Consider the following 57515-nt stretch of genomic DNA (forward strand, 5'->3'; position numbering starts at 1 on the left):
ATTAGAACAAAACTCAAGAGCTTGTCAACGGGTCTCATTAGGGATGTTAACTTTGCAAGTGGTGAAAAGGTTGAAGAAGCAGAGCTTTCATTCAGAAAGGCGGAATACTTGTACAACGATGGAGAGAATTACTACTTCATGGATCTGCAAACATACGAACAATATGCAATTCCTGAGTCGGAAGTGGATGAAGCAAAATACTATCTTGTTGAAAACACACAAGTGGACCTCGTGATGCACGATGAGAAACCAATCGGCATCCAGCTCCCAACGACTGTCGTTTTGGAAGTTGTTGAAACGGAACCGAACTTTAAAGGTGACACTGTCTCCGGTGGAGGAAAACCTGCGGTTTTGCAGACAGGTTTAAAGATAAGTGTTCCTTTCTTCATAAACGTTGGTGATAAGATTAAGGTAGACACAAGAACCGGAGAGTATATAGAACGTGCATAATCTCTTAGGGTTTTTAAAGTTTGTTTAAAACTTACAACCCTTGAAAGGGGGAAGGTTTATGGGAAATATAACAGTATCAGATAACGTTATTTCTGAGATTGCCTATAGGTCTATTTGTTCGGTCTACGGTGTAGAGCCTGACGACAAAGAATTTAAAAAGTTGAGAAGAAACATATCTGTTGAAAGAACTCCTGAGGATAATGTTATAATCAACGTTAAGCTTGAGGCTCCCTATGGAGAAAACATATTGGAATTTTCCAAAAACATCATGAAAACCATAACCGAGAATGTTTCCCAAATGACAGAAAAAGTTGTTGAGGCAGTAAACGTTGTAGTCATTGGTGTCTCAGAGAGAGAATTTAACAAAAATTCCTAAAGTTTTTAAAGAAGTTATTTCAAGGGGTTGAATGATTTGGTATCGAAGAGACGGAAGCTTAGAGAAGCTGTAGTGAAAGCGCTTTTCCAACTGGACTTCAGGCCCGATGAGTTCGAAGATATATTACGCGACACTTTGAACGATGAGAAAATACAGGAAGTAAAAAAAGATGTCGAAAGGTACTTGAAAAGAATTCGTGAGAACAGAGAGATAATAGATGAGATTATTTCAAAATATCTTTTGAACTGGGATTTTGGAAGAGTGTCTTATATTGACCGCAGTATTTTAAGATTAGGAGCTTACGAGTTACTTTATGAATTGGACGTGCCGATAGAAGTTACTTTAGATGAAATGGTGGAAATTGCGAAGAAATACGGGTCCGAGGAAAGTGGGAAGTTTGTCAATGGTGTGTTAGACAAGATAGCAAAGACAGAAGCGCCAAAGGAAAAGTTTGAGTTGTAAAAGCTTTGGGTCGTTGGGCTTAATTTCTTTTTCTTTCTTACCATTCTTATCGTTTCTGCTTTTTGTTGCTTAAACGTATCTCAAGGGGGAAACTGGGGGTTCTCATTTTGTGAGTTACGTAGAATTTATTATATTTTTGGTCGTTGCAAGTTTGATTCTGACATGTGCGTTCGATGGATACAGCCATGTGTTGCAACACATGGCTTATATTTTAAATACGAACAGAAAAACTTTAAGAACTTTTCATATGATAAACTATCTGAGGTTCGATTTCCACAGGCACAGTGTTGCAAATCCGAATGTTAAAGTCAGTCAAACTGAAAACTATACGACTTTCGCATTCGATGAAGAGATAGATGGGCAAGTTAAAAGAGTGCTTTACAAGGTAATGAAACCCTTCGAAAGCAGGACTATTATATACAGAGACGTTTATGAACCCTTTGGCAATAGCTATAGGTTGATAAATAGGCGAACATACACGTTGGAAGGATTATACAAGATTTATTTATCGGAAGATAAGAAGTATCTTATCATACAGACTGATTACTATGAGAAAAGTCTAATTCCTCTCAGCCTTCCTAATGTCCAAATCCTAAGTATAATTGTCACAAAAGAACAATAGCTAAGGAGTGAGTAACGTGGATAGAAACGTCCGTGCTCGTTTGATTGATGAACTTATGAATACCAAAAGAACCAAAGTCATGGGTATAATAAACGTAACTCCAGATTCATTCTATTCTGGTAGCCGTGTTAGTGAAACTGAACTATTAGAGAAAGTAGAAGAAATGATAAAAAACGGTGTCGATGTTATAGACATTGGCGGGGAAAGCACCAGACCAGGTGCAGACCCAGTTCCTCTTGAAGAGGAAATAAGAAGAACCGTAACAGCGGTGAAACTTGTAAGAAAGCATTTCGATATTCCTATTTCTGTTGATACCTACAAATCGGAAGTTGCAAGGCTTTCTTTAGAAGAAGGAGCGGATATAATTAACGACATAAGTGCTTTAAGATTTGACGAAAAAATGGTTGATGTGGCTTCACATTACAAATGTCCAGTAATCATCATGCATATGAAAGGCACGCCCAAAACAATGCAAGAAAATCCGGAATATAAAGACGTTGTTGGGGAAATTACTGACTTTTTCAAAGAAAGAATCGAGTTTGCCAAAAGTCATGGGATAGAGCAATTGATACTCGACCCCGGCATTGGTTTTGGAAAAAAGCTTGAGCATAATTTAGCGATATTTAAGCACATAGAAAAATTCAAAGAGCTTGGATACCCAATCCTTATTGGTGCAAGCAGAAAATCGATGATAGGAATGATACTAAATCTACCACCGGAAGAAAGACTAAACGGAACTCTCGCTTTAACTGCTTATTGTGTTATGCACGGTATTGATTTTGTAAGAGTTCATGACGTGAAAGAGAATGTAGAAGTTGTTAAGGTCTTGGAAGCGATTAAGAATCTTCATAGTTAATGAAGGAAGAGGGTAAGACAAGAATGGAAGGAAACAAAAAAGGTAAGGGAAGAAAAAAGATTCGGTTGGACAGATTTTTAGCGAACGCACATATTGGCTCACGAACAGAAGTTAAAATGTATATTAAAGATGGACGCGTCAAAGTTAACGGAGAGATAGTTTATGACCCTGCCTTTTATGTATCAGAAGAAGATGTTGTTACAATCGATGATATGCCTGTGGAGGCTCATCGTTTTGTTTATATAATGCTAAATAAACCTACTGGTTTTGTATCTACAACGTCCGAAAACGAACCAAGTGTGCTAAACCTCATTGAACACCCATACGTTAGTGAACTTCACATAGCAGGTAGACTTGACAAGGACGTAGAAGGCCTTCTGATTCTAACTAACGATGGTGAGTTTACACATAGATTAATATCACCAAAAAAGAAAGTGGAAAAAGAATATTACATATACTCAAAAAAGCCTGTGACCATAACTCGAGAAATGGAAGTAGAGGTTGAAAGAGGATTAGAGGTTGATGGGGAAAAGTTTCTTCCAGGCAGGATTAGGCAAATCGATGAAAGAACGGTTTCAATAACTATCGTTGAAGGAAAGTACCACCAGATAAAGAAGATGTGTAAAAGGCTGGGAATAGAGTGGGAAAAGATAAAAAGAATTCGAATTGGTCGGCTAACACTTGATCAATCTCTAAAACCTGGTGCTTGGAGGGAGCTTACAAAAGACGAGGTAAAAAAGGTCTTTGAATAATAGTGATAAGTTACCATAAACAAAGCGATGCCCTCGTGGGCATCGCTTTGTTGTTTAACCGCCTGAGAGTTAATATGTGACGTTCTGAAGTTTGAGGTATCTTTTATCTGTACCTTTTGTATAGAAAATTTCTATCGTGTGTGTTGCTGCTGGTGAATTACTCTCGAATGTAACAATCCAAGATGAGGTGACGTATTCAACTATTCCCAGATTTGTGAGATCAACATTTCCATATGAGTCAGTATATTTGATTACACCGCCTGTTTTCTGGCAGAGCTCTCTTACATCTCCAGGGTCAGAAAAGTCAGTTGTGTATTCGCTGTAGTAACCAGGGACAAAAGCACCGTGTATTACAAAATATCCAACGAGTGTTGGTAGCATTTCATTCTTTGTAAAGTGGGCAAATGATGTTCCGTCACCCTTATAATGCGCTGGTGCATCGGTAATAACAATCATTGTTCTTTGTGCACCTGGTCTCCAATCAAGTGCAGTTGCGGCAAACATTATTGCATCGTATGGGTTCTCTGGCCGATCCCCACCAAAGCCGGCATAAAGTGATGCAACGTATTCTTGAGCGGAAGCTGGGGATGTTAAGTTTAAAAATCCCGGATCAACGTCTATATCGCTGGGTGGATTCACATAATCGTCGAATGGTATAACAGCAATTCTTGCATCTAATTTACTATCTGCAAGTGAGTCAGCAAAAGAAATTATGCTATTTTTAGCACCATTAATAGCAGGACCCATACTTCCAGTTACATCGAGAATAATTGCTATATCTAACTTATTTCTCACCGATGATTCTTTGTAAAGCACGAATCCTTGCTCTCTGTTGTCTTCGAAAACTCTTAGTTCACTTGGGAGTAAGTCTTCAACTCCTGGGAGACTTATTTTTACACGCACTGGGTCTGGAACAGCGATAGGTACCAGCGTCGGTTGTTTATCTACACTTCCATAAATGTCCGATGCTAAATATTCTGATACTGATGGCTTTGTTGTTCCAGTGGGATCAGGTGGTATAACTTTTGGCGCTTGTGGTATCTCAGAACAGCTGAACAAAAACACTAGAACAAACACAAAACTTAAGACACTTATAAGCATTCTTCTCATAATCATCACTCCCTCAGAACCCAATACCTACGCCGACGGAGACTGCGTAGGTATCAAAAATTTGGAAGGACGTGTTCATCGTTGCAATCCCTTCAGCAAAGAATATTATTCCGGTTCCAAACCTTACACCTGCTTTAACATGGAATATATCCTGGTACATTGAAAATTTTGTATTTTTGATATCCAAAATGATGATTGGTGCAGCTCCCGCGTAAATCAATGTTCCCATCAACGGGATTCCAAAGTAGATGTAGGGGTCAATTTCTATAAACTGAATCTCCTCGACGTTTATTTCCTCCAACTCTTCGAAAGACGAGACAGGGTAGTAACCTTCTAACATTAGAGAAATTCCGCCAGAAAGCGTTCCTATACGAGCACCGAAATACGGTCTGTTTTTCCCACCAAGTTCCATACCACCGAACGCAGATATTTCAAAGCCAAATGCGGAGATTAATGCTGCGATGACAAAAACAATAATCAAAACTCTTCTCATAAAATCACCTTCTTTTCTTTTGTTTTTTACTTTAATAGATTGAACAGGGCGTTACTTCACGGAAAATCTTAAATCGTCCAAACTTTTTCAACCTCCTTTCTTTGACACACCACATACTAATAACCTTTTTACCCTTCATTTTTTAGTAAGATTGACAGTTTCAAATTGTTAGAAGTCAGGGTCTGTAATCTAAACAACCCATGGTTGGGTAATTAAATTACCGTTCTTAGTACGCTTATATAACTTTAGACTCTTGCTTTAACGAAACGTTCAAAATTTGACTTTACCTACAAACACGAAAGAACAAAACCCTAGGAAAAAGCCATGTTATTTCATTTTGCAATTTTTTGCAAACTTTCAGGAAATGTAAGAGATTGCTGAAAAAAATCAAAGGGCTCTCGATTTCGCGAGAGCCCTTTTTGTTGATGGGGTAGTTATCGTGTTTATTATTCAACTTTTATCTCAAGAGCAGGTTTTTCTTCTTTTTTCTTTGGTAATTCTATTGTTAAGACTCCATCGTTGTATTTTGCCTTGATGTTCTGGATATCTACATAATCAGGTAGCGAGAACGCTCTTTCGAATTTACCAAAGCTTCTTTCAACTATTCTGTAGTTCCTTCCTTTTTCATCTCTTTCAGCTTTCTTTTCACCTGATATTCTTAGGATTCCATCTTCTACAGTGATTTTTAGTTCGTCTTTCTTGACTCCTGGAACTTCAAGTTCGAGAACTACTTTGTCTTCTGTTTCATATGCATCAACCTTTGGAAGGAATTCTACATCTGTTCTGAATGGTTTCATAAATTCCGAGAAGAGTCTGTCAACCTCTCTTTGCAATTCCATGAATGGTTCGAATAAGTCGTTTCTTCTCGCCAACATACTCTCACCCCCTGCTCAGTATCTTTTGTTTTTCCTTCCGAGTTCCAACAATATTATACATAATTATCACTCTTTTGTCAAGAGTGATAATACCAGATATGATAATTTTCAAAATTCTTTATAGAAAACTAATTATGTTATATAAATTTAGATGTAACTAAGTTGTTAATCAATTGTAGTATATGAATGATAGCACCGTTGTTTGTTTTGTAAAACAAAATGGGGAGCCTGAAAGCTCCCCTATGAAGGTTTCGGTATAACTCGCTGATAATTAACAATACGATGTGGATATTTTTAGGCAATTTCTTTTATAAGCCTTTCAACAAGTAACATTCCAACTCTTTCTTGAGCTTCGAAGGTTGATGCGCCTATGTGAGGTGTTGCAACGACATTTGGCAGGGCGAGTAATTTTTGTCTTAGCTCATCGGTAGGTGGTTCTAATTCAAAGACATCAAGTCCAGCAGCGTAGACTTTGCCACTTAACAAGGCTTCATACAATGCCGCTTCGTCAATGATGCCGCCTCTTGCTGCATTTATTATTATGACTCCATCTTTCATCTTTGAGATGGATTCTTTGTTTATAAGATTCTTTGTTTCTGGTGTGAGTGGTACGTGTATTGTTATGTAGTCACTTTCTTTGTAGAGTGTATCCAAATCAACCATCTTAACGTTCATGTCAGTTTCTTTGACAAACGGGTCATAAGCTAAGATTTTCATATCAAATGCGAGTAACCTTTTCGCAACTTCACGTCCTATATTACCAAATCCGATTATACCAACAGTCCTTCCAAAAAGTTCGTGACCTTCAAGTTCTTTTTTTGTCCATTTTCCGTTCTTAAGGTCGATAGTTCCACGTGCGATGTGTCTCGAACAAGCTATCATGAGTCCAATTGTTAATTCCGCTACCGATATACTGTTTGCACCTGGTGTGTTAATAACTTTTATTCCTTTTGCTTCAGCTGTTTTTACATCAATGTTGTCCAAACCGGTGCCAGCTCGCCCAATAATTTTGAGCTTTGTGCCTGCCTCGATAATGTCCGCTGTTACTTTGGTAGCACTTCTAACAATTAGCACTTCTATTTCTGGCATTATTTTGAGAAGGTCTTCTTTTTCCAAGTGTTCAGATGTTAATTCTACTCCAGGAACACTTTTTAGTTTCTCTGTAGCTTGTTTGTCAAGCGGATCATTAATGTGAATCCTCATATTATTTCACCAGCCCTTTGAAAAGTACTTCTTCAGCAGCTACGACACCTTTTCCAATCTCAACTTTGTATCCCATTTCGTTGAGTGCGAATTCAAGAGCTGTGATACCAGTGATGATATCAAATGGTGTAAGGTAACCAAGATGGGAAATTCTGAATATCTCATCTTTCATAGGTTCCTGCCCGGCTGCTATTGTAACGCCGTATTTGTCTCTCATGAGTTTTGTCAGTTTGCTTGATGGAATACCTTTTGGTGAGTTAACAGCAGTTAGAACGTTACCCGGTCTTTCAGAGAAGAATGTTAAGCCCAAAGCCTTAACAGCAGCTCTTGTTGCTTCTCCATAGAGTGCGTGTCTTGCCCAAACGTTTTCAATACCTTCCTCTTTGAGCATCTTAACAGCTTTGTTGAGCATGTAAATGAGGTTAACAGCTGTTGTCCATGGGTTATCTGGAGAGCTCTTTTTGTACTTTCTAAGGTCGAAGTAATACCTACTGTTCGTACATTTTTCAACCTTTGCATATGCCTTGTCGTTAATGGCTATAAATGCAAGTCCTGGAGGCAACATCCAACCTTTTTGTGAACCGCTAACCACAACGTCGACTCCCCATTCATCCATCTTCAAAGGTTCTGCCAAAAGACCACTAACTGCGTCAGTTACAAGTATAACGTCTGTGTCTTTTGTCAGTTTTGCGATGTTTTCTAAGTCAATAACTGTTCCTGTTGAAGTTTCACTGTAGGTTGTGAATACAACTTTTGCATCTGGATTTTCTTTCATCGCCTTTTCAATCATTTCTGGTGTGACGGCCTTACCCCATGGGAGTTTGATTTCAACAACGTTCACGCCGTAGGCTTTTGCGATTTCGACCCATCTTTCACCGAATTTACCAGCGTTTACAATTATAGCCTTTTCGCCGGGGTTAACCAGGTTAACAACGGCTGTTTCCAAAGCACCGGTTCCCGATGATGTTAATACGTAAACTGGGTGTTTTGTCTGAAAAACGTATTTCGTGAGCTCAAGGGTTTCTTCTAACAGTTTAACGAATTCTGGTGTCCTGTGGTGAATAGTTTCTTTAGCACCCTCAAGTAGTATTTCCTGAGGAACTGGTGTTGGACCTGGTGATAGTAACAAGTACTTTCTTATCACAAAAACCCCTCCTTCTGTCGTATTGGTGTGGAATTTTTCATCCCTTAACACAATTCGAAACAATTTACGGTATCACTGAAATGAGAATAAATTCACCAATATTTTACATCTTGGAAAGTATTTTTGACAACAGGCTTAATAGTGCAATTTTTTTCATGCAATGTTTTGCAAGGCAAAAATCCATTAGAAATCTCACTTAATCTATTTATACCGTGAACATGCATTGGAATTTTCTTTTTGCTTTTTGGCATAATGTTGCTAATATATAATCGGAAGCGATAAATACTATTCGCACCTTTAAAGAACAATATTTATATGAGATGTTGTGCCAAAAATACAACAAGGAGTGTGGGATTCATGGATCTAGAGAGCAAACTGTCAGAAGTTGGTATGAACCTGAGGTCTTCTTTGATTAGAGAATTGCTCAAATACGCTTCCGTGCCGGGTTCAATATCATTTGGAGGTGGAGTACCGGATCCCAACACATTCCCACGTCACGAGCTTGCAGAAATTGCAAAAGAAGTCATAGAACAGGAATATGCATACACTCTCCAATACAACACTACTGAAGGTGATGATGAACTTGCAAAACAAATGATAAAGCTCCTAGAAAGAGTTTATGGAATAACAGGTCTTGATAGATCCAACCTACTTTTCACCACAGGTTCGCAGCAAGCTCTCGACCTTCTTGCCAGAGTCCTACTTGACAAAGATAGCATATGCTTTGTTGAGTTCCCTGTCTATCTTGGCGCAGCGAGTGCGTTTAGAATGACCTTTACAAAGTTTGAGACCATCCCTCTACTAGACGATGGTATGGATGTTGATTATTTGGAGAAGAAACTAAGGGAACTTGACCAAGCTGGAAAAATAAAGCATGTGAAATTCATATACACCGTTCCAAACTTCCACAACCCTGCCGGTGTCACGATGAGTCTGGAAAAAAGGAAAAGATTGATAGAAATAGCCGAAAGATACGATATTCCTATCCTTGAAGACGACCCATATGGGCTTCTCAGATTTGAAGGTGAGCATTTACCTTCTTTGTATAAACTAGCCGGACCAGATAGAGTAATTCTCCTGAACACATTTAGCAAGATTCTCACACCTGGTTTGAGAATAGGTGTAATAATCGGGCGTGCGGATATTGTTAGAAAAGCAACTCTTGCAAAGCAAGCAGCTGATTTGTGTAGCCCGAGCTTGAATCAAAGGATAGCCGCAAGGTTCTTGGAAAGGTACGATTTGCTTGAATACCTAAAGCCGGGAATTGAACTGTATAAGAAGAAAAAAGACACAATGATAAAAGCTCTCGAAGAGAAATTCTCAGATATAAAAGGAGCGAAATGGGTCAATCCACAAGGTGGTCTTTTTGTTTGGTTCACACTTCCTCAAGGCTACGATACGATGGAAATGTTTGAAACAGCAAAAGAAAAAAAGATTTATTATATCCCAGGTGAAGCTTTCACAATAGACGATAGTAAGAGTTCTTCAATAAGGCTTTCGTTCTGCTTACCACCGGAAGAGAAAATAATTGAGGGAATCAAAAGACTTAAGGAAGTTGTCGTAGAATACGGTAAAAAGAAAGGGTTGATGTAATATGAGAATTTTGGTTATTAATCCTGGAGCAACGAGTACGAAAGTTGCCGTTTTTGAAGGCAAGCAAAAGATTCTTCAGGAGACACTTCAACACAGTGTAGAAGAGCTGGATAAATATCCTACAATAATGGACCAAAAAGAAATGAGAGCGAGCGCAGTTGAAGAATTTTTAAGAAAGCACAACTTAACAATTGACCAATTTGATGCTATAGCTGCTCGTGGTGGAATACTACCACCAGTTGAAAGTGGGACTTACATCGTTGATGAAAACATGGTGGATTATTTAATAAATAAAACAAAAGTTCAACATGCCTCAAATTTAGCAGCGGTTATTGGTTATGAACTATCCAAGAGAGCATCAAGAACCATTCCAGTTTACATTACCGACCCGGTTAGTGTGGACGAAATGATTCCGGAGGCAAGGCTATCCGGGATAAAGGATATCGAGAGAAAGAGTCTTTCACACATATCGAACATGCGTGCTGTTGGCATACGAATAGCTGAAGAGTTAGGCAAGAGTTTCTACGAATTGAATATGGTCATTGCTCACCTCGGAAGTGGTATTTCAGTTGCACCGTTTGAAAAAGGAAGGATGATAGATGTAAACAACGCCAACGATGAAGGTCCATTCAGTGTTGAAAGGACCGGAGAACTGCCTGTTGGAGATGTTGTTAAATTGTGCTATTCCGGTCAGTACACGAAAGAACAACTGAAAAAGATGTTTGTCGGTAAGGGAGGTCTTGTTGCTTATCTTGGCACAAATGATTTGAGAGAAGCATTCAAAATAGCAGAAAGCGACCCGAAAGCGTTAGAAGTGATAGAAGCTATGGCTTACCAAATTGCACAAGAAATAGGTGCCATGTGTGTTGCTTTAAAAGGTAAGGTGGATGCAATTGTTCTTACGGGTGGTATGGCTTACAGTGAAAGGTTTGTTGATATGATAAAATCCTATGTTTTCAAGTTTGCCCCTATCTTTGTAGTGCCTGGTGAGATGGAGATGGAGGCTCTTGCCTACGGAACTCTGCGCGTTCTTACCGGTGTTGAAGAACCCAAAGTGTGGAGACCTCAGGAGGTGTAAGAAATGAAGAAACTTCAAGAACTTTTAGATAAAGCTAAAGGTTTAGGCAAGAAGGTGGTTGCCGTTGCAGCAGCAGATGATGATGTTGTTTTGAGAGCGATAGATATGGCAAAGAAAGAAGGAATTGTCGACGCCTTATTATTTGGAGATGCTAAGAAGATAGCAGTTGCTGCTGAAAAAGCAGGTTTAAATATCAAAGATTTTGAAATATTCGACTCAAAAAACCCTTCAGATGACGCTGTCAAAGCAGTTGTGGATGGCAGAGCGCATTTTGTTATGAAAGGGAACATAAAAACAGGGGATTTAATGAAGGCTGTTTTGAAAGATGAGTATAATCTGAAAACAGGAAGAACAATGTCTCTTGTTAGTATTTTTGAAACACCTCTCTATCATAAATTGCTTATTGTTACAGACGCAGGAATGACCATAGCTCCTGATTTGGAACAAAAGGTTCATCTTATCGAAAATGCAGTTCTTGTTGCTAGGAAAGCTGTTGGTGTGGAAAAACCGAAGGTAGCGATTTTAGGTGCAATTGAGGTTGTCAATCCAAAGATGGAAGCAACGATGCATGCAGCACTACTTGCGAAGATGAACGAAAGAGGGCAAATCAAAAACTGTTTGGTAGATGGTCCTTTTGCATTAGATAACGCTGTATCAAAAGAGGCAGCCGAGCACAAAGGTATTGTTAGCCCTGTTGCCGGTGATGCTGATATACTGATTATGCCAGATATTGAGGCTGGAAATATCTTCTACAAAGCTATGGTTTTTCTTGCAGGTGCAAAGGTTGCTTCAGCGATAATTGGTGCAAAATGTCCCGTTGCACTCACCTCAAGGGCTGATAGTGATGAAACGAAGCTACTGTCATTAGCACTAACGTGTTTGATGAGTGAATAATCGTAAACCGTTGGATGGGTGGTGTGTCAGATGAAGATATTGGTTATAAACCCAGGTTCTACAAGTACGAAAGTTGCAGTTTTTGAAGACGAGCAAATGATAGCTTCGAAGACTTTGAGGCATTCGCCAGAAGAATTGGCACCATTTCATAAACTGACTGACCAATTTGAATTTCGTGCAAGGATTGTCGAAAATTTTTTGAGTGAAATAGGGATTAAACCTGAAGAACTATCGGCTGTTGTTGGTCGTGGAGGGCTTTTGGACCCAATCCCTGGCGGTACGTATAAGGTAACGGAAGATATGCTTGAGGTGCTTAGGGAAGCGAAAAATGGAGAACACGCTTCGAATTTGGGTGCACTCATAGCCTACGAATTCACTAAGCAGTATGGAATACCTTCTTTTATCGTAGACCCAGTTGTAGTCGATGAAATGGAACCACTGGCAAGATATACTGGGCATCCCATGTTTAGAAGAAAGTCTATCTTCCATGCACTTAATCAAAAAGCGACTGCCAGAAATGCCGCAGCACAACTTGGAAAAAAATACGAGGAAGTCAACCTTATCGTTGTACACATGGGTGGAGGTATTTCTATAGGCGCACATAGAAAAGGTAAAGTTGTGAATGTGAACAACGCGTTGGACGGAGATGGACCATTCACGCCAGAAAGAAGCGGTACCTTGCCTTTGACACAGTTAATTGACCTGTGCTACAGCGGGAAATATACATACGATCAGATGAAAAAGAAAATTAAAGGTGCGGGTGGAATGGTCGATTACCTTGGGACAAACGATGCGATGGTTGTCCAACAAAGAATCAGACAAGGTGACAAAGAAGCAGAGCTTGTCTATAAAGCAATGGCTTATCAGATAGCGAAGTGGATTGGAAGAATGGCAGCTGTTCTCAAAGGTGAAGTGGATGCAATAGTTCTGACAGGTGGCTTGGCATACGACAAAGAATTCATGGTGAAATGGCTTACAGAATACACAAGTTTTCTAGCACCAATCCTTGTTTTCCCGGGCGGGGATGAAGAGAGGGCACTTGCAATGGGCGCGCTCAGGGTTTTGAGAGGTGTTGAGGAAGCGAAGATATACTGGGAAAATATTTTGCAGCATTAAGAATGGGAAAGGGAGTAAAACAAATGGCAAAGAATTACGCATTTATTGGTTTGTTTGGAAGTGGTAAGACAGAAGTAGCAATTAATTGGGCTTTAAAACTGAAAGAAGAGCACGAAAAAGTTGCAATTATAGATGGTGACATTATCTCTCCATACTTCAGAACAAGAGATATTGCTGAAGACCTCGAAAAAGCAGGACTTGTGACAGTTTATCCAAAGGGAGCGTTGAGGAACGCAGATTTACCAATTATCACAGGTGCTGCGATTGGTTACCTTTTGAATCCCGAGTTCAAGGCAGTTGTAGATGTTGGAGGAGAAGAAAACGGTGTTGTTGTGCTAGGTTATTTGAAACCTTACCTTGGTGATGCAGAAATAAGCATGGTTGTAAACATTGCAAGACCATTTTCTTCAACAGTTGATGGGATAATCAGAGCGTACGAACAGTTGAGAAGGATTGCAAGAGTTAAGGTGGATTATCTAATTAACAACGCAAATTTGTCGTACGAAACCACACCGGATATTATAAGAAAAGGAGAAGAAATACTTACTAAAGTCTCTGAAATCATCGAGGTTCCTGTGAAATGGACAGTTGTTCCAGATTTTATCGAAGAAAATGATTTCAAGTATCCTGTATTTAGGATTCATCGTTTCATGAAGATGGAAATAATTTGAATGTTAGCATTCAAACTCTTAGCAAAGGAGGATACTTATGCCGAAGGTCAGAGGAAAGATAGAGATTAATCAGGAAAGATGCAAAGGTTGTGGATTGTGTATAAGCGTTTGTCCGATGAAAGTTATTGAGTTTAGCGATTCGTTCAATTCAAAAGGTTATCACCCCGCGGAACCTAAGCACGTTGAAAAATGTATTGCCTGTGGTTTTTGTTACAATATGTGTCCTGATGTTTGTATAACAGTTTACCGAGAAGTAGAAAGTGCTTAAGGAGGGAAAAACAAATGAGCGAAAGAGTTTTGGTAAAAGGGACGGAAGCAATAGGTGAAGCAGCGATACGTGCTGGTTGTCGTTTGTTTTTTGGTTACCCAATAACACCTCAGAATGAACTACCTGAATACATGTCGAAAAGAATGCCAGAAATTGGTGGAACTTTCTTGCAAACAGAAAGTGAAGTTGCAACAATTAACATGGTGTACGGTGCAGCGTGCACGGGTACAAGAGTTATGACATCTACATCTTCACCAGGTTTTAGCTTGATGCAGGAAGGCATTTCTTACATGGCATGTGCACAGTTACCAGCAGTTCTTGTCAATGTTGTGCGTGGTGGACCTGGTCTCGGAGATATTCAACCCTCCCAAGGAGACTATTGGCAAGCAACGAAAGGTGGGGGACATGGAGATTACAAGCTTATCGTTCTTGCACCGTCAACAGTGCAGGAAGCAGTTGACTTAACGTATCTTGCATTTGACCTTGCTGATGAGTACAGAAACCCAGTATTAATAATCGCCGATGGTGTTATTGGTCAAATGATGGAACCTGTCACATTCCCCGAGTTTAGGGATTTAAATACGTTACCCAAGCATGATAGCTGGGCTCTGACAGGTGCCAATGGTAGAGAAAAACACATCGTTGTATCGTTCGATATTGACCCCTATGTATTGGAAAAAATGAACCTTGAGCTTGTTGAAAAATACAAAAAAATTGAGGCAAAAGAGAAACGTTGGGAAGAATATAAACTAGATGATGCAGAAGTGGTCATTACTGCGTTTGGAACGGTGGCAAGGATTGCTAAAAGCGTTGTTGAACAAGCAAGGAAGGAAGGTATAAAGGTTGGACTATTCAGACCTATTACACTATGGCCATTCCCATACGAGCGACTTGAAGAAATTTCGAAAGGCAAAAAATTGATTTTCGATGTTGAGATGAACATGGGCCAGATGTTGGAAGATGTTAAAATCGCGGTAAAGGACCATGCGCCAATTGAATATTACGGAAGACTCGGAGGAGTTGTACCAACACCTGACGAAATACTCCAAGCATTAAAATCTAAGCTCGGGAGGTAATGTATATGGCATTTGAAGTTATATTGAAAAAGCCGGAAGCATTAACTGAAAGAGAGTTCACATACTGTCCAGGTTGTACACATGGAATAATCCATAGGTTAGTTGCAGAAGTTATTGATGAGCTTGGCATAAGAGAAAAGACAATCGCTGTGGCTCCAATCGGATGTTCGGTATTTGCGTATCAATTTTTTAACACAGATGCAACTGTTGCAGCGCACGGTAGGGCACCTGCTGTTGCTACTGGTATGAAAAGAGCAAGACCAGACCTTTACGTGTTCACATACCAGGGGGACGGAGACCTCGCAGCTATAGGAACTGCGGAAATTGTCCATGCGGCAAACAGAGGTGAAAAGATTACAACTATCTTTGTAAACAACGCAATCTACGGAATGACAGGCGGACAGATGGCACCTACCACGTTATTAGGCATGAAAACAACAACGACACCTTACGGCAGAAGTGCAGAAAACGATGGCTATCCGCTTCACGTTGCTGAAATCATAAAAGAAGCACGAGGTGTTGCATTCTTGGCTAGAACGAAAGTTAATACGCCACAGGATGTTGTGAAGACAAAGAAAGCAATAAAGAAAGCGTTCTTAGCTCAAATAAAAGGGTTGGGTTTTGGAATGGTTGAGGTGCTATCCACATGTCCGACAAACTGGGGTATTGACCCTGTTTCGGCGCTCAAATGGTTGGAACAACATATGGTTCCGGAATACCCACTTGGAGTATTTGTTGATAAGGTAGGGGATGAGCAATGACAACAAGAATGATATTTGCCGGCTTTGGTGGACAAGGCGTCATGTTGATGGGGCAAATCATATCCTTAGCGGGAATGCTCCAGGGTAAGAACGTTACTTGGATGCCATCGTATGGACCTGAGATGAGGGGAGGAACTGCGAATTGTACCGTTGTTATAAGTGACGAACCTGTTGCATCTCCTGTGACTAGCAGCGCAGAAGTTATTGTTGCAATGAATATACCATCCCTTCTGAAATTTGAGCCTGCTGTTACGGAAAATGGATATCTTTTCGTTAATCAGTCGGTTGTGGACAGGGAACCCACCAGGAAGGACATACACGTTGTAAAAGTACCTTGTAACGAAATTGCAGATGAGTTAGGAAATTTGAAAGTTGCAAACATGGTTATGCTTGGTGCCGTTGTTGGAGCAACAAATGTTGTCGATGTCGATAGTGTATTCAAAGCTCTTGAGAAGAAACTTGCCGGAGGAAAAGCTGCGCTTATTGAGATTAACAAACAAGCGATTTTAAAAGGTATTGAGATGGCAAAAAGCCAGCTGTAAGCTCAAACCCAAATACTCTCTTAAAGGCGGATTAGATAGACACACGCATTACGCCGGGTTGAGAAACCCGGCAATTTTTTTATATCTAAAAATAAATCGTGGTATAATATAAAAGCCTAACAAGAAAATAGGTTTCTAAAGGAATGAACGATATAGCAATCACTGTGGTCAAAACTAGTAGGAGGTGAAAGGTGATGGTAAAACATACGTTCAAAACAGTCTTTTTCTTCGTTGTCCTTTTTGCAACATTGAGCTTTGCGGAGTTTTATCTTAACGTCGGTACAGTTCAGATTGGCAACGAAAATTACATGATTTACGAATTTGGTCCAGAGTTTACAGTAGGTCCTCTCACACTTGGACTCACACTTACAACCTATGCAACGGATTTGACAACTGGTAGTTTTTACTTTGGATATCCTGGTTCTTCGGCACCGAGTACGAATATCCTTGATGGTATCAACATAACAGCACTTGGGTTAGACTTGGGGAATATCTGGTTCAGATATGGAAGGATGAGCCCCATAACCTACGGGATGGGCTTTGTTTTCAGTGGATACTCGAATCCTAATGCAAGAACCCTAGATGCAGGTATTAGAATGGGGATGTTGAGTGCTTCTGCCCACGTTCCATATCAGCTTGCGCAACTTTCAACATTTACCTTTACACAATCTGACTCAGTATATACAGCGGTTGTAAGTTCTAAGATTTCTTTATTTGAACTTTCAGTGTATGGTGGAGTTGATATGGACGGTCTAAAGGAGGATGCGGTTGCTACGCCTCTTACCTATGCGGCAGGGGTTTCTCTCACTACGAACGTGCTTGGATTCTCAGTCGGAGCAGAGGCTGGAGCTCAGATGTGGAAAGACGGAACTACAGGATACGGTGCTTTCGGTGGTATCTTTGGCGATTTTGGTGTGCTTCAATTTGTTGCAGGTCCGTTCTACGCATCGGATGGTTTCAAACCATGGTTGATTTCGAGGAACTATGGTTTTGAAAAATCACAACCTGATTTTGGACCGGATAAATACAAATCAGACCTCGGTTACATTGCCAACTTGGCTTTGACATTTATCCCATATGGAAAAGTAGCAGTCCTTCTGAAGGGCAACTTCGAAGGAAACATGACATTATCTGGTGAAGGGCTTATAAACATACCAGCTATCGGTGGTACAAATGGCCTAGTTCTCTATGGTTATCTTTACGATGAGACACCTTTTGAAAATGAACAATTCTTTGATGATAACACACAAGCGAGGTTGACGATAGCTTATCCGGTGTTTTCAGGATTCTACGCTGGTGTAAAGTACATTTGGGAAGACAGTCAATGGAAACAAACAGCATTTGTTGGAGGAACCGCCAACTTCTAATATCGGGTCAAATCTTGGAACCTGAGGGTCTTGAAAATATCTCCGCCTGATGATATAATATAATTAGAGATTGAGCGGGTGTAGCTCAGTTGGTAGAGCATCAGCTTCCCAAGCTGAGGGCCGCGGGTTCGAATCCCGTCGCCCGCTCCAAACAAAAGAATGAATAGAAAAGAAGGCAGACCCAAAATGGGGTCTGCTTTATTATAAAGAATACCAGCAAAAAGCCGTGGGGTGGATGGAGGTTGAAAAAATGGAGAAGAAAAAGAGTAGTGCTAAGCGAAGTTCTAAGGTTAATGAGTTGGAAAGTAAGTTTTTTTTCAAAGAAGCGCTCACATTCGACGATGTTTTGTTAGTTCCTCAATACAGTGAAGTTCTACCATCTGATACAGATGTTTCAACTCGCTTGACACGTTTGATAAGGCTCAACATCCCTCTTGTTAGTGCTGCGATGGATACTGTTACTGAAAGTGAATTGGCAAAAGCTTTAGCACGAGAAGGTGGAATTGGCATTATTCACAAAAACCTTTCTATCAAAGAGCAAGCACATCAAGTTGAGATAGTTAAAAGAACAGAGAATGGAGTAATCGAAAACCCTGTTGTTATTCATCCAGAAGACACGGTTTTCAACGCACTGAAGTTGATGGCAGAGTATAAGATTGGTGGCTTCCCCGTTGTAGACGATGAAGGACATTTGGTCGGTTTGTTGACCAATAGAGATGTGAGATTTGAGAAGGATGTCAAGAAAAAAGTCAAAGAACTCATGACACCAAGGCAAAAACTGATAGTGGCAAAACCTGGAATATCTCTGGAAAAAGCCAAAGAAATACTTCATGAAAACAGGATAGAAAAGCTACCACTTGTCGATGAGAACAATAAGCTCGTAGGACTTATAACGATAAAAGATGTTCTCAGCGTTATAGAGCACCCGAATGCAGCAAGAGACCAGAAAGGTAGGTTACTTGTGGGAGCAGCGGTTGGCACAGGAAGGGATACTTTTGAACGTGTTGAAGCTCTCGTAAAAGCAGGTGTTGACGTTATCGTTGTTGATACAGCTCATGGTCATTCGAAAAAGGTTATCGAGACAGTTAAAGCTATTAAGAAAGCTTATCCCGAACTGCAAGTGATTGCTGGAAATGTTGCAACAGCCGAAGCAACAGAAGAACTTATCAAAGCAGGAGCGGATGCTGTAAAGGTTGGGATAGGTCCCGGTTCAATATGCACCACACGAATTGTCGCCGGAATTGGTGTCCCACAACTGACCGCCATATTGGATTGTGCTCAGGTTGCTAAAAAATACGATATCCCAATAATTGCCGATGGAGGTATAAGATATTCCGGAGATATTGTTAAAGCGCTTGCAGCGGGAGCTGAGAGCGTAATGCTTGGAAGTATATTCGCTGGCACGGAAGAATCGCCTGGTGAGACTGTACTTTATCAAGGAAGAAAATACAAAGTTTACAGAGGTATGGGGTCTATCGGAGCTATGAAATCTGGAAGTGCTGACAGATACTTTCAGAGTGAAAATCAAAAGTTTGTGCCAGAGGGCGTTGAAGGTATGGTGCCTTACAAAGGAGCAGTTAAGGATGTTGTCTACCAGTTGGTAGGTGGATTAAGAGCCGGAATGGGTTACGTTGGGGCAAGAACCATCAAAGAACTACAGCAAAAAGCCAAATTCATTAAGGTTACACAAGCATCGGTTAAGGAAAGCCATCCACACGATATCGTTATTACAAAAGAACCACCAAACTACTGGAGTGGTCAGTGAGTTGGGGTTGCCAAATTTTTCTATATCGAAAAACCAAATTAATCAACAAAGCGGGGAAACATACTTTATCCCCGCTTGCTTTTTGGCATTTAATTATAAACTCTACCGGCTTTCCTTTCTATAACTTGCAACTATGAGTTTCAAACCAATCTCTATCAATCCAGCAGCAATGATTGCCACAACGAATTCCCAGAATCCCATTTTGATGTAACCTAAGGACTGAACAATGATTAGAGCACCTAAGATTGATAGTCCAAGACCATTGGGGAAACTTTTTATCAAACTAACGATACCACCAACCAATGCTATCGCACCAAAAATTAACCAAACTAGTGATGTTATGGACAAAATCACACTCAAGAGAGTAAAAATACCGGCCGTAAAAAGTATGACACCCCAAAACACGCTATCACGCTCCTTTTTGTGTAGAATTTTAATCCAATTTAATAATGGGATTGCCTTTTAGTTCTTCATAAACAAATCTCTCTGCAATTATTTTTCCTTTGTTTTCTACATAATCACTTTCGAGAACTTTCGCGTTTATTTGGCCGGTGTTGTAAAGTTCTTCCAAGTCTAACTCATTTGCTTGTAAATCCCCCGAGTTGCTTAGCTTTTCTACAGATAACTTCTCAACTTTTAAGTTACCCTTGTTGGAGAGATCTTCAAAACGCAATTCTTGACATTCGACTGTGCCTTTGTTGTCCATTTCTTCCCCGATAAAAGTTCTTGCTCTTAACCTGCCCGAATTATCTGCACTCTCGCATTTGATTTCGTCTGCCTTGACGAAACCAGAATTTGCAAGTACTTCCGTTTCCAAAATATTTATGTGGCATTCCCCACTGTTGACAATTCTTTCAGCTTCTGCTCGTTCAGAAGTTAGTATACCATTTTTAGAAATAACCACATCACCTGCTTTTAGCTCAACTGCTCCTAAAGTTCCTGTTAAGACAAGTTTATCACATTCAATTGAAATGGCTGAGAGTTTTCCGTTTACTATCACTTTTTCTTTCTTTAGCAACTCTATTTTTTGTTCGCCTTCAATGAAAATTTCTTTGTCGGATTTAAAAGTCATCTTTTTAGACAATTTTTCAACAAAATGAACCTCAAATGCTATAACATTGTGTTTTCCAGAAACATTCGGAGTTCCTTCCTCTTTTGAGAGTATTGAATTTACATCTCCTTCTACCTTTCCTCCAGCCCAGATTATCTTGGACCTCACAGCGTTCAAATCTCCGTTGATAATACCATGGATTTCGACGATACTATTTACTACAGATACGTCTCCGTTGACTTTACCTTTGATTATAAGTTTTCCGTTGGTCATGGAGATATTCCGGTGTATCTCTTTGTTCTCTTCAATTTCCTCCGTTACTTCCACAAACTCTTCTTCTTTGCTTTTTTCCTCATTTTCTTTTTCTTTATTGTAAATCGCTTCTATCAACTTTTCAGCATCTTCTGGGGTTAGTTCTCCCCTCTCGACAGCTTCTAACACTTGTCTTAATTCTGCTCTATCCATCTTTCCTCACCCACCTGTCTGTATTTGGTTTGAAAATTATTCTTCAATTTTTATACCCGACAAAAAAGGCTTCACTACGAGATTTCTAACAATTCCAAGTACACCATTTATGAAGAAGTTATTCACCTCGTTAACTTTTCCATCCACTATGGGTTTGGTACCTTTGTAAGAACAACCTACCATTTCAAGATTACCTGTGATATGTCCACCATTCCAGACAATGTTTGTCCCTACAAGTTCAACATTTCCTGCTACCTCTCCCGAAAAAATCAGTTCCCCGAAGACAACTTCAAGGTCACCAAGAAGTCTTCCGTTGATAATGGCTTTGCCATTCACTACTTCAACTTTTCCAAAATATTCCTCGCCTGGGTTTATTATGAAATCCTTACCAATGTAACTTTTTGACCCTTTTCTCCGCTCTTGGGTTCGCTTATCCATAATTGCTTCGATAAGTTGTTCTGCTTCGTCAACGGTAATTTCGTTTCTGGCAAGAGCTTGCAAAATCGCCAGTAAGTCATTCGGAAGCTCTCCCATCGTTTTCACCTCTTTTCTTTTTCAGAATAGCTATAGCTTCTTCAACAGTAATTTTCTTCTCTTTCAGTAGCTTAAAAACATCTTCAGAGTTTCCCTGTTCTTCCTCGTCTTCGATTGGTGTGAGTCCCATTTTTTCTAAGACTTTGTCAAGCCTTCCTCTTAATGCGAAATATCCGATACCTGTTAATCGTTCCATCTCTTTCAAGTTACCTTTCGTCCTTAGAAACATCATAATGAACTTTGTGTCTTCTTCATCTAAGTATGCGAACGCGGGTGCTTCAAACGCGCCACTAACGGTTACACCATCATCATCACACCTAAGCTGGACGACTTTCATTGGCTTCCCGCATACGGGACATCTTGGTAACATTTTTGCCACGATTCCCACCTCCCAAAAATATTGTATCATAATCCAAATAATTTGTCAAATTAAACAAAAATATATAGAGGACAGGCTGAAAAGGATTATAAACATGTTAAAAACATCTCTTTGAAATCTACACAAGTTGTGGTATAATCACATTGCATTGTGTTGTTTTTTCATCCTTTATAAACATTGGGGGGATTTTGAGTGGCTAAAGAGAAGTTTAACCTTCAGGATCGTTTTTTGAACATTGTTAGAACGCGGAAGATAGAGGTGAAGGTTTACTTAGTTAACGGTTTCCAAGCCAAAGGTATTGTTAGGTCGTTTGACAACTTTACTGTCCTTTTAGAAAACGGTAGGCAACAGATGCTCATTTACAAACATGCCATTAGCACTATCCAACCCGCTCAATACATTATGCTAATGAAAACAGAGGAACAAGAGGGAGAACAACAAGAGCAAGAACAAGAACAACAAGGTTTTGAAGAAACGCAAGAATAGGTTTTCAGAAATTTATTTGTGGAAGGGGGATGACAGAGTTTAGGAAAAACGGAGTTATAGTAGCGATAGCACAAGCTCTTGACTATAGAACAAGGGAATCTGTTGAAGAATTGGAGTTACTTTGTAAGACACTGGATATAGAGGTTTTGGATACAATAATTCAACGCAGAGAAAAACCAGACCCGGCAACTTACGTCGGTAGTGGGAAATTAGAGAAGATAAAGAACTTCTGTGAAGAAAACCAAATTGATGTAGTTATCTTTGACGATGAAATAACACCCATTCAACAAAGAAACATAGAAAACGTTTTAAATGTTCCTATCCTTGATAGAACGCAGGTAATCCTTGAAATTTTTTCCAGACATGCAACAACTCACGAAGGAAAGCTACAAGTAGAAATGGCAAAACTTATTTATGAGTTGCCTCGACTGAGAGGAAAAGGTTTGTATTTGTCAAATCCTGGTGCAGGTATAGGTACAAGAGGTCCAGGTGAAACCGCACTTGAGCTTGATAAAAGAAAGGTAAAACAAAGAATTTCGACTTTGAGAAAGGAACTCGCAAAATTAAAACTCAACAGAGAAAATGCAAGGAAGTCCAGATTGGAGAGTGGATACTACCTTGTTTCAATTGTTGGTTATACGAACGCTGGGAAAAGCACTTTGTTGAGTTCGATTTCAGGTGAAAAAGATATACTTGTTTCAGATAAACTCTTTTCCACATTAAATCCTACTATCCGAAAGGTTAAATTACCAAGTGGTCGAAGTTGCCTTGTTGGTGATACAGTAGGGTTCATAAGTAAGTTGCCTCATACACTTGTTGAGGCCTTCCACTCAACACTGGAAGAGATACTTTATTCGGATCTTTTGTTGCTTGTTGTTGATATTTCGGACCCATTTTACAAAGACAAAATCCGCGCCTCATACAGCGTGTTAGAAGAAATCGGAGCTCATGAAAAGCCAACAATTCTTGTTTTTAATAAAATAGATGCTCTACCGGATGACAAACTTGAGCTTATAAGATACGAATACCCTCATGGGGTTTTCATATCTGCAAAACAAAGAGAGGGTTTAAATGGTTTGTTGTCAAAGATGGAGGAATATTTTAAATCTTTTGATATTCACGTTAATCTTAGAATAAACCATTCAGATTACGGACTAATTTCTAAGTATTGTGAATACGTGACTATAGAAAAGTTAACTTCTTCAAGTGAGTTTGATTTCGTCCAAATAAGTGGACCTGAGAGTATAGTGCTCAAGATAGAACGTGTTTTGAATTCAAAGGTTGAGAATTCTTATCTGTAAGGAGAGGAGAAGATGGAGGTAATAGAGGTATTAGAAGTTAGACATTTTTTAAACCGCTTTAAATTAGTTTTGTTTGTCAGCTTCTTTTTTATAGCTTTTGTGCCATCTTTGCTTGTAGCTTTGTATCAACTACCTGTAGATAGTTCTTATATTACCGCTACATTCATGGAGTTCCGAGCCACTGGAAAGGTTCCACATTTCCATTCTGGAATAGATTTTAGTACTTTTCTTAAAGAAGGAATCCCAATCAAGGCGGTTGCTAACGGTTTTGTAAGAAGGTTGGAGATAGATTTGGATAACATATATGGTAACACTGTAGTTTTAGAGCACCCAGATGGCTACAGAACGTTGTATGCTCATCTTTCACAGTTCGCAGAGAAATATGAAAAATTGGCAAATATGTTAAGGGAAGAATTTGGAGCCAAAAGGATTGTTGTTGAGTTTTTAGCGGATGATTGGAAAGTTTCTGCAGGTGAGGTAATAGGTTATTCTGGTAAGACCGGTGAAGCTGCGCAACCACATTGTCATTTCGAGGTTCGAGACAAAGAGGAAAAGAACATCTACAACCCCTTGGATTTTATTGACAAAAGTTTGTTGAAACCTGTCCAAATGGGGATTATTTTGAAAAGTTTGATAATAGATGGTAAAGAATACTCGTATTCGGAAAATGCTACATATGAGTTTTACGGAACGTACCCAAAAATAGCTGTTGAAACGTACACAGAATTAGCGAAAAATTTACTTGGAATTAAAGAAATAAAAGTGTACTTTTCAGGTGATTTGGTGTATCATATAATACTTGACAGGTTACCTATGGAATACTGGGAGAAACCTTACTCTCTGTATGATGAACGCTCTGTAATGACCGCACTTATTTATAGAGGATATTACAAGTTGTATAGCGATGAGACACTTCCTTATGTCAAAGTGAACAGAGTGAAAGATTATAACATGAGCTCGTACAAAGTAGTGCTTGAAATAAGTGATGCTTTTGGAAACGTCGGGAAGTTTTCTTTCAACGTTCAGAGAAGGTGATTGATATGTTTTTCTTCAAAAAGAGAGAAAAAACAGAAGCAGATTTGGAAAAGAACCCGTTTTATAAGGAATCCAACGCTTTAGTTGTATACATCAAGTGTAATAAATGTGGCGAGGTATTCAGAAGCCATCTGCGTATAGGCTATGACTTTATAATAGATTACGATAACAGGTCAGCACCTTTCAAAATTGAGAAAATTTACGTAGGTTCAAAGTGTCCCAATAAGATTGAACTAAGAGCAAAGTTCACAGGCTCTTACAAGCCAGTGAGCATCGAAATAGAAGGTGGGAAGTTCATATCAAAAGAAACTTATGAAAGGGAGGCAGAGAGATGAGAAGGTTGTTCACGAGCGAAAGTGTTACGGAAGGACACCCAGATAAGATGGCGGACCAGATTAGCGATGCCATCTTAGACGCGATTATTGCAGAGGACCCAAAGGCGCGTGTTGCTGTTGAAACGTTGCTCACCACAGGTGTTGCTGTTGTTGCAGGTGAAGTAACAACAAGAGCATACGTTGACGTCCAAGATATTGTAAGAAAGACGGTTCTTGAAATTGGTTACACAAGAGCGAAGTATGGTTTTGATGGTGAAACTTGTGCAGTTCTTTCTTCAATTCACAGCCAATCACCAGATATCGCACTTGGTGTTGACGAAGCAGCAGAGTACAAAGAAGGTCAAAAAGCAGAAGATGAATTTGAGAAAATCGGAGCTGGTGACCAAGGAATGATGTTTGGGTACGCAACAAACGAAACAGAAGAATTTATGCCACTTCCAATAATGCTTGCACATAAACTCGCCATGAAACTTGCGGAAGTTAGGAAGAATGGAACAGTGCCTTTCTTGAGACCAGATGGTAAAACGCAAGTTACCATCGAATACGATGAAAACGACAAACCAGTAAGAGTCGATACCGTGTTGATTTCTACACAGCACGAACCAGATGTTACTATTCCAGAAATTAAGGAAGCACTTATAAAATATGTAATTGATCCAGTCATTCCCGAAAACTTAAGAGATGATAAGATGAGAATTCTGGTAAACCCAACGGGTCGTTTTGTTCTTGGTGGTCCTTCTGCGGACACTGGACTTACAGGAAGAAAAATTATAGTTGATACATACGGTGGAGCTATACCTCATGGTGGTGGCGCATTCAGTGGAAAAGACCCCACAAAAGTCGATAGGTCTGCACACTACTTTGCAAGGTACGTTGCTAAGAACGTTGTTGCAGCAGGTTTGGCAGATAAGCTTATGATTCAGGTTGCTTATGCTATCGGTGTTGCAAGACCAGTATCGATAATGATAAATACATTTGGTACAGCAAAAGTGGACGAAGAAAAATTGTTGAAAGTAATAACAGAGCTCTTTGACTTCAGACCTGGGGCCATTATCAAAAAGCTTGATTTACTTAGACCAATTTACAAAAAGACAGCGGCATACGGTCACTTCGGTAGGAACGACCCTGATTTCACATGGGAAAAGACCGACATGGTTAAAGAATTAAGAGCAGCGTTCAATTTGTAATTTTTTACTAGAACGACGGAAAGAAGAAGTCCCATCTACGGATGGGGAATTGATTAGGAAGAAAAAAGAAAAACGAAAGAGTAGGAGGGATTTGTTCGTATGCCTAACACAAAGTCAGCGGCAAAGCGTGTAAGAGTGTCGGAGAAAAGAAGGATACTCAACAAAGCTTACAAAACAAGTATGAAAAACAAGATTAAAGCGGTTCTCAAAGCTTTAGCCGAAGGCAAACCTGTTGAAGAAGTGCAACAACTCTTCAGAGTAGCTCAAAGTGCTATCGATAAGGCAGCAAGAAGAGGCGCGATCCACAAGAACCAAGCAAGCAGGAGGAAATCAAGATTAGCAGCAAAGGTTAAGGCTTATGTTGCTGCTAAAGAGCAAGGGGTGTAAGGATGTCGTTCTACTACGTGATGGAACTGACTGTAAGTGAACAGCGAGCAGACTACGCACTGAAAAATGAAGAACTTAGAAGGTTAGTTGAAGAAAAGAGATGCGAAGTAAAATTCGAAAATGGCTCTCTTATCATCAAGTTTCCAGAAAACGAGGACCTGGATGAGGAAGTTATGCAAATCGTTCTTGAAGTGTTAAAGACCCCAGTGAATGCGAAAGAGTATATCTACGAGAACGGAGAAAAGATAGAGATATTCTCGGGAAGGTTGGACCCTGCTCACCCGCTTGGACAAGCAAAAGAAGAGATAAAAGAAAGAACCATAGAGAGCCTTGAAGAAGAGGAACAAGAAGAACTGAAACCGCATTACGAAGAACTCCTTGATGAAATCGAAGAGGAAGAAGAAGAGTAAATGTTAAATTGAATAAACACAAAAATCCCCCGCACTTTACGGCGGGGGATTTTTAACTCTGATTTTCCAAATTTCAAATCTTAAATCTTTTCACATATTCGTTCAAATCACTTACAGCTTTTGATAGTTCGTCTGAATAGTTCTTAACTTCGTTAACTTGTTCTGCTTGATTTGTAATTTGGGCTGCCATTTCTTCAATATCGTGTTCCACTTCTTGGATGTTCTTTGTTATTTTATCCATCGCAGCACTGACTTCTTCTGTTGCACCACTCTGTTCTTCAGCCGTTGCTGCTAAGTCGGTTGTCATCTTCGAAACTTCTTCTATCTTTTCTATCAATATCTTCAGACTTTCTCCAGCTTCTTTAACTGTTGCAACATAACCATCCACTTTTTGACTTACTCCCGTCGTCACTTTTTCAACCTTTTTCGCTTGCTCACCTATTTTCCCAAGTATCTCTGCTATCTTTTTAGTTGCTTGCCTACTCTCTTCGGCAAGTTTCCTTATTTCATCAGCAACAACCGCAAAACCTCTACCTGCTTCACCTGCACGGGCTGCCTCTATTGCAGCGTTCAGTGCCAGCAAGTTTGTTTGCTCTGCTATGCTTGAAATAGTATCAACTATCTCTCCGATTTGATTCGAGAATTTCGTTAGCTCAACTATAGCATTTAATGATTCTCCCATACCAGTTCTGATTTCACCTACTGATGTCTCAACTTCTGACATTCTGTGCGAAACAGTTGTGACATTTTCTTTCATCAATTCAGCACTTTGAGATAGTTTCTCTGAATATCTTGCTATGTTTTGAGCGCCTGCGGCAATCTCTTCCATTCCACTGTTTGCCTCTTGTGTTGCTGCGGCGATATCTTGGACCTCAAGCGTTGTTTTCTGGACTGTTTCTTTAGATGCCATTGCCGCTTCGGCTGAATTCTTTGCAAGGTCATCAAGCATGAAAGAAACAGACGAAACTTGTGCTCCAAGTTTCATAACCTCACCAACCGTTTGTTTAAAGCTATCTATAAGTATCTTAAATGCACGTCCAAGTTCAGCAATTTCATCTTTACCAAGTTGGTCTTCGGAAATTTCGGCTGTTAAATCGTTGTTCGCAACTTTCTGAGCAACCTCAACGACATGATTGATACGTTTGGTTATAGTGTCAGTTAGGAAGAGAGCAATCAAAGCTGCACCAAGGGCGATGATTATTCCCGCAAAAACACCGGACATTATAATCCTTCGAGCAGCACTTGTAATTTCGGAGTATGGAATAATACCGATAGCTGTCAAATTGTAACTTCCTATCCTTTCAAATGCTCCGAATTTTTTCCCGTTGAAATTGTAAACAACTGTTCCTTTGGTTTTTGAAATAATAGCCTGTGCAAGTTCTTTAGTTCCTTCCTCTTTAGCTAAGTCAAGTTTTCCAATGAATTCAGCTTTTGGATGAGCAACTGTTAAGGTTCCGTAAGTGAGTGCCAAATAACCTGATTGCCCTATCTTTGTTTTAGAAACCATTTTTTGTAAATCATCTAGAGGATACATTCCAGCCAAGACTCCAATAACGTTTTCTCCAAAATCTTTTACAGTGGCAACCACCAGAATAAGTTGTTTTCCATCATATTCATATGGTATGTAAATATCATAGTCTTTCTTACCTGTCAGAATGTTTTCAATTATATCATTTGGAAATTTAATATCGACAAGCCCGTCTTTAGAAACAACTCGTTTATCCGGCAGAATTACAAAGACGTCTACATAACCTTTCTGATTTAATGCGCTGTAGGCATTTCTAACTCCCCAGCCGAGTTGTGAAATTCCCAATTCGTCTGTTGTATTCATCATATACGGTGATATGGCACCACTGGCTGAATATTCATACAACGGTTTAACAATATCGTTTATGTAAATTTCTACGTCCTTTTTTACAGAGTTCAAAACAAGAGTTTGAATTTGAGCTGCAGCATCCCTAACTATTGAAATAGATACGAGCACCGAGACGAAGACACTTACAACGGACGCAACAACACCAACCAAAACTAAAGACAAGATAAGTTTTGCTCGCAAACTCATGAGAACACCTCCTCAAGAATCACTTGTTTAACTTTCTCAAAATTTTCGCCAAAATATCTATCTTCTGATAGTTTTACATCAATTTTACCATAAAACTCTTCAATTTTACAAGAACTCTTCAAAGGTCTTCGAGAATCTAAAGCAACCGAAACGAGCATTGCTTCGATGCTAATCAGTGAGACAATGTTTTCAAGGACTTTCCTAAGTTTTCTTACAGCATTAGCTCCCATACTGACGTGATCTTCTTGATAAGCTGAAGTTGGTATGGAATCGGCACTTGCTGGATGTGAAAGAACTTTGTTTTCGTTACATAGAGCGGCGGCCGTGTATTGCCAAATCATATAACCACTGTTCAAACCTTCTTCACCACCAGCAAGGAACGGTGGTAGACCTTCGTTGACCTTGGGATTAACTAATCTGTCTATTCTCCTTTCTATCATATTTCCCAGAGAAGTTAGTGCGATTGACAAGTAATCTGCGCAAAGAGCTAAAGGTTCTCCATGGAAATTGCCGCCACTGATGATTTCGTTTTCGAAAACCAAAGGATTGTCAGTAGCAGAGTTAATCTCACGTTGGACAACTTCCTTAACCCATTCGATAGTATCCAAGACAGCCCCGTAAACTTGAGGTATCGTTCTCAGTGTGTAAGCATCCTGCACTTTCCCGCAGTTCTTGTGGCTGTCTCTGATTTGACTTCCGTCGAGAAATTCCCTGAGCATCTGCGCAATTTTTATCTGACCTGGATGCGGTCTTGCGGTTTGTATCCTTTCATCGAACGCTGTAGGGGTCCCAAGAAGTACGTCAACACTTGAAGCGGCAACTAAGGTGGCTATCTTCATAAGTCTTTCTAAATCACGCACGATTAAAGCTAAGTGTGCAGCCATGAACTGAGTTCCGTTTATCAAACTTAAACCTTCTTTTTCTTCCAGATGTATCGGTTGGAAATTGTAATCTGAGGGCTTGAAGACCACAGCTTTTCCATCTTTGATGATTTTTCCTTCTCCAATTAGTACCATTGCAATGTGCGATAACGGAGCTAAATCACCACTTGCGCCAACTGAACCTATTTCTGGAACAGCAGGTGTTATTTTCTTGTTCAAGAGCTCCACGAGTTTTTCCACAACCATCGGTCTAACACCACTGAGTCCTTTGGCTAGTGCATTGGCTCTTATTAATATCATTGCTCTCACAAAGTCTTCAGGAAGATAATTGCCTATACCTGCAGAGTGTGAGAGAATTATGTTTCTTTGGAGTTCTTTAAGTTTTTCCTTTGATATTCGAATGTTTGCAAGTGCGCCAAATCCTGTATTGACACCGTATATGGGTTTACCTATGTTAAGAAATCTTTCGACAATTTCTCTACTCTTTCTTATTTTTTCATATGCTTCTAAAGATATCCCAACATGAGCATACTTTCGACTTACAAGATGAACATCTTCCAAGGTGAGATGTTCACCGTCGATGGTCACATGGATTCCATTTGTAGGTGTTGATACTTTCATAACTCACTTCCCCTTATCTTTGTTAAGTGTTTACCTTCTACAAAACGAGCCATTATGTAAAGCAAATCGGAAAGCCGGTTCAGATACTTTATAATTTCTGGTCTTACTTGTTCTTGTTGTGAAAGGCGTACAACGAGCCTTTCTGCTCGTCTCGCAATTGTTCTGCATACATCTAAATAAGCGCTTGGAATAGTTTCACCCGGTAGAACAAAAGAATCAAGCTTTACAGTTTCTTCGTAGGTGTGAACATATTTTGTAAGTGTTTCAACATCTTCATCATTTATCAACCTGACAAATTTTTCTCCTTTCGCCAGTTCAGCAGCCAGTCTAAAAAGGTCTTTTTGTACTTGTTCTACAATTTCCCTCTCATTGTCAGGTAGGAAATGCTTAGCCAGTCCCAAAAATGAGTTCAGTTCATCTACAGTTCCATAGCTTTCAACCCTAAGGTGAGCTTTTGATATGCGCTCCCCATTTGCAAGACTTGTTTCTCCCATGTCGCCAGTTTTGGTCGTAATTGACATTATTTGTCCCCTCCAAATTTTTTAGAATTAAATTGTCTTGTCTAAAACTTATTATACTAGCTTTCACAGGTTTTCACAAACTCAGGAAACCCGGTCTATTACTTTTATAATGCTTTATCTTTGAAAGTTCTGTTCTATGCACTCTTGCTCTTTCAAAATCTTTCCGTAAAAAACCACGTTCTCGTAAGTATCTGAGTTTTTAAGATAACATCTTTTTTTACCCTCAAGCTGGAAGCCATATTTTTCTAATATTTTCCGCATGGGGATGTTCTTTTCCAGTGTTTCTGCTTCAATTCTGATAGCTCCATTACTTTTTGCCCAATCAATAGCTATTTCCGTAAACTTTGAACCAAGTCCTTTACCCCGGTGTTCTATTACAATCTCCATTCCAAATTCAGCAACGTGCGCTGTCTTTTTCTTATTATCCAAAAACCACACCCACAATTGACCGACTATGTCGTGAGCGTATTCAGCAACTAAGAACAACTTGGTCTCCATGGATAGCCAGTTCTTTATCCAGTTTGTCATTCCTTCCAGCGTTATCTCATCGGGTGTGGAAAGTATCGTATCACTTTCTTCGGCAACTTTCTTGCGCATCAAATACGCCTTTTCGATATCATCTAAAGAAACAGACCGCAGAATGTAATCTTTGAATTGAACAGGCAAGTTTAGCCTTTGGAAATCAATCCCCATACTATCCCCCCAAGGAGTAATAAACTTGCAGTATTTAACAAAAAACAACCCCAACAACAGAAAAGCGTGTTGGGGTTTTCGTTATTCTCGAAAGTGTTATCCAGCACTTCCGTTATTCGGTTTTAATGCTACGATTTCCAAATCGACTAAACTCCTTACATTTTCAAGAAGCCTGATTGCGTCAATTACTGTATCTTTTGTGGCAATCACTTTGAGATATTCACCTTCGAAACTTCTTATGTTCATAACATTATCTTCAGCTTCGAGTAAATAGTTTAAGATGTGAACGTCTTCTTTTTTTATTTTTACTAGTATATCGTATTCAACGGGTTCCTGAACGTTTAATTTATCATCATTCATCACTTTCATCACTTTTCTGCTTCCTCCTTGGTATGTTCTTTAGTATTTTCAGCACCAAAGATGTGCGTTGTTAATGGACACGGTGCTAACTTTTTGCGCGGTTGCGATAGGAATTTTCTGAATTTTTCAACAATTTCTTTTCCTTCGTCTTCGAAGAGAAACCTTGCAAAATCTGAGAATTTATTTACCGTATTTTCACTTAGATTGAAGTATATGTTCCATGCTGCTTCATCCGCTTCCTCTGGGGAAAGTTGTAAAATTTCACAAAAGAATATCTTTACTGCATTAAACCGTGCGTTTTCTGAAACAGCAATTCTTTTTCCATCTGGTGTTAGAGAGATACCACCTCTGTGTTCATAATAAAGTAGACCTGCATCTGCCAATCTTTCCAAAAATTGCTTTGCTGAAGGCATCTTAACTCTTAAAAAGTTCGATATCTTTTTCAATCTTGTCCATCCCATTTCGTTCAGTGTCAGGTAGACTGCCAGAAGGTATTTTCTTTCAGTTGGTCCAAGTTGGTTTTCCACATGCCTCACCTCGCTATATTCCATTAAAGTTTTTGAAATTAATATCTAAAAGCGCTCCTACCTATGAATTCTCTTATAATGGACGTTCGTGGAATGTCTTCAATGTTAGTGATAGGCAAGAAGTAATCAAGTATCTTCAACAACCTGTTAGCTTCCGTTGATTCAGGCACATCATCGGGAACCACTGCCAAGAGAGGTTCTGCAAAGATTTTGAGAACAGACACTTCGTAAATAAGTGCGCTATTGAACATCGCATCTGCATTTTCTTGATAGGGGAAGATGTTTCTTTCCTCTCCACGTCTCACGCTATCCCACATTCTTAGTGTTGCAAGTGCATCGTGCCCTCTGAATTTGCTGTCCCTCACCATTCTTCTTAAGAGCCTTACATCGGTTGTGTGTAATCTGTTAACATTGTCCAAGTTGAGCTGAGCGAGTGCACTTGCGTAGATTTTAAATTTCAGTTCTTCAGGCACAAGTTCTGTTAGTTTTGGATTGAGACCATGTATACCTTCAACTATTATTATCTGGTCCTTGTCGATTTTCATCTTTGTTCCCACTGGTTCCCTTTTTCCCGTAACGAAATTGAATTTTGGTATTTCAACTTCTTTACCATTGAAAAGGTCAACTAAGTTTCTGTTAAACAAATCTACATCTATTGCTTCAAGTGCTTCAAAGTCATAGTTTCCATTTTCGTCGCGAGGTGTTTTTTCCCTGTCGACAAAGTAGTCGTCCAAGGATATAGTAACAGGCTTAAAACCGCTTGCCTTCAATTGTATCATCAACCTTTTTGAAAATGTTGTCTTTCCACTAGATGAAGGACCTGCAATGAGAACTAACCTGACGTTCCCTTTTTTCTTAATCTCTTCGGATATCATAGCTATTCTTTTTTCATGGAGTGCTTCTGCAAGTATTATTAAATCAGTTACCGCTCGTTCGCCTTTTGCAATCACTTCATTTAGTTCTCCAACACTGTTTATTTCCATTATTTCGAGCCATCTTGAGTATTCAAGAAAAACGGCAGATAGTTTTGGTAACGGTTTGAATGCAGGTACGGAAATTTTTCCATCTTTAACCACAGGAAGAAGAAGGACAAATCCTTGTTCGTATTTGACAATATCAAACCATTTCAGGTACCCTGTGGATGGTGGCATGTAACCATAGAAATAGTCAAAATGACCATTTGCTTCGTATACTTTGACAGTTTTCTTCTTCCTGTATTTTAAAAGCTTTACTTTATCTTCCATTTCTGCAGAAGCAAAGAGTTGAATCGCTTCGCTTTTCTGTAATTCGTTCTTTTTAAACCTTATGTCTGCTTCAGCCCATTTTCTCATTTCGTTTGCAATGTTTTTCACATCATCTTCAGAGAGTTCTACAGGTGTATTTTTATCTCTTATTTCGCAGTATATTCCGTGACCAATCGTATGTAACACTTTAAGAGCGTAGGTTTTAAACAAACTCCTAACGGCCGCGTGTAAGATGAATAGTAAACCACGTTGATATATCCTCATTCCATCTTGTGAGTCGAGTGTAATAAAACTGACTTCTACTGAGCGATATATGGGTCGGAATAATTCAACGATAGAGTTGTTTAATCTTGCACCGAGCACCATCTTTCCTGTTTTTTTCTCATAATCTTTAGCAATTTGTTCTAATGTTGTCCCCGGAGCTATTTCGTAAGTTTCTCCATTGACATAGATTTTAAGCATCTCCATATATCCTTCCCTCCCACTTGTGAATGTTGGATGCGCTCATGCTTTGAACGTAACTAAGGATTATACCATACTTGAGTCATTTTTTCCAAGTTACTTCGAAATTTGACGGGTTTACGTGGGTAAAATGCACATGGACATTTACTTTGGCAACTTTTTTGATTTCTTCTTTGTTAATCTTGTTTTTGAAGTGTGGATGTAATTTGACGATAACTTCTGAAACATCCTTCGGCTTTTTTTGAAGTGTGTTAAAAAGTTGTTGAATAACAAGCTCAGCGCTTGGTATTGCTCCTTTTCCGTTACATACTGGGCATGTTGTTGTCAAGCGTTCGTCCAACGATTTACTCGTTCTTTTCCTAGTCATTTCGAGAAGTCCGAGTTGTGTAAAACCGTAGATTTCAACCCTGTTCCTATCCTTTAGCACTTCTTTTCTCATAATTTCGATGATTTTGTTCCTGCTTTTTTCACTTCTCATATCTATAAAATCTACGATTATTATACCCCCAAGGTTTCTTAATCTTAGAATTCTTGCGATTTCTACGGCTGCTTCTGCATTTATTTGTTCTGAGAGCTCTTCGTGGTCACTCGTGGTTGTAAAGTGTCCAGAATTGACGTCTATTACAACCATTGCTTCTGTCTTGTCAATTACTATTTCACCACCTGAAGGCAAAGGAATGTGACGGCTTAAAACACGCTTGAGTTCCTCGTTTATTCCCAGCTCTTCGAATGCATCTCCGTCGATCACTTTTATACGAATATTTTTAGAGTAGTTCCTTATCAGCTCTTTATACGTTACTGAGTTAGTAACTACTTCGTCAACTCCTTCTTTCAAAAACTCCCTAATTAAGAATTCATCAGAATCTGACTCTTTGTAAAGTAGCTTGACTTTTTTAGCATTCTTAAATTCTTTTACTAACTCGCTCCACTTGGTTATCAGTAATTCACTTTCTTCGTAAATGTGTTCTTCTGTAGCTTCTGCTGCAGCAGTTCTCATTATGAATCCGAAAGAGTATTTTTCACGTAGTTTGAGTCCTAATTCTTTTAGCTTATTTCTGTCCTCTGGGGCTTGAATCTTCCTTGACACACCTATGCTGTGTGAAAACGGCATTAATACAACATATCTACCTGGTAGACTTATATTTGTAGTTACCTGTGGTCCTTTTGTTTGTCCACCTTCCTTTTTTATTTGGACAAGTACTTTTTGCCCTTCTTGGAGTTTCTTTAAACCAAATGCTTCAAGATACTCTGGTCTTATGTCTTTCAATCTCAAAAAACCATTTTCGTTGTTAGATAGCGTGACAAAAGCAGCCTCAAGCGCAGGTACAAACTTCTCTATTCTACCTACAAATATACTCCCAGCAACGCTTTCTTCATCATCTGGGAAGTATATTTCAATTAGTTTTCCATTTTCAAGAAGTGCCGCGTGGGTTTTGTCGTCCTTTTTGTTTATAACCAATGTCACATGCTACACCTCTTCGCGATGCTTGTAAAAAATCTCTCGAAAGTCATCAGCGGGTTAAAAACTTTCGAGGTATTTTCTCTGCTCATCTGTTAGATTATCAATCTCTATTCCCAAAGACCTTAATTTCAACATTGCAACTTGCTTATCAAGTTCTTCTGGATAATCGTAAACTATGTTTTTTAAACCTTTGTAGTGCTGTGACAGGTAGAGCAGAGATAGTGCCTGAAGTGCGAACGATATATCCATAATCTCTACCGGGTGCCCATCGGCAGCAGCCAAGTTAACTAATCTTCCTTGTCCAATGACGAATATATCTTTTCCATTAATTTCATAGCATGTTACGTTCTTTCTTATCTCGTATTTTCTTGTTGCAAGCTTTTCTAACTTTTCCATAGGTATTTCAACATTGAAGTGTCCAGCATTTGCTAAAATGACTCCATTTTTCAGTTTACGAATCGTCTCTTCGTTCAAAACATCACAAACGCCTGTTGCAGTGATTATTATGTCTGCTTGTGGAGCAAGTTCATCAATTTTTCCAACATCGAATCCATCCATAAGTGCTTCAACAGCCTTGATAGGGTCAACCTCACTGACCATTACTCTAGCACCCAAACCGTGCGCACGTAACGCGATGCCTCTTCCGCACCAGCCGTAACCAGCTACGAGAACTCTTTTACCGGCTATAAGAAGGTTTGTGTTCCTCATTATCGAATCCCAGGTTGACTGTCCGGTTCCGTATCTATTGTCAAACATAAACTTCATCTTTGCATTGTTAACTGCTATTACTGGAACTTTCAATATACCTTGTGCTTGTAAATTCTTCAATCTCCTCACACCAGTTGTTGTTTCCTCAGAAACACCTTTTAGATTATCCAACACTTCTTTTCTTTCTGTATGTGCAAGCACTGTTAAATCAGCACCATCGTCGAGTATTAAATCAGGTTTGTAGTCGAGGATTTTGTGTAGAAAAGAAAAATATTCTCTTTCATCTTCCGTTCGCTTGGCATGAACAACTATTCCGTAGTCTTTGAGTGCTTCTGCAACATCGTCTTGAGTTGATAGAGGGTTGCAACCTGTTACAAAAACATCGGCGCCAAGTTTTTTTAGTGTTATTGCAAGGTAGGCGGTCTTAGCCTCGAGATGGATTGACATCCCTATCTTCAGACCGTTCAATGAGTAATTCATTGTTTGGATAGAATTTAATAATTTCATATGTTTGGACACCCAGTTTATCTTTTGATGACCTGAGCTTTCTAAGTTCTTTTCTTGAATTTTCATATTGTTCCTCCTTTACTCTTCAGTGGTATGCTATTTTATTTCGCTACTGCCAATGGCATCTTTTTTTCAATTTTTGAGTTTCCAGAAACAAAGGTAATTATCAGATCGTAAACTCCAGGTTCAGTAAACGAGAGCTTTTCTAACTTAGTTATAAAAGAACGACCGAAAGGAATACAGTAGACTCTTCTGTTATTAATTTCAAAGTTGTAGCCTATCTTTGCGATACTGAACTGTATCTTGTCAATCTTCAGGAAACGTTCTTTGTTTATTTTATTCACTAAATAAACCCTAATTACAGGGGGCTTGCCTACAACCACGGGTTCTTCACTTTCAATGTTGAAATCGATATCTTTCGGAGAAGATTCCGGATTTTTCGTTATTGGTATTGCAGATTTAAATTCTTTTATGGTACCATCCTGGAAGTAAAGTTTAGCGGTTATTTCCTCGATACCTTCTGTTTCGGCCTTAAACTTTGCACTTGCTTTAAATGAATATGATTCGCCAGGGTAAAGCCTTACCTTTTCATTCACGTATTGTTGGAATTCTTTGCCAGTATAATCCCATACTATCTTTGCGAGTGCTATATCCGTTGGTTGGGTTGTTCTGTTGATAACGTAGACAGATGGTTGGAATTCTTCACCGACCAAGTAATACGGTTCGGACAGAATGCCATAGTATATTTCTTCTTTATATGTAAATTTTCTTGAAATCTCGGCTGTTCTACCATTGATTTTGCATCTTGCATAGATTGTATACGTTCCGCTAGGCAAGTTTGCCAGAAAGACGTTCTCTTCCAAATTAAAAACAAGCCTTCGACCTTGGGCTTGTACAGACCCTTGGACCGCATTTGGGTATGAGAATTCATAAATTGTCTTTAAATCGTTGTAAATCTTAAAGTAAAAATCTGAAATAACAAAACTTTTCTCTGTTCGTTTTGTGTTTACAATGTAAACCCGTGCACCAATCTTTTCTGGGGCAGTATACTCAAGTTTCGGGATTTCGATAGTCAATTGGAATATGTCCACGATGTTAGAATACGTCTGTGGAGAAACGTTCCTGACAAAGAAAAGAAACGAGAAAACAGCCAGTACTATTAAAACGTTGAGGAAGAGAAATTTAAAGCTTCTCTTCCTCATGGCATTGTAAGTGGCACTTATTTCCCTCTCTTTTTCTTTTCTGAATTTCTCGGGATTGAAGTCCAAAAAACATTCCCCCTCTGTGTTTTATTGTTCTTCTTCCTCTTCTTCTTCACCTACAACTGCCAGGACTTCTTCGATTGTAGTCTCACCATTTAGAACCTTGTAAAGTCCGTCTTGGAACATACTAATCATTCCATGTTTTCTTGCAGCCCTATCCAATTCGTAGGTCGATGCTCCTTTCTGGATGAGTCTTCGCATTTCATCGTTAACCACGAGAACTTCGGCTACCGCAGTTCTACCTTTGTAGCCCGTGTTATTACATGCCGAGCACCCTTCACCAACGTATTGAATAGGATTCATCTGTGGGAACAAATTCCTGGAAAGCTTTACAAACCTTTCTGGCAGTTCTTTTTCAACTTTACACTTGCTGCAAACTTTCCTAACCAACCTTTGTCCGATAACACCTATTAAAGAAGCCGATATGAGTGATGGTTCGATACCCATGTTAACTAACCTATCAATTGCACCAGCTGCAGTATTTGTATGCAGCGTTGATAAAACTAAGTGACCTGTTAACGACGCTTCAACTGCAAGTTGAGCGGTTTCCCTATCCCTAATTTCACCAACCATAATGATGTCGGGGTCTTGTCTTAAAAATGCACGCAAATATTTTGCAAACGTAAGACCTATTTCAGCGTTAACCTGACATTGAGTGATGCCTTCAACTGTGTATTCAACAGGGTCTTCTGCTGTGACTATATTGACATCTTCGGAGTTCAACGAATTTATTATTGCCACAAGCGTTGTAGATTTACCACTACCAGTTGGACCAGTGACGAGTAAAATACCATAAGGATGTTCGATCAATTTTTGAATTCTTTCGTAATTGTAAGGTGAATAACCAAGTTCTTCGAGTTTCTTCTTCGACGAAGAAACTTTTAGCAAACGCATAACTACCTTTTCACCATGAACAGATGGCATTGTGGAAACACGCAGGTCAAATTGTTCTTCTCCACGCTTGATGAAAAACTTTCCATCCTGTGGTAATCTTCTTTCGACTATATCAAGTCCAGCTAAGATTTTAATTCGTGAGACGACTGCTGCATGCATATTCCTGGGATATTCAGTAATTCTTCTTAAAACACCGTCAACACGATATCTGACAACAACGTTTCTTCTCTGAGGTTCAATGTGGATATCGCTTGCATCCAATTCTATTGCATGGTCAACAATGTTTGATACCAACCTAACCACAGGGGTTTCTTCTTGTTCGGAAACACTTACCTCCTCTTGTTGTTCTTCTACTTCTTGTTGTGTAATTATCTCACTAATTTCTTGAACCATAAGCCCGGATGTAATTCCATGAAGTATGTTATTGTAAAGTGTATCAAAAATGCTTGGTGGCATGAGGCAGAAGTCAACATCTTTACCAAGCTTAAACTTCAATCTGCGCTTTATAACAGGAATATCGTAAACATTTGAAATGCCTACAATAACTTTACCTTCATTTTCGTCTATGGGAATGATTTTTAGTTCATTTATCAAATCTTTTGGGAATGATTTTACAAACTCTTCGTTGAGTTTGACTTCTCCTACACAAGCTTGTATTTCGTATTGCTCTGCAAGTGCTTTTACAATATCGTCCCAAGTGCAGTATCCAAGCTGTATGAGGATTTCGCCAAGAGGTTTATGCAACTCTTTTTGAAGTTCCAGAGCGTTTTGGAGTTCAGTTGGTGTTATTATTCCCTTTTCTATTAACACATCACCTAATTTCATTATTTTCTTCTCCACTTATAGTCACCTCTTATTATGGGGGAGAGAAATATGTCGAAACCGGTTTTCAATCATGCCTGCCTTTGTATTCGAGTCCAAATTTATAAATTGCAGGTATATCTTCCTCAGACTTTCCGAATTTCTCTTCAACATCGAATCGAGTGGCTATTACAGTTACCCTCATTTCGTCATCCGCTAACTCATCGTCGATTACCATACCGAATTTCATATCAGCATCTTCGCTACAGGTTTGTTTTACTATCATGGCTGCTTCTTGCATCTCTTGTAATGTTGCATTTCGCGGTGCCGAAATATTCAAAATGATTGACCTTGCGTTCTCAATTGGGTAATCTAAGAACTTGCTATCGAGAGCTTTCCTAGCAGCATCAAAGACACGCTTTTCACCTTTTCCAACACCTATTCCAAGCATCGCGTTACCTGCATTTCTCATCACTGACTCAACATCTGCAAAATCAAGGTTAATATAACCGCGCTTCATTATAAGGTCGGAGATGCCACGAACGGCTTGATGCAGAATTTCATCAGCAGTTGCAAATGCATCAACGATGGTTGTTGAAGGTGATAGTTGTTCGAGCAATTTATTGTTGCTTATTTTGATTAGCGTATCAACTTTGCCTGTAATTCGCTTTACACCTTCTAACGCTACATTCCATCTCGGTGTACCTTCAAAAAAGAAAGGCATTGTGATAATTGCGACGGTTAAAATCCCCAGGTTCCTGGCTATTTCTGCGATAACAGGTGCGGCTCCAGTTCCCGTTCCTCCACCAAATCCTGCAGTAATAAACAACATATCAGTACCATGCAATATTTCCTCAAGCTTTTTCCTGTCTTCCAATGCAGCTTCTTCACCGATTTTTGGATTTCCACCAGCTCCGAGACCTTTTGTCAACTTTTCTCCAATTTGTACAGTGATATCCGCTTTACTTACATCAAGGACCTGAGCATCTGTATTAACTGCTATCAATGTCACACCTTTTAATCCCATCTCTGCCATCCTGTTAATTGCGTTACAACCAGCGCCCCCTACCCCTATTACTTTTAGAACAGGAACACCTGGTATTCTTTCGATATCTCTTTGTTTGCTCTCCTTTTCTATCATAAAAGGCATACAATTTCCCTCCTTATCTTTTCATCAAAATCATCCGAATATTTTCCCGAAGGTCTCGGAAAGTTTTTTGAAAAATCCGGTTCCTGATTGGCGTTTTTTCGTTTTCTCACCCACCATTGGACTATACATGTTTTGCTCTTTCTGATAAACTATTATGTTTCCAAAAGTTGCTGCATACAAAGGTGTGAATACATTGAGTTCAGCACCTTCAGCTTTAAACATTTCTGTATCCGCTACTGTTCCGATTCTAACAGGGCACTTGAAGACTTCGCTTGCAAGTGTCTCAATACGCTGGAGCATAGCCCCACCACCAGTTAAAACAATTCCACCAGGAATCCCAATATTTCCAAAATCAGGGTACTTCACCGTGAAGTCCTTGTAAAGTTTCTTTACCCGCATAAATATTTCCCTGAGTCTTGCGTAGATTATTCTCGATAAAAATTCTTTATCGGTTCGCTGGATGGTCCTACCATCCAAACCTTTGTATTCAATTGGCGTAGGCTCAATATCTAAGTAAACCGCCACACCGTACGTTTTTAATAGCCTTTCCGCTTCTTGTAAAGATGTCTTTAGAACAATTGCTATGTCTTTTAAAACGTTTTTCATAGATATCTCTATTCTCTCCATTTCAAGGGGCGTATTTGCATAGTACAGGGTTACCGTCGTGTAATTATAGCCCAGGTCCACGTGAACAACGCCTCTATCCTTTTCGACATTGGAAAGCACAGCTTCCGCATTTGATACGAAAGAGATATAGTATTCGGCTTCTCCAAGGATATCTTTCGTAGCGTATTCAACGACGTTTCTGTATTTTTCAGAGCCCATAACAACAGTGTAAATCGCCGCGATTTTTCTGGCTTTCATTCCGACAGGGTTGACAACTATCTTATTGTCATCTAGTACGTATTTTTTAACAAAAAGATGCAGAGAGTTTCTCTCGTTGTTAGGGAATAAATCGGCTAATAAGTTATCGGTTAGCTTCATTACGTGTTCTTCAGAAACATATCCTTCATCTTTTTCAGTTAATATGAGCTCCTCAGTGATTTCTGTAAGAGTGAAATCACCGCAACTCGAGGAAACCAGTAACTCACCCTTAAGTTCTTTACCAAGCTGGTCTTCCAAATCTTCGATTATTTGTGTCATTGACTCGTTTAAAGCAACAACATCTTTAATTTCACCGTTTTCTATGCCCCTTGTTTTCACATTGGAAAATGCCAAGACATTGCCGTAACCCTCACTAAAATCAACAACAATACCTTTGATACTATCATTTCCAATATCCAAAGAAACAACCTCTCGTGATTTAGGCATGATAATCACCCCTTTATTCTATAAATTCTACCATTTTTGAAGAGATATATTTTCTTGGAATCCATATAGTACCACATCAAGGCAAGTGTATTAACACAAGACTGGATATCGCTAATATCTGTTATATAGACCACCGCCGAATTTTTTGTGATAATGTATTTCTCTTTAAGGTTAATTTCAAAAACACCCGATGGTATTCTGGACGGCAGGTACTTTAAAAAAGGACTGATGACTCTACCTTTAATGACATCAACGTCTAAGCCTGTTACGAAAGGACCTGCCGGTAAAACTGCTATGTCATCATTTGGGTAGATGTCGTATATACGACCATCTGTATCAACTTTCCAGAATCTTTCACTGTAAAAAATTGAGAACCAATAAGTTTGTATGGATTCAGCACTAATTTTGTTGGTGGTAGATGCCTTTGCGTGATATGTAGAAAATAATAACAAAATAATGTAGAAAATAATAACTATTAATTGTTTGTTCATCATTTTTTTGGGTCCTCACAATCCTACCTTCCAAACTTTGAATTTTCGATTTTCTCTTATTGTAGTATTCAAACATATTTTATCACAAATTCTTCTTTAAGGTGAAGAAGTTTTTTCAAAAGTTTGATATAATTTCAATGTAATGCGACATGCAGTCTAGGGAGGTAGAAATCATGAGAACTCGGATAAGCGTTTTATCAATTTTTCTTGTGGTGATACTGCTATTATTATCACAAGGTTTTGCTGTCATTGTGGTTTACAAAGACGGGTCAATTCTCGAAGGAACTATAAAAGATTTGAACAGTAACTACGTAGTTGTAAACAGTACACTTGGCGAGATACAGATTCCGGTATCTAATATCCAAAGCGTTGTTTTTAAAGATGGAACAATACCGCAGAGTGGTCAAGAATTCTCTCTCAACGGTAGGAAGTTTCGTGGTTATGTAACTGAACTATCCAAAGACTATGCTGTGGTCACAACATGGTTTGGGAAGATTAAGCTAAACTTGAAATCAGGTAGTGTGGACTACCTAGGCTTTGAGAAAGTGGAATTACCTAGCATCACATCAGAAACATTCTTCCAGGTTGAATTAGTACTCAACGATTACTATATATGTGCTTTAGTTAATGGGGAAATGATTGTTGGGACTGAACTGAATACAAGTGGCGAATATATTACTTTAGTAGACAGTTATAAGAATACATTCTTCATACTAAAAGGAGCACTAGAATACATTTATATTCCTTACAAACGCGCCAAAGGCTTTGATTTGGTCGTTCTTCATAATGGACAAAAACTCTACGGTGTAGTTAAAAAATTGTCAGATACACAATATGAAATTTCTGGGCAGTGGGGTAAAGTTGTTGTGAATCAAAATGATGTTGTATTTTCTACTTATCAAGAGACGAAAGAACAGTCTTCTCAAATTGCCCGATATGATCAACCCATTCAGCAATCTGCTACTACACTAATAGAAAAAGCTATATACGATAAGGACGGTGTAGCAACGATTGTTGTTGATGATCCTGTAAAAGTGGAAGGCAAAGAAGTGAGAAAGATAAATATCTACCCTAAAGAAATCGTTGACCCAAGAACAGGAATAACTTTTGTTCTTGTTCCTGGTGGAGTCTTTAAAATGGGAGGAGATGTGTCTTGGAGAAATGTTGAAGAAGATGAACTTCCCCAACGTGAAGTCTATGTTTCGGCGTTCTACATATCTAAATATCCCATTACTGTGAAACAATATCTTGATTTCCTAAAGGCTTCACAAATTGGTTCTTCCATCATCGCTGGAAAACAGATAAGTCCTGTTGAGATAGATTTCCTAGGTCAGAAAGTTAGAGTAAGTTATTCCGCTCCTGCTATTTTACTGAACGTTCCAATAACCGGTATAAATTACGCTTCGACAAAAGCATATTGTGATTGGGCAGGATACCAGCTTCCAACGGAAGCACAATGGGAGAAGGCGGCTCGAGGTACGGATGGGAGAAGATATCCTTGGGGCAACGAGAGCCAAACTAAGTACAACGATGGAAGAAAAGATTATCCGGTGAATGAATTTGAAAATGTTGATATATCGCCCTACGGGGTTGTAAATACTTACGGTTATCCTATAGAATTGTGCAGAGATTACTATGCGAAAGATGCCTACAAAAAGCTTCCTAAGGAAAACCCGTTGAATACTACTGGAACATATGTTGTTGGGAGAGCAGGTGTCCTGGCTGGGAGGATTACAGATAGAATCCCTTTAACACCATCGGAACCAAGAAATGACGTAACCTTTAGAGTAGTAATGGACGCCGAGGAAGCGTTTAACATAATCAAAAAACCACTTAAAAACAAGCTGTTGGGAATCACATGGTTTGTTGTAAATGAGAATATTAAAAAACAGTACAACGTGAAATCAGAAGGTCTTTACGTAGCTTTTGTTGAGACAGGTTCACCTGCACAACTCGCAGGCATCAAAGATGGAGATGTTATAGTAAAAATAGATGGAAAAACTATCAAATCACCAGATGATGCACTAAAGGCACTATCTGGAAAGAAGCAAGGTGATATTTCAGTCCTCACAATTGATAGAGGAGGAAAAGCGATAGAAATAAAAGTTAGACTGGGGGGTTGGTTGTTCTAAGGTTGTTTAAAATGCTCAGAGTTATTTTCAAAGGTATCCAACAACTTCCGAACCTTTGAACTGTCTATATCACAAAAAACAACTAATTTTATAGGGCCTTTGTAGTTTGAAAAGAATTTTAATGTTTCATCTACGCAAACTTTAATGAAGTTCTCGAGAGGATAACCAAAGATTCCAGTCCCAACGAAAGGAATTGCAATAGAATTTATCGCTAATTCATCGGCTTTCGAGAATACGTTCTCGAAAGCCTTTTTCATAATTTCATCGTTACCTTCCTTATCTCCTATTGGTCCGACAGTGTGTATAATATACTTCGCTTTCAAATTTCCAGCTCCCGTGACAGCCACATCCCCGGGAGGGATAGGTCCGTTTTTTCTTACATATTCATCACTCTCTTTTTGGATTTCAGGACCTCCAGCCCGTGATATAGCACCCGCAACACCTCCACCGTGTTGCAAATAAGAATTCGCGGCATTTACAATAGCATCCACTTCCAATTTTGTTATATCCCCAACGATGAATCTTATTTCAACATTCCCAACTTTTACAGAACCTATCGTTTCAAAAGCCCCCATCTTACTTTCCTCCCTTTTCCCCATCATTTACATCCGATTCCTGCGAAGAGAAGCGTTCTTTCCAGAGCTTTCTGTAAACTTCTGCCAACTTTGCTTCTTTAGCTATATTTTTTGGAATGTAAATCCTATCATTTATTTGTTTGGGAAGATAAGTTTGCTTTACGAAACCACCGTACGAGTGTGGATATTTGTATCCACTATCTTCAACGTTCAATAAATGCCTTGGAACAGGTATATTCATAGTCTTTCTTGCCAATTCTTGAGCCTTTGATACCGCTTCGTAACTAGAATTACTTTTTGGAGCAAGCGAAAGGTAAATCACGCATTCTGAAAGGTTTATTATGCATTCGGGTAGGCCGACACTTTCAACAGCATGACTTGTTGCAACTGCGAGCACAAGTGCAAATGGATCAGCTAACCCCACATCTTCACTTGCTAAGATGACGAGTCTGCGCGCGATGAAACGTGGGTCTTCTCCTCCTTCAATCATGCGCATCATGTAGTAAAGAGCGGCATCGGGGTCACTACCTCTGATGCTTTTGATAAAAGCAGATGCAAGATTGTAGTGTTCCGTGTCGCTGTATTTTGTATATTCTTCGCCAAAGTAGGTTTTCAAAACATCATCATCTATAATATCCTTTCCTTGGTTTTTCGCAATATTTGATAAGAGCTCATATGTATTGAGCAAAAAGCGTGCATCTCCATTTGCCGAGTGTATAAGGTATGCTTGTGTTGACTCGCTAACCCTTATCCCCAAATAATTGATGGCTTTTTCAAGAATTCTTAAAAGGTCTTCGTTACTTAGTTTTTTAAAACGTAACACTCTGCAACGGGAGAGAAGGGCAGGATTGATTGAATGTTCCGGACTTTCCGTTGTTGTGCCGTACAATACATAAACGCCAGTTTCCACACCAGGTAAGAAGACGTCTTGTTGTTTGCGATTAAACCTATGTATTTCGTCTATGAAAATCAATACTTTCTTTATACCACGAAGATTGTACGCATAGTGTTCAACCTTTTTTATTTCATCTACAGATGTGAAAGCAGCGTTCAGCTGGTAGATTTCATAGTCGGTGTAACTTTTTATCAACTGTAGAACAGAACTTTTGCCGGTCCCAGGAGGACCTGCAAGAATAGCGGAAAAAAGTTGATTCTGTTCTATAGATATACGTAAAAGAGCACCCTTTCCAAGCAGGTGCTCTTGTCCAATGAATTCTTCAAAAGTCTTAGGCCTGAGTATTTCGCTTAAACCATTCAACAGTTTTCCTCAACCCCTCTTCCAACGTATATTTCGGTTCCCATTTCAATTCTATCCACGCTCTGTTATAGCACAGAACGCTTTTTCGGATATCTCCTTTTCTGTGAGGACCGTATATTGGGTCTTTCTTGTACCCAGTCAGTTTCTTGAGTATTTTGAAGAGTTCATTAGTTGTTGTTCCTGTAGCTGTCCCGATATTTATTACCAAACCATCTCCCCGTTCCATAGCACGTACATTAGCGTTAACCACGTCTTCAACATACACGTAATCTCTCACGTATTCACCATCACCAAATATAATACAGTCTTCTCCATTGAGCATTCTTGAGGTGAAAATTGCAACAACACCAGCTTCACCGTATGGGTCCTGTCTTGGACCGTAGACATTACCGTATCTAAGCACCGTGTATTTCAATCCGAACTCTTTGCTGAAGAATCTGAGATAGTTCTCTACGCTGAACTTTGCTATACCATACGGTGATATAGGTTGCGGGAATACACTTTCGGGTGTTGGAAATACTTTCACTTCCTCTCCGTAAATAGCTCCGCCGGTCGAAGAGAAGATAAACTTTTTAACGCCGGTTTCAACGGATGCTTTTATCAAATTTAAACTGCCAATTATATTCACATTTGCATCTTTGACAGGGTCTTTAACTGAAACAGCAACACTTGCTTGCGCAGCCAAATGAAAAACATACTCGAACTTTTCTTCATCGAACAATTTATTAATTGCTTCCGCATCGTATATGTCCATTTCATAGAATTTAGCCTTTGGGTTTACGTTTTCTCTCTTTCCTGTGGATAAGTTGTCGATTACAACTACTTCATGTCCCAGTTCAACAAGTTTATCTGTCAGATGAGAACCGATAAACCCTGCTCCGCCTGTAACCAAGACTTTACTCATAGTCTTCGTCCTCCTTTATTTTTCCTTTCAGTCTGTATGCTTCTTCAGGGAGTTCTGTATTTTTTCTTTGTTCTTGAATGAAACGTTCAAGTTCCTCTGCCTTGTCTTTTGTAAAATCAATAAGTATAGAATAAAACTTTCTGAGCTTTCTTCGAGTGTCGGCATCGAGGTCGTAAACCATCAAACTTGCTATCTGCTCTGCCTTCTTTTCTGGAATTCCTACTACGTACATGAAAAAGTATTTAATTCTCGACTCACCAGATTTAAGCATTTGTGCAATTCTGAGACCACGGGGGGTTAGTTTTGCAAACCCATACCTTTTGTGGTCGACTAGCCCCAAGGATACAAGTTTCTTAACAGCGTTCGTAGCACTGGCGTAAGATACACCTTTTGCCCTTGCGATATCACTAATGCGTGCGACTCCTTCTTTTTCTATAAGGCTGTATATCGTTGATATATAACTCATAACGGTTGGTGTTAACTTCTCATGTTTTTCAACTTTTTGTTCCTTGAATTCATTTCCCACGTTCGTTCCTCCTTTGTATTTTTATTACATATTTCCTTTCAAAAATTCGTCGTAATATTTTCGAACCTTCTTTATGTCTTGCCAGGTCAAATCTTTCGGACTGCCCTTCTCTTTTGATGGATTTCTTAACAAATAACTTGGGTGAAACATTGGGAATATGATTATTCCACCTTTCCATATGAATTCCTTACCTCTTATCTTTGTGATAGGTTCGTCTTTACCAAGGAAGAATGAAGCAGCTGTACTACCAAGTGGTACTATCATCCTGGGGTTGATGACCTCTATTTGAGCAATTAAGAAAGGAGAGCAAGACTGAATTTCTAAAGGTGTAGGGACTCTGTTGTTTGGTGGTCTGCATTTCACCACATTCGTTATATAGACATCTTCTCTTTTTATGTTCACAGATTCCAGAATTTTTGTTAAAAGTTGTCCTGCCTTTCCAACAAACGGTCTTCCCTGCTTGTCTTCTTCCTCACCAGGTCCTTCTCCAACAAATATTATTGGCGAATGCAGGTTACCTTCACCTGGAACAACGTTTGTCCTTTGAAGCCACAGTGGACAAGCTTGACATTCACGTATTCTTTGTTCAATTATTGCCATGAGTTCTTCTTTTTTCATCTTTATTTATCTCCCCCATTTTAGTTTTAGTTATATTTGAAAAACGGGGCATACACAGGTTAATTTCGCAAAATTTCTGATGTGAGTTTTGAAAGAAATTGATAGCAAAAAACAAAGTTTGACTAACAATTTTATTATATCACAAAACAAACAACAAAATCAATACTTAACAAAGGACTTTTTGTTTGCCTTTACATGGATAATAAAAAACGCTACCGCTTCAAATCGGTAGCGTTGATACTTATCTTTCACTCAGAAAAAGAAAGTTAGTTTTAGAAAACGGTGTTGAATACTACACTGTTTCGACCATAGCGCCAAGGAACTGACTTCTATAAAGTTCGGCGTAGAACCCATTTTTATGGAGAAGTTCTTCGTGTTTTCCTATTTCGATAATCCTACCTTCATTCATAACTAATATAACGTCTGCATTCTTGATGGTTGAGAGCCTATGTGCTACGACGAAAGATGTTCTACCTTTCATGATGTCTCTCATAGCTCTTTGAATATAAACCTCTGTAAGCGTATCAACGTTACTTGTTGCTTCGTCGAGAATCAAGATATCAGGATTAGCTAGGAACGCTCTTGCGATAGTGATGAGTTGTTTTTCGCCTTGAGAGATGTTGGAGCTATCTTCTCCTATTACTGTGTCATAACCATCGGGTAGAGCCATTATGAAATGATGGACATGTGCCATCTTGGCAGCGTTAATTATCTCTTCTTCTGTTGCTCCATCTTTACCATATGCTATATTCTCCTTTATCGTTCCACTGAACAGCCATGTATCTTGCAGGACCATGCCAAAGTGTTTTCTCAAATTGTATTTTTTGATGTCCCTGATGTCTATCCCATCGACTTTTATACTACCTCCTTGGATTTCGTAGAACCTCATGAGAAGATTGACAAGTGTTGTCTTACCTGCACCTGTTGGACCGACGATTGCAACCATCTGTCCACTTTTAACATCTATATTCAAGTTCTCGATGAGTGGCTTTTCTGGAACGTAACTGAACTTAACATTTTCGAATTTGACATCACCTCTCACTCTTTCTAGTTCAATAGCATCTGGCTTGTCAGGTTTCTCTTCTTCCTCTTCAAGTATCTGAAAGACCCGTTCAGCAGCTGCCAGTGTGGATTGAATCATATTCACTATATTAGCGATTTGAACAATCGGTTGATTGAATTGCCTTGAGTATTGGATGAATGCCTGAACATCACCCACTGTTATAGCCTTCTTTGTAACAAGCACACCACCACCAACAGCCACTATGATATAACCCAAGTTTCCTATAAAATTCATCACGGGCATTATTATACCTGTAATGAATTGAGCTTTTTTGCTCTCTTTGTAGAGTTTTTCGTTGATTTCTTTAAATCTTTGAACTTCGTCTTTCTCTCTTCCATAGGTCTTAACTGCTAAAAAGCCGCCGTATACCTCTTCAGCTCTACCAGTTAGCTCACCAAGGTATCTTTGTTGTGCGGCAAAGTACTTTTGTGATTTCTTGGCAATGAATACCGTTACTAGAGCACTCATTGGCAAAGTTATGAGTGTGAGTAGTGTCAAGTTAAGGTTAATTGTAATCATCATGTAAGTTATACCAATGATAGTAACTATACCTGAGATGAATTGTGTTAAGCTTTGTTGTAATGTATTGCTAATCAAGTCTACGTCGTTTGTCACACGGCTTATTACATCTCCATGTGAGTGTCCATCGTAGAATTTCAATGGAAGTCGTTCGAGTTTGTTGTTAATATCCTCTCTCATCTTCTTCACAATATTCTGTGTGACTCCTGCCATTAGATAACCCTGCAGGAAGTTCAAAAGTGCGGCAACCGAATATAAAATTCCAACATTTAGTAGGATTCCAAAGATTTTTTCAAAATCCATCTTTGTTTTTAAGAACCCAGCTAATGGAGTGTTTCTAAGCATAACTACTCTAAAAATCTCCGTTGTAGCCTGTCCAAGGACTTTTGGAGCCTTTATTGTCAGTATTGTAGCAACAATCGTCAATGCAAAAACAATAACGATTCCAATTATGTGAGGTTTAAGGTATTTCAGCAGTTTTCGAGTTGTCTTTTTCAAATCTTTTGGCTTTTCACTGCCGCGTGCAAATGCAGGTCCTCCGAATCCTCCAGGTCCTCCGGGTCTTGTTGGTTTTGTATTGTTTGCAACAGGTCTTGTTTGTTGTTCCATTCTTCTTTCTTTGCTCATCTTTCTCACCTCTTGTCCTTTGTCACATGGCTTCTTCGTTTGAAAGTTGTGAGTAAACTATCTCACGATAAATTTCGTTTGCCTTCATCAGTTCCGAGTGATTACCTATACCAACAATCTTTCCATCTTTTAGAACAATTATTTGATCCGCGTTCATTATTGTTGCAACTCTTTGAGCTACTACAATTACAGTTGCATCTTTTGCTTCCTTGAATAATCTCAACCTTATTTTTGCATCTGTTTTGAAATCGAGTGCACTGAACGTGTCGTCAAAGAGGTATATTCTGGGCATTCCTGCTATCGCTCTCGCCAAGGAAATCCTTTGCTTTTGACCGCCAGACAAGTTCAAACCAGCCTGCTCTATATGGTAATCGAGTCCCTCTGGGTATTTTGATGCAAATTCAAGAACCTGTGCGATATCAGCTGCCCTTTCTACCATTTCGTCTGTTATCCAATCTCGCCCAAATTTGATGTTTTCTCTAATGGAACCCGTGAAAATTACAGGTTTTTGCGTGGCGTAACCTATAATCCTTCTGAGAACATCGAACGGGATTTCCCGGACATCTATTCCGTCTATTCTGACGCTCCCAAGGGTAACATCGTAGAACCGTGGAATTAAATTGAGAAGCGTTGTCTTACCAGAGCCTGTGGAACCTATTATCGCTGTTATCTTTCCAGGTTCTGCTCTAAACGAAATCTCGCTCAAAACAGGTTCCTTTGCTCCAGGATAAGCGAACGTTACATTTTTGAATTCTACTATGCCTTTAATATCAATGGGTTTCGAATCTTCAAACCATGTGATTTGTTTCCCTAAAACCTTTGGGTCTATTACCTTCGGTTCGACACTTAGAACTTCGTTTATCCTCTTTCCAGATACACTTGCCCTTGGTAGGAAAATAAAGATAACGGATATCATAATGAACGAAAACATTATTTGGAGAACGTATTGCATTACCGCCATCATCTGACCAACTTGCAAATTTCCAGCATCAATTTGCTTAGCACCGAACCATATTATGGCAATTGTAGTAAAGTTCATCACTACCATCATATAAGGAAATAGTATGGAAGCCATCCTGTTGACCCACAGAGCGGTTTTGGTTAAATCCGCGTTGGCATCTGAAAATCTCTTTTTCTCATGCCCTTCTTTATTGAAAGCCCTTATAACACGGATGCCTGTGACCCTCTCTCGAACAACGAGGTTCAACTTATCTATTTTCTTTTGCATACTTTTGAAAAGTGGTGCTACGATGGCGGCAATTAAACCCAAACCACCGAGCATCACAGGCACAGATATAGCGAGTATACCTGTTAGTTTGGCATCTTTATTCACAGCCATTACTATTCCACCAACAGCCATAACAGGTGCCATTACAACCATTCTAAGTATCATTACCGTTGCTTGCTGTATCTGGACTACATCGTTTGTTGTTCTTGTAATTAAAGAGGAAGTACTGAATTTGTTCATTTCTTCGAGGGAAAAGGAGGAAACTTTTTCAAAGACAGAATTTCTCAAATCTCTTCCAAGTCCCATACTTACAATTGAAGATGTGTAACTCGCAATGACAGCCGCTAATACACTTATCAATGAAACAAGCAACATTTTACCACCAATACTCCAAATATAATCTACGTCTCCTCGTGTGATACCTTTATCGACAATCTTCGACATCAGGTCTGGCAAATATAGTGAAATAATAGCTTGAACAGTTACAAGTGTAACGGTAATTATTATTAGTAGCCAGTACTTTTTAAAAGCCATCTTTATTACCATTGTTTATGCCTCCTTCGGACAATATTCTCCAACTCGTTGTTTAAGGTCTTCTTGAATTTTTTTCAACAACTCTTTAAGCTCTTGCTTTTCCTTGTCTGATAGGCTACTTAACAAAAGTTCCTCTGCTTCTCTTAACACTGTCGAAAGGTTTTTGAGTAAGTTCTCAGATTTTTCTGTAAGGTACACTCGGGTAATTCTTTTGTCTAACTCGTCTTGTATTCTTTTTATCAGACCATTTTTCTCCATTCTTCGAAGCATAACAGCAACAGTTCCTTGCTCTACCCCAATTCGTTTTGCAATTTCTTTTTGACTTAGTCCTTGGCGTTTCCTGAGAACAAATAAGATAGGTATCTGACCGGGATGAATGTTGAACTCTCTTAGTGTTCTTTCGTGAATGAATTTGAAAACTGACCTTTGGATGGAATTCAAAAGTGCCAAAACACCAGCATTTTCCATCAATTCTTTCAAAAAACTCACCTCCAAGCTGTCGTTAATACTTATACGTCTAATAATTAGACGTATAATTATATTAACTCTCAGTTTTGGAAATGTCAATACCTGTTTTTGAAAAGACTTTTTGACAGTGTTCATCTTTGGGCTTTAAAATCATCGCTAATCGTGTTATAATATCACCAGGATAAATACGTTTTGTGACTTAAAAATACTACACAGGGGGTATATGGTATAACAGTAGACAAAAAGCGCTTAGTATTTTATGTTTTCTTTTTCTTTCTCACCCTGGTCGCCCTTGTTTTGCTTGATATGTCTGTGAAGAATCTAAAAGATGCTTTCAAAAAACTGGAAAGCACGAAAGTTTTTTTCAAAATTCTAAGTTGCGAGCAAAAGGGAATTTCCTTAGTTTGCGAAGCATCTTTAATCGTTGAAACGCCTGGAGTTAAAAATGAAATTGAGATAGTCCAGCTCCGAGTGTTCACGCAGGATGGCAAATATATAGGAAGCTGGAACAGTGACAAGATTAGAAACCAAAACTTCAGCTTCTTAATATCTAATGCAGAACTTTTTGGAAAAATTCAAAGCGGGTCTATAAAGGTAAGTGGTTTTGCAAAGGTCAGGATAGATATAGGAAGGTACGGACTAAAGATGAACCTGCCGATAGAGGAAGAGGTGAAAATCAGTGAACGAAGATAAAGTACTCAATGAAAATAACATAGCAAAGGAAAACTTAGAAGCTCAAAGAATATTTTCACCTGAAAGAAATGCTTATGATACATACTCTTTAAGGCCTAAGTTTTTGTCTGAATATATAGGTCAAGATAACATCAAAGAGCGTTTAAAACTTGCGATATCTGCTTCAAAAATGCGTGGTGAACAACTTGACCATATACTTTTAGCTGGTCCTCCAGGACTTGGAAAAACGACGCTTGCCGTTGTTATAGCTAACGAGCTCAATGCCAATATCCATATTACAAGTGGTCCCGTTCTTGAAAAACAGGGAGACCTCGCAGCAATATTAACAAATCTGGAACGCGGAGATGTTTTATTTATCGATGAAATCCATAGAATGAATAGGAGTGTCGAAGAGATACTTTATTCTGCTATGGAAGATTTTCAGATTGATATAATGATTGGAAAGGGACCTGCCGCAAGGTCTATTAGAGTGGATTTGCAACCGTTTACCCTTATCGGTGCAACAACGCGAAGCGGATTGCTTACTTCTCCTCTAAGGAACAGATTTGGTATTATATTTGAGATGAGTTTCTACACAGAGGAAGAACTTGGTTTAATAATAACTCGGGCTGCTCAGGTAATGGGTGTCACGATAGAACCAGAAGCGGCTCTCTTGATTGCACGGCGTTCGCGTGGAACACCAAGAATTGCAATTAGGTTGTTGAAACGTGTTCGAGACTTGAGTACTGTAAAAGGTTCGCAAGTCATAGATACTGAAACCGTTAACGAGGTTATGAATTTGCTCGGAATTGATGAGTACGGGTTGGATGAGATGGATAGAAAACTTTTGAAAGTCATAATCGAGGTTTATAAAGGTGGACCCGTTGGATTGAAAGCGCTTGCTGCTTCGTTAGGAATTACAGAAGACACGATTGCTGAAGTATACGAGCCATTTCTTGTGCAAAGTGGTTTTTTGGCAAGAACAGCTCGAGGAAGGATGGTAACTGAAAAAACTTACAAATACTTCGGAATAAGCACATTGGGGGGACTCTTTGGTGATTACTGAAGAAGAACTCAGAAAAAATTATGATACTGTTCTGAACAATATAAGGATTCATGCCGAGAAAGTTGGTCGTAGTTGTAATGAAATAAAGCTCGTTGCAGTCACAAAAACACAGCCTATAGAAGTGCTGAATCTGGCACTAAGTGTTGGAATAAAGGTATTTGGGGAAAATTATGCTCAGGAATTAAGAGACAAAGCCAAAGTTCTTCAGAACTTAGGTGTAGAGTGGCATTTTATAGGCAGAATCCAAACAAACAAAGTTAAATACATAGTTCCTGTTGCAAAGTTGATTCACTCAGTTTACAGGCTTGAAGAACTGGAAGAGATTGATAAAGTGGCAAAAAAACTTGATAAGACGCAACTTGTGTTGCTTGAAGTGAACGTTTCTGGTGAAGGAACAAAAGCTGGTTTGCAAGCAGAACAGGTAAGGAATTTCCTAATACAAGCAAGTAAATATACCAACGTTAAAATAGTCGGATTAATGACCATGGCACCTTACATAGAACCAGAAATGACAAGACCGTATTTTAAAAAGTTAAAAGCTTTGAGAGACGAACTGAAAAGCGATTTTCCCGATGTCGTCGAACTTTCAATGGGAATGACAAATGATTATACTGTTGCTGTTGAGGAAGGTAGCACTATTGTAAGAATTGGCACAGCTTTATTTGGCGAGAGAAAATCAAAGTAAAATAAAAGATAACAAAAAGGGGTGGGTTTATGTTTGTTATAGGCAACTTTTTTTACGCAGTTGGAGTAGTTCTTCGGATGTTTATTAATTTTGAAACAGCGGTGATAATAATCGCTGCGATACTTAGTTGGATACCACAAGCTTATTCTTTCCGACTTTACCACATTTTGCGCGAACTTGCAGATATTGTTGAAAGACCTATTAGAAAGATAATTCCCCCAATTGGTTTTATAGATATAACACCACTTATAGCGATTTTACTTCTTGTCTTTTTGGATAGGTTCCTTGCCCAGTCGTTAATTGACTTGGGGTGGAGATTGCGGTGAGGATTGGAATCTTCTACAGGACGGACTACGTAATCTCAGCAAAGGAAGTATACGAAAAGCTTAAAAGTCATTTTGATATTTTATTTTTCAAAGACTCGTCAGAAAATTTTCCAGAAGTTGTAGAAGATAAAACATTTGAACCACAAGTTGTCATCTCAGTTGGTGGGGATGGTACGGTTCTTCGTGTTTTGAAAAAAGTTAAGTGTCCGGTGATAGGAGTTAAAGCTGGAAGATTGGGATTTTTCTCCGGCTACCTACTTTCGGAAATCGACAAACTTATCGAAGATTTAAAAAATTGGAATTTCATAGAAGATAAAAGATGGATGCTAAGGGTTGAGAGCTCTGCAGGAGTTTTTTTTGCAATAAATGACGCTGTTTTGCAGAAAGATGTTGCTCAGAAAATCGTTGATTTCACCGTAGAAATGACAGATGGAACTTTTTATTACCACGCTGATGGTTTAGTTGTGAGCACTCCCACGGGTTCTTCCGCATATGCGTTGGCGCTTGGAGGACCCATAATCCTTCCGAACGTTGAAGCATTTGAAATCACCCCCATGGCACCGCAGTTTTTGGCCACACGTAGTTTGGTCATACCAAGTACAGAGAAGATAAAAATTACTGTAAACGATACGGTTAATCTTGTGGTTGATGGGGATGTTGTAGGAAAAGTCAAAGAAGTGCATGTCAGAAAATGTTCTAAGGTAATAACGTTGCTGCGTCCGAAGTCTTATGATTTTTCAACTTCGATTAAAGAAAAAATTGGATACGGTAAAATGCTCCTTAAGAACGGTTCTGAGTGATATTTGGTGTTTTTCCAAACATAATTAGAATGCAAGGTGATTGATGTGAGATGGATAATAAAAGAAAGACTTGAAGAGTTGAAGAAGTATGTTGTGAAAGAAGGATGGTATGTAGAAGATATATTCCAGAATTGTTCCGTAGCATTTAAGGAACGAGACGATGTTATTGCAAAAGAAGTCAACAAAAACTACTGGGATGTTTACAATGAGTATCTTATGATTCTTGAGTTTTCCCAACAACTCTTTGGTATGTTCACACCAGACAAACGCGACCTACGATTTATATCTGGTTCTGTCATTATTGCGAAGATCCTACTTGATATAGCTGACAGGTTGCGAGATATAGCTTCTGACATTCTGAATTTAGTAAAGGAACCAGATATAAACCAGAGCATTTCAATTCCAGATATGTTTAGATTTTCGCAAAGGATGTTGAGAAAATCACTGAGAGTGTATGTGGACCAGAACCTCGAAGGTGCTGCTGCAATTTGCACTCAGGATGCACAAATTGAT

The 57515-nt window shown here is 39.1% G+C and carries 62 protein-coding genes and 1 tRNA gene (2 of these 63 cut by a window edge); 32 read left to right on the top strand and 31 right to left on the bottom strand.

What is annotated here, in order from left to right; translation table 11 throughout:
* From efp to AC3M61_RS03615, 6 genes are all read left to right on the top strand, one after another.
* A protein-coding gene (efp, locus tag AC3M61_RS03590) for an elongation factor P (protein ID WP_014450941.1) crosses the window boundary here: on the top strand, nt 1–450 show its 3' portion. 108 nt of this gene lie to the left of the window's left edge; the window shows 450 of its 558 coding nt (coding positions 109–558); its start codon lies beyond the left edge, outside the window; its stop codon occupies nt 448–450.
* A 58-nt stretch (nt 451–508) separates the two neighbouring features.
* A complete protein-coding gene (locus tag AC3M61_RS03595; protein ID WP_448378526.1) occupies nt 509–826 on the top strand; it encodes an Asp23/Gls24 family envelope stress response protein in 318 nt (105 codons plus the stop codon).
* A gap of 36 nt (nt 827–862) precedes the next feature.
* A complete protein-coding gene (gene nusB, locus AC3M61_RS03600) occupies nt 863–1288 on the top strand; it encodes a transcription antitermination factor NusB (RefSeq protein ID WP_500779543.1) in 426 nt (141 codons plus the stop codon).
* Between the two features lie 109 nt (nt 1289–1397).
* Nucleotides 1398–1910, top strand: a complete 513-nt coding sequence (locus AC3M61_RS03605) for a hypothetical protein (RefSeq protein ID WP_029684167.1) — start codon at nt 1398–1400, stop codon at nt 1908–1910.
* A 55-nt stretch (nt 1911–1965) separates the two neighbouring features.
* Nucleotides 1966–2766 (top strand): dihydropteroate synthase, encoded by an 801-nt coding sequence (folP, locus tag AC3M61_RS03610; protein WP_029684168.1) that lies wholly within the window; start codon nt 1966–1968, stop codon nt 2764–2766.
* A gap of 23 nt (nt 2767–2789) precedes the next feature.
* On the top strand, nt 2790–3518 hold the full coding sequence (locus tag AC3M61_RS03615) for a pseudouridine synthase (RefSeq protein WP_500779544.1): 729 nt from the start codon (nt 2790–2792) through the stop codon (nt 3516–3518).
* Nucleotides 3519–3587: 69 nt separating this feature from the next.
* On the opposite strand, the gene AC3M61_RS03620 is transcribed toward AC3M61_RS03615, so the two are convergent.
* From AC3M61_RS03620 to AC3M61_RS03640, 5 genes are all read right to left on the bottom strand, one after another.
* Complete coding sequence (locus tag AC3M61_RS03620) at nt 3588–4628, bottom strand: vWA domain-containing protein (RefSeq protein ID WP_500779545.1); 1041 nt, start codon at nt 4626–4628, stop codon at nt 3588–3590.
* Between the two features lie 13 nt (nt 4629–4641).
* Nucleotides 4642–5121, bottom strand: coding sequence for a hypothetical protein (locus AC3M61_RS03625; protein WP_500779546.1), 480 nt, complete (start codon nt 5119–5121; stop codon nt 4642–4644).
* 446 nt (nt 5122–5567) lie between these two features.
* Nucleotides 5568–5996, bottom strand: coding sequence for an Hsp20/alpha crystallin family protein (locus AC3M61_RS03630; RefSeq protein WP_500779547.1), 429 nt, complete (start codon nt 5994–5996; stop codon nt 5568–5570).
* 294 nt (nt 5997–6290) lie between these two features.
* Nucleotides 6291–7199 (bottom strand): hydroxyacid dehydrogenase, encoded by a 909-nt coding sequence (locus AC3M61_RS03635; protein ID WP_500779548.1) that lies wholly within the window; start codon nt 7197–7199, stop codon nt 6291–6293.
* Nucleotide 7200: 1 nt separating this feature from the next.
* Nucleotides 7201–8343, bottom strand: coding sequence for a pyridoxal-phosphate-dependent aminotransferase family protein (locus tag AC3M61_RS03640; protein WP_500779549.1), 1143 nt, complete (start codon nt 8341–8343; stop codon nt 7201–7203).
* 357 nt (nt 8344–8700) lie between these two features.
* On the opposite strand from AC3M61_RS03640, the gene AC3M61_RS03645 reads away from it, so the two are divergent.
* The 12 genes from AC3M61_RS03645 to guaB all read left to right on the top strand — a co-directional run bounded on the left by AC3M61_RS03645 (nt 8701) and on the right by guaB (nt 19474).
* Entirely contained in the window at nt 8701–9936 is a 1236-nt protein-coding gene (locus tag AC3M61_RS03645) for an aminotransferase-like domain-containing protein (RefSeq protein WP_500779550.1), read from the top strand.
* A 1-nt stretch (nt 9937) separates the two neighbouring features.
* Entirely contained in the window at nt 9938–11014 is a 1077-nt protein-coding gene (gene buk / locus AC3M61_RS03650) for a butyrate kinase (protein WP_500779551.1), read from the top strand.
* Between the two features lie 3 nt (nt 11015–11017).
* Nucleotides 11018–11908 (top strand): bifunctional enoyl-CoA hydratase/phosphate acetyltransferase, encoded by an 891-nt coding sequence (locus tag AC3M61_RS03655; RefSeq protein WP_500779552.1) that lies wholly within the window; start codon nt 11018–11020, stop codon nt 11906–11908.
* 30 nt (nt 11909–11938) lie between these two features.
* A complete protein-coding gene (gene buk / locus AC3M61_RS03660; protein ID WP_500779553.1) occupies nt 11939–13024 on the top strand; it encodes a butyrate kinase in 1086 nt (361 codons plus the stop codon).
* 23 nt (nt 13025–13047) lie between these two features.
* Nucleotides 13048–13695, top strand: coding sequence for a cobalamin biosynthesis protein CobQ (locus tag AC3M61_RS03665; protein ID WP_029684151.1), 648 nt, complete (start codon nt 13048–13050; stop codon nt 13693–13695).
* A 37-nt stretch (nt 13696–13732) separates the two neighbouring features.
* On the top strand, nt 13733–13963 hold the full coding sequence (locus AC3M61_RS03670; protein ID WP_029684152.1) for a 4Fe-4S dicluster domain-containing protein: 231 nt from the start codon (nt 13733–13735) through the stop codon (nt 13961–13963).
* A gap of 14 nt (nt 13964–13977) precedes the next feature.
* The gene (locus AC3M61_RS03675) at nt 13978–15039 is read left to right on the top strand and encodes a 3-methyl-2-oxobutanoate dehydrogenase subunit VorB (protein ID WP_500779554.1); all 1062 of its coding nucleotides are present in this window, start codon (nt 13978–13980) and stop codon (nt 15037–15039) included.
* Between the two features lie 5 nt (nt 15040–15044).
* Nucleotides 15045–15800 carry a thiamine pyrophosphate-dependent enzyme gene (locus AC3M61_RS03680; protein WP_014450959.1) on the top strand — a complete coding sequence of 252 codons (756 nt, stop codon included), beginning with the start codon at nt 15045–15047 and terminating at the stop codon, nt 15798–15800.
* Complete coding sequence (locus tag AC3M61_RS03685) at nt 15797–16342, top strand: 2-oxoacid:acceptor oxidoreductase family protein (protein WP_029684156.1); 546 nt, start codon at nt 15797–15799, stop codon at nt 16340–16342. Before AC3M61_RS03680 ends, AC3M61_RS03685 begins: the two co-directional genes overlap by 4 nt.
* Before the next feature lie 194 nt (nt 16343–16536).
* Entirely contained in the window at nt 16537–17709 is a 1173-nt protein-coding gene (locus tag AC3M61_RS03690) for a hypothetical protein (protein WP_500779555.1), read from the top strand.
* Between the two features lie 74 nt (nt 17710–17783).
* A tRNA-Gly gene (locus AC3M61_RS03695) sits at nt 17784–17859 on the top strand.
* A gap of 100 nt (nt 17860–17959) precedes the next feature.
* Nucleotides 17960–19474: an IMP dehydrogenase gene (gene guaB, locus AC3M61_RS03700; RefSeq protein ID WP_500779556.1), complete on the top strand. Its 1515-nt coding sequence runs from the start codon at nt 17960–17962 to the stop codon at nt 19472–19474.
* A 102-nt stretch (nt 19475–19576) separates the two neighbouring features.
* Here guaB and AC3M61_RS03705 read toward each other — a convergent pair whose 3' ends face one another.
* Genes AC3M61_RS03705 through AC3M61_RS03720 form a run of 4 tightly spaced genes read right to left on the bottom strand, consistent with a single transcriptional unit; the run spans nt 19577 to nt 21894 of the window.
* The gene (locus AC3M61_RS03705) at nt 19577–19879 is read right to left on the bottom strand and encodes a hypothetical protein (protein WP_029684160.1); all 303 of its coding nucleotides are present in this window, start codon (nt 19877–19879) and stop codon (nt 19577–19579) included.
* A 28-nt stretch (nt 19880–19907) separates the two neighbouring features.
* Entirely contained in the window at nt 19908–20990 is a 1083-nt protein-coding gene (locus tag AC3M61_RS03710) for a bactofilin family protein (protein WP_500779557.1), read from the bottom strand.
* Between the two features lie 36 nt (nt 20991–21026).
* Entirely contained in the window at nt 21027–21524 is a 498-nt protein-coding gene (locus AC3M61_RS03715; RefSeq protein ID WP_500779558.1) for a hypothetical protein, read from the bottom strand.
* On the bottom strand, nt 21505–21894 hold the full coding sequence (locus tag AC3M61_RS03720) for a DUF2089 domain-containing protein (protein WP_500779732.1): 390 nt from the start codon (nt 21892–21894) through the stop codon (nt 21505–21507). The genes AC3M61_RS03715 and AC3M61_RS03720 overlap by 20 nt, the downstream gene beginning before the upstream one ends.
* A gap of 201 nt (nt 21895–22095) precedes the next feature.
* Here AC3M61_RS03720 and hfq point away from each other — a divergent pair, with 201 nt between their 5' ends.
* The 7 genes from hfq to AC3M61_RS03755 all read left to right on the top strand — a co-directional run bounded on the left by hfq (nt 22096) and on the right by AC3M61_RS03755 (nt 27044).
* Nucleotides 22096–22389, top strand: coding sequence for an RNA chaperone Hfq (hfq, locus tag AC3M61_RS03725; protein WP_448377949.1), 294 nt, complete (start codon nt 22096–22098; stop codon nt 22387–22389).
* Nucleotides 22390–22418: 29 nt separating this feature from the next.
* Nucleotides 22419–23690 carry a GTPase HflX gene (gene hflX / locus AC3M61_RS03730; protein WP_500779559.1) on the top strand — a complete coding sequence of 424 codons (1272 nt, stop codon included), beginning with the start codon at nt 22419–22421 and terminating at the stop codon, nt 23688–23690.
* 12 nt (nt 23691–23702) lie between these two features.
* Entirely contained in the window at nt 23703–24725 is a 1023-nt protein-coding gene (locus AC3M61_RS03735) for a M23 family metallopeptidase (protein WP_500779560.1), read from the top strand.
* 5 nt (nt 24726–24730) lie between these two features.
* The gene (locus AC3M61_RS03740; RefSeq protein ID WP_500779561.1) at nt 24731–25060 is read left to right on the top strand and encodes a hypothetical protein; all 330 of its coding nucleotides are present in this window, start codon (nt 24731–24733) and stop codon (nt 25058–25060) included.
* Complete coding sequence (metK, locus tag AC3M61_RS03745; protein WP_500779562.1) at nt 25057–26247, top strand: methionine adenosyltransferase; 1191 nt, start codon at nt 25057–25059, stop codon at nt 26245–26247. Before AC3M61_RS03740 ends, metK begins: the two co-directional genes overlap by 4 nt.
* Before the next feature lie 99 nt (nt 26248–26346).
* Nucleotides 26347–26634, top strand: coding sequence for a 30S ribosomal protein S20 (rpsT, locus tag AC3M61_RS03750; protein ID WP_500779563.1), 288 nt, complete (start codon nt 26347–26349; stop codon nt 26632–26634).
* 2 nt (nt 26635–26636) lie between these two features.
* Nucleotides 26637–27044: a hypothetical protein gene (locus AC3M61_RS03755; protein WP_500779564.1), complete on the top strand. Its 408-nt coding sequence runs from the start codon at nt 26637–26639 to the stop codon at nt 27042–27044.
* 73 nt (nt 27045–27117) lie between these two features.
* On the opposite strand, the gene AC3M61_RS03760 is transcribed toward AC3M61_RS03755, so the two are convergent.
* The 14 genes from AC3M61_RS03760 to AC3M61_RS03825 form a co-directional block, all read right to left on the bottom strand.
* Nucleotides 27118–29106, bottom strand: coding sequence for a methyl-accepting chemotaxis protein (locus AC3M61_RS03760; protein ID WP_500779565.1), 1989 nt, complete (start codon nt 29104–29106; stop codon nt 27118–27120).
* Nucleotides 29103–30608 carry a histidine ammonia-lyase gene (gene hutH, locus AC3M61_RS03765; protein ID WP_500779566.1) on the bottom strand — a complete coding sequence of 502 codons (1506 nt, stop codon included), beginning with the start codon at nt 30606–30608 and terminating at the stop codon, nt 29103–29105. Before hutH ends, AC3M61_RS03760 begins: the two co-directional genes overlap by 4 nt.
* The gene (locus AC3M61_RS03770) at nt 30605–31129 is read right to left on the bottom strand and encodes a cob(I)yrinic acid a,c-diamide adenosyltransferase (RefSeq protein ID WP_500779567.1); all 525 of its coding nucleotides are present in this window, start codon (nt 31127–31129) and stop codon (nt 30605–30607) included. Before AC3M61_RS03770 ends, hutH begins: the two co-directional genes overlap by 4 nt.
* 114 nt (nt 31130–31243) lie before the next feature.
* Nucleotides 31244–31822, bottom strand: a complete 579-nt coding sequence (locus AC3M61_RS03775) for a GNAT family N-acetyltransferase (RefSeq protein ID WP_500779568.1) — start codon at nt 31820–31822, stop codon at nt 31244–31246.
* A gap of 96 nt (nt 31823–31918) precedes the next feature.
* Nucleotides 31919–32191 carry a DUF4911 domain-containing protein gene (locus AC3M61_RS03780; protein ID WP_500779569.1) on the bottom strand — a complete coding sequence of 91 codons (273 nt, stop codon included), beginning with the start codon at nt 32189–32191 and terminating at the stop codon, nt 31919–31921.
* The gene (locus tag AC3M61_RS03785) at nt 32191–32709 is read right to left on the bottom strand and encodes a metal-dependent transcriptional regulator (protein ID WP_500779570.1); all 519 of its coding nucleotides are present in this window, start codon (nt 32707–32709) and stop codon (nt 32191–32193) included. Before AC3M61_RS03785 ends, AC3M61_RS03780 begins: the two co-directional genes overlap by 1 nt.
* Nucleotides 32710–32747: 38 nt before the next feature.
* A complete protein-coding gene (locus tag AC3M61_RS03790; RefSeq protein WP_500779571.1) occupies nt 32748–34421 on the bottom strand; it encodes a uridine kinase family protein in 1674 nt (557 codons plus the stop codon).
* A gap of 76 nt (nt 34422–34497) precedes the next feature.
* Nucleotides 34498–35880: an Rne/Rng family ribonuclease gene (locus AC3M61_RS03795; RefSeq protein ID WP_500779572.1), complete on the bottom strand. Its 1383-nt coding sequence runs from the start codon at nt 35878–35880 to the stop codon at nt 34498–34500.
* 54 nt (nt 35881–35934) lie between these two features.
* Entirely contained in the window at nt 35935–37158 is a 1224-nt protein-coding gene (locus tag AC3M61_RS03800; RefSeq protein ID WP_500779573.1) for an adenosylhomocysteinase, read from the bottom strand.
* Between the two features lie 35 nt (nt 37159–37193).
* Nucleotides 37194–38360: a hypothetical protein gene (locus tag AC3M61_RS03805; protein WP_500779574.1), complete on the bottom strand. Its 1167-nt coding sequence runs from the start codon at nt 38358–38360 to the stop codon at nt 37194–37196.
* A 21-nt stretch (nt 38361–38381) separates the two neighbouring features.
* Complete coding sequence (locus AC3M61_RS03810) at nt 38382–40073, bottom strand: GspE/PulE family protein (RefSeq protein ID WP_500779733.1); 1692 nt, start codon at nt 40071–40073, stop codon at nt 38382–38384.
* A gap of 64 nt (nt 40074–40137) precedes the next feature.
* The gene (gene ftsZ / locus AC3M61_RS03815; RefSeq protein WP_014450986.1) at nt 40138–41199 is read right to left on the bottom strand and encodes a cell division protein FtsZ; all 1062 of its coding nucleotides are present in this window, start codon (nt 41197–41199) and stop codon (nt 40138–40140) included.
* Nucleotides 41200–41229: 30 nt separating this feature from the next.
* Nucleotides 41230–42510: a cell division protein FtsA gene (gene ftsA / locus AC3M61_RS03820; protein WP_500779575.1), complete on the bottom strand. Its 1281-nt coding sequence runs from the start codon at nt 42508–42510 to the stop codon at nt 41230–41232.
* Nucleotides 42511–42515: 5 nt separating this feature from the next.
* Entirely contained in the window at nt 42516–43004 is a 489-nt protein-coding gene (locus AC3M61_RS03825; protein ID WP_500779576.1) for a DUF4894 domain-containing protein, read from the bottom strand.
* 170 nt (nt 43005–43174) lie between these two features.
* Between AC3M61_RS03825 and AC3M61_RS03830 the strand changes: the two genes are divergently transcribed.
* Nucleotides 43175–45133 (top strand): SUMF1/EgtB/PvdO family nonheme iron enzyme, encoded by a 1959-nt coding sequence (locus tag AC3M61_RS03830; RefSeq protein WP_500779577.1) that lies wholly within the window; start codon nt 43175–43177, stop codon nt 45131–45133.
* Here the strand turns inward: AC3M61_RS03830 and AC3M61_RS03835 are convergent.
* The 8 genes from AC3M61_RS03835 to AC3M61_RS03870 form a co-directional block, all read right to left on the bottom strand.
* Nucleotides 45130–45708, bottom strand: a complete 579-nt coding sequence (locus AC3M61_RS03835; protein ID WP_500779578.1) for a macro domain-containing protein — start codon at nt 45706–45708, stop codon at nt 45130–45132. The two genes, AC3M61_RS03830 and AC3M61_RS03835, sit on opposite strands and share 4 nt — an antisense overlap.
* 1 nt (nt 45709) lies before the next feature.
* The gene (locus tag AC3M61_RS03840) at nt 45710–46966 is read right to left on the bottom strand and encodes a replication-associated recombination protein A (protein ID WP_500779579.1); all 1257 of its coding nucleotides are present in this window, start codon (nt 46964–46966) and stop codon (nt 45710–45712) included.
* Complete coding sequence (locus tag AC3M61_RS03845) at nt 46935–47870, bottom strand: SDR family oxidoreductase (RefSeq protein WP_500779580.1); 936 nt, start codon at nt 47868–47870, stop codon at nt 46935–46937. The genes AC3M61_RS03840 and AC3M61_RS03845 overlap by 32 nt, the downstream gene beginning before the upstream one ends.
* Nucleotides 47863–48396 carry a metal-dependent transcriptional regulator gene (locus AC3M61_RS03850; protein WP_500779581.1) on the bottom strand — a complete coding sequence of 178 codons (534 nt, stop codon included), beginning with the start codon at nt 48394–48396 and terminating at the stop codon, nt 47863–47865. Before AC3M61_RS03850 ends, AC3M61_RS03845 begins: the two co-directional genes overlap by 8 nt.
* Nucleotides 48397–48420: 24 nt before the next feature.
* Nucleotides 48421–49014, bottom strand: coding sequence for a uracil-DNA glycosylase (locus AC3M61_RS03855; RefSeq protein WP_500779582.1), 594 nt, complete (start codon nt 49012–49014; stop codon nt 48421–48423).
* Between the two features lie 292 nt (nt 49015–49306).
* Nucleotides 49307–51223 carry an ABC transporter ATP-binding protein gene (locus AC3M61_RS03860; RefSeq protein ID WP_500779583.1) on the bottom strand — a complete coding sequence of 639 codons (1917 nt, stop codon included), beginning with the start codon at nt 51221–51223 and terminating at the stop codon, nt 49307–49309.
* A gap of 22 nt (nt 51224–51245) precedes the next feature.
* Complete coding sequence (locus tag AC3M61_RS03865; protein ID WP_500779584.1) at nt 51246–52997, bottom strand: ABC transporter ATP-binding protein; 1752 nt, start codon at nt 52995–52997, stop codon at nt 51246–51248.
* A 3-nt stretch (nt 52998–53000) separates the two neighbouring features.
* Nucleotides 53001–53465 carry a MarR family winged helix-turn-helix transcriptional regulator gene (locus AC3M61_RS03870; RefSeq protein WP_500779585.1) on the bottom strand — a complete coding sequence of 155 codons (465 nt, stop codon included), beginning with the start codon at nt 53463–53465 and terminating at the stop codon, nt 53001–53003.
* Between the two features lie 285 nt (nt 53466–53750).
* Here AC3M61_RS03870 and AC3M61_RS03875 point away from each other — a divergent pair, with 285 nt between their 5' ends.
* The 6 genes in view from AC3M61_RS03875 to AC3M61_RS03900 are tightly spaced (at most 49 nt apart) and all read left to right on the top strand, a layout consistent with a single transcriptional unit that may run on beyond the window.
* A complete protein-coding gene (locus tag AC3M61_RS03875; RefSeq protein ID WP_500779586.1) occupies nt 53751–54146 on the top strand; it encodes a hypothetical protein in 396 nt (131 codons plus the stop codon).
* 49 nt (nt 54147–54195) lie between these two features.
* Nucleotides 54196–55191, top strand: coding sequence for a Holliday junction branch migration DNA helicase RuvB (ruvB, locus tag AC3M61_RS03880; RefSeq protein ID WP_500779734.1), 996 nt, complete (start codon nt 54196–54198; stop codon nt 55189–55191).
* On the top strand, nt 55181–55876 hold the full coding sequence (locus AC3M61_RS03885) for a YggS family pyridoxal phosphate-dependent enzyme (protein WP_500779587.1): 696 nt from the start codon (nt 55181–55183) through the stop codon (nt 55874–55876). The genes ruvB and AC3M61_RS03885 overlap by 11 nt, the downstream gene beginning before the upstream one ends.
* A 29-nt stretch (nt 55877–55905) precedes the next feature.
* Nucleotides 55906–56202 carry a YggT family protein gene (locus AC3M61_RS03890; protein WP_500779588.1) on the top strand — a complete coding sequence of 99 codons (297 nt, stop codon included), beginning with the start codon at nt 55906–55908 and terminating at the stop codon, nt 56200–56202.
* A complete protein-coding gene (locus AC3M61_RS03895; protein ID WP_500779589.1) occupies nt 56199–57002 on the top strand; it encodes an NAD(+) kinase in 804 nt (267 codons plus the stop codon). Before AC3M61_RS03890 ends, AC3M61_RS03895 begins: the two co-directional genes overlap by 4 nt.
* Before the next feature lie 45 nt (nt 57003–57047).
* Nucleotides 57048–57515, top strand: partial view of a phosphate signaling complex PhoU family protein gene (locus AC3M61_RS03900; protein WP_500779590.1) — the 5' portion only. Its footprint extends 240 nt past the window's final position; 468 of the gene's 708 nt are visible here — the first part of the coding sequence; its start codon is at nt 57048–57050; the stop codon falls past the right edge of the window.

This window comes from Fervidobacterium sp. (assembly GCF_059913585.1).

Coding starts and splice junctions, on each gene's coding strand:
- folP (WP_029684168.1), top strand. CDS start 1,966: ATGAATACCAAAAGAACCAAAGTCATGGGTATAATAAACGTAACTCCA.
- guaB (WP_500779556.1), top strand. CDS start 17,960: ATGGAGAAGAAAAAGAGTAGTGCTAAGCGAAGTTCTAAGGTTAATGAG.
- ftsA (WP_500779575.1), bottom strand. CDS start 42,510: ATGCCTAAATCACGAGAGGTTGTTTCTTTGGATATTGGAAATGATAGT.
- AC3M61_RS03645 (WP_500779550.1), top strand. CDS start 8,701: ATGGATCTAGAGAGCAAACTGTCAGAAGTTGGTATGAACCTGAGGTCT.
- AC3M61_RS03830 (WP_500779577.1), top strand. CDS start 43,175: ATGAGAACTCGGATAAGCGTTTTATCAATTTTTCTTGTGGTGATACTG.
- hflX (WP_500779559.1), top strand. CDS start 22,419: ATGACAGAGTTTAGGAAAAACGGAGTTATAGTAGCGATAGCACAAGCT.
- AC3M61_RS03735 (WP_500779560.1), top strand. CDS start 23,703: ATGGAGGTAATAGAGGTATTAGAAGTTAGACATTTTTTAAACCGCTTT.
- AC3M61_RS03740 (WP_500779561.1), top strand. CDS start 24,731: ATGTTTTTCTTCAAAAAGAGAGAAAAAACAGAAGCAGATTTGGAAAAG.
- AC3M61_RS03810 (WP_500779733.1), bottom strand. CDS start 40,073: ATGAAATTAGGTGATGTGTTAATAGAAAAGGGAATAATAACACCAACT.
- AC3M61_RS03630 (WP_500779547.1), bottom strand. CDS start 5,996: ATGTTGGCGAGAAGAAACGACTTATTCGAACCATTCATGGAATTGCAA.
- buk (WP_500779551.1), top strand. CDS start 9,938: ATGAGAATTTTGGTTATTAATCCTGGAGCAACGAGTACGAAAGTTGCC.
- AC3M61_RS03790 (WP_500779571.1), bottom strand. CDS start 34,421: ATGGAGATGCTTAAAATCTATGTCAATGGAGAAACTTACGAAATAGCT.
- AC3M61_RS03655 (WP_500779552.1), top strand. CDS start 11,018: ATGAAGAAACTTCAAGAACTTTTAGATAAAGCTAAAGGTTTAGGCAAG.
- AC3M61_RS03690 (WP_500779555.1), top strand. CDS start 16,537: ATGGTAAAACATACGTTCAAAACAGTCTTTTTCTTCGTTGTCCTTTTT.
- AC3M61_RS03635 (WP_500779548.1), bottom strand. CDS start 7,199: ATGAGGATTCACATTAATGATCCGCTTGACAAACAAGCTACAGAGAAA.
- AC3M61_RS03780 (WP_500779569.1), bottom strand. CDS start 32,191: ATGAAAGTGATGAATGATGATAAATTAAACGTTCAGGAACCCGTTGAA.
- AC3M61_RS03720 (WP_500779732.1), bottom strand. CDS start 21,894: ATGTTACCAAGATGTCCCGTATGCGGGAAGCCAATGAAAGTCGTCCAG.
- AC3M61_RS03670 (WP_029684152.1), top strand. CDS start 13,733: ATGCCGAAGGTCAGAGGAAAGATAGAGATTAATCAGGAAAGATGCAAA.
- AC3M61_RS03665 (WP_029684151.1), top strand. CDS start 13,048: ATGGCAAAGAATTACGCATTTATTGGTTTGTTTGGAAGTGGTAAGACA.
- metK (WP_500779562.1), top strand. CDS start 25,057: ATGAGAAGGTTGTTCACGAGCGAAAGTGTTACGGAAGGACACCCAGAT.
- AC3M61_RS03685 (WP_029684156.1), top strand. CDS start 15,797: ATGACAACAAGAATGATATTTGCCGGCTTTGGTGGACAAGGCGTCATG.
- rpsT (WP_500779563.1), top strand. CDS start 26,347: ATGCCTAACACAAAGTCAGCGGCAAAGCGTGTAAGAGTGTCGGAGAAA.
- AC3M61_RS03625 (WP_500779546.1), bottom strand. CDS start 5,121: ATGAGAAGAGTTTTGATTATTGTTTTTGTCATCGCAGCATTAATCTCC.
- AC3M61_RS03865 (WP_500779584.1), bottom strand. CDS start 52,997: ATGGTAATAAAGATGGCTTTTAAAAAGTACTGGCTACTAATAATAATT.
- AC3M61_RS03675 (WP_500779554.1), top strand. CDS start 13,978: ATGAGCGAAAGAGTTTTGGTAAAAGGGACGGAAGCAATAGGTGAAGCA.
- AC3M61_RS03715 (WP_500779558.1), bottom strand. CDS start 21,524: ATGGGAGAGCTTCCGAATGACTTACTGGCGATTTTGCAAGCTCTTGCC.
- hutH (WP_500779566.1), bottom strand. CDS start 30,608: ATGAAAGTATCAACACCTACAAATGGAATCCATGTGACCATCGACGGT.
- buk (WP_500779553.1), top strand. CDS start 11,939: ATGAAGATATTGGTTATAAACCCAGGTTCTACAAGTACGAAAGTTGCA.
- AC3M61_RS03845 (WP_500779580.1), bottom strand. CDS start 47,870: ATGAGTAAAGTCTTGGTTACAGGCGGAGCAGGGTTTATCGGTTCTCAT.
- AC3M61_RS03890 (WP_500779588.1), top strand. CDS start 55,906: ATGTTTGTTATAGGCAACTTTTTTTACGCAGTTGGAGTAGTTCTTCGG.
- AC3M61_RS03710 (WP_500779557.1), bottom strand. CDS start 20,990: ATGGATAGAGCAGAATTAAGACAAGTGTTAGAAGCTGTCGAGAGGGGA.
- AC3M61_RS03825 (WP_500779576.1), bottom strand. CDS start 43,004: ATGATGAACAAACAATTAATAGTTATTATTTTCTACATTATTTTGTTA.
- AC3M61_RS03770 (WP_500779567.1), bottom strand. CDS start 31,129: ATGTCAATTACGACCAAAACTGGCGACATGGGAGAAACAAGTCTTGCA.
- AC3M61_RS03760 (WP_500779565.1), bottom strand. CDS start 29,106: ATGAGTTTGCGAGCAAAACTTATCTTGTCTTTAGTTTTGGTTGGTGTT.
- AC3M61_RS03595 (WP_448378526.1), top strand. CDS start 509: ATGGGAAATATAACAGTATCAGATAACGTTATTTCTGAGATTGCCTAT.
- AC3M61_RS03775 (WP_500779568.1), bottom strand. CDS start 31,822: ATGGGGATTGATTTCCAAAGGCTAAACTTGCCTGTTCAATTCAAAGAT.
- AC3M61_RS03755 (WP_500779564.1), top strand. CDS start 26,637: ATGTCGTTCTACTACGTGATGGAACTGACTGTAAGTGAACAGCGAGCA.
- AC3M61_RS03680 (WP_014450959.1), top strand. CDS start 15,045: ATGGCATTTGAAGTTATATTGAAAAAGCCGGAAGCATTAACTGAAAGA.
- AC3M61_RS03615 (WP_500779544.1), top strand. CDS start 2,790: ATGGAAGGAAACAAAAAAGGTAAGGGAAGAAAAAAGATTCGGTTGGAC.
- AC3M61_RS03835 (WP_500779578.1), bottom strand. CDS start 45,708: ATGGGGGCTTTTGAAACGATAGGTTCTGTAAAAGTTGGGAATGTTGAA.
- AC3M61_RS03855 (WP_500779582.1), bottom strand. CDS start 49,014: ATGAAAAAAGAAGAACTCATGGCAATAATTGAACAAAGAATACGTGAA.
- AC3M61_RS03620 (WP_500779545.1), bottom strand. CDS start 4,628: ATGAGAAGAATGCTTATAAGTGTCTTAAGTTTTGTGTTTGTTCTAGTG.
- ftsZ (WP_014450986.1), bottom strand. CDS start 41,199: ATGCCTTTTATGATAGAAAAGGAGAGCAAACAAAGAGATATCGAAAGA.
- AC3M61_RS03860 (WP_500779583.1), bottom strand. CDS start 51,223: ATGAGCAAAGAAAGAAGAATGGAACAACAAACAAGACCTGTTGCAAAC.
- AC3M61_RS03800 (WP_500779573.1), bottom strand. CDS start 37,158: ATGAAAATTCAAGAAAAGAACTTAGAAAGCTCAGGTCATCAAAAGATA.